At 60.5% G+C, this 43126-nt stretch carries 41 protein-coding genes, 1 other RNA gene and 2 pseudogenes; 28 read left to right on the top strand and 16 right to left on the bottom strand.

Annotated elements, in window-relative coordinates; genetic code table 11:
• The 9 genes and pseudogenes from WCA85_RS08475 to WCA85_RS08435 form a co-directional block, all read left to right on the top strand.
• A pseudogene (locus tag WCA85_RS08475) lies at window positions 1-201 on the top strand (outer membrane protein assembly factor BamE); the annotation flags it as partial.
• A gap of 132 nt (window positions 202-333) precedes the next feature.
• Window positions 334-1131, top strand: a complete 798-nt coding sequence (gene dapB, locus WCA85_RS08470; protein WP_424062830.1) for a 4-hydroxy-tetrahydrodipicolinate reductase — start codon at window positions 334-336, stop codon at window positions 1129-1131.
• Between the two features lie 57 nt (window positions 1132-1188).
• Window positions 1189-1851 carry a MotA/TolQ/ExbB proton channel family protein gene (locus WCA85_RS08465; RefSeq protein WP_424062828.1) on the top strand — a complete coding sequence of 221 codons (663 nt, stop codon included), beginning with the start codon at window positions 1189-1191 and terminating at the stop codon, window positions 1849-1851.
• An 89-nt stretch (window positions 1852-1940) separates the two neighbouring features.
• Entirely contained in the window at window positions 1941-2372 is a 432-nt protein-coding gene (locus WCA85_RS08460; protein WP_424062827.1) for an ExbD/TolR family protein, read from the top strand.
• Between the two features lie 161 nt (window positions 2373-2533).
• Window positions 2534-5125, top strand: a complete 2592-nt coding sequence (gene leuS, locus WCA85_RS08455) for a leucine--tRNA ligase (RefSeq protein WP_424062825.1) — start codon at window positions 2534-2536, stop codon at window positions 5123-5125.
• A gap of 88 nt (window positions 5126-5213) precedes the next feature.
• Window positions 5214-5765 (top strand): LPS assembly lipoprotein LptE, encoded by a 552-nt coding sequence (gene lptE / locus WCA85_RS08450; RefSeq protein ID WP_424062823.1) that lies wholly within the window; start codon window positions 5214-5216, stop codon window positions 5763-5765.
• 54 nt (window positions 5766-5819) lie between these two features.
• A complete protein-coding gene (holA, locus tag WCA85_RS08445) occupies window positions 5820-6938 on the top strand; it encodes a DNA polymerase III subunit delta (RefSeq protein ID WP_424062821.1) in 1119 nt (372 codons plus the stop codon).
• Window positions 6939-7030: 92 nt separating this feature from the next.
• Window positions 7031-8302: a glutamate-5-semialdehyde dehydrogenase gene (locus WCA85_RS08440; RefSeq protein WP_424062819.1), complete on the top strand. Its 1272-nt coding sequence runs from the start codon at window positions 7031-7033 to the stop codon at window positions 8300-8302.
• Between the two features lie 62 nt (window positions 8303-8364).
• On the top strand, window positions 8365-8781 hold the full coding sequence (locus WCA85_RS08435; RefSeq protein WP_424062817.1) for a CopD family protein: 417 nt from the start codon (window positions 8365-8367) through the stop codon (window positions 8779-8781).
• A gap of 78 nt (window positions 8782-8859) precedes the next feature.
• On the opposite strand, the gene WCA85_RS08430 is transcribed toward WCA85_RS08435, so the two are convergent.
• Entirely contained in the window at window positions 8860-9705 is an 846-nt protein-coding gene (locus tag WCA85_RS08430; protein ID WP_424062815.1) for a MurR/RpiR family transcriptional regulator, read from the bottom strand.
• Window positions 9706-9999: 294 nt separating this feature from the next.
• On the opposite strand from WCA85_RS08430, the gene edd reads away from it, so the two are divergent.
• From edd to WCA85_RS08410, 4 genes are all read left to right on the top strand, one after another.
• Window positions 10000-11886, top strand: a complete 1887-nt coding sequence (gene edd, locus WCA85_RS08425) for a phosphogluconate dehydratase (protein ID WP_424062813.1) — start codon at window positions 10000-10002, stop codon at window positions 11884-11886.
• A gap of 2 nt (window positions 11887-11888) precedes the next feature.
• The gene (gene eda, locus WCA85_RS08420) at window positions 11889-12530 is read left to right on the top strand and encodes a bifunctional 4-hydroxy-2-oxoglutarate aldolase/2-dehydro-3-deoxy-phosphogluconate aldolase (RefSeq protein ID WP_424062811.1); all 642 of its coding nucleotides are present in this window, start codon (window positions 11889-11891) and stop codon (window positions 12528-12530) included.
• 297 nt (window positions 12531-12827) lie between these two features.
• A complete protein-coding gene (locus WCA85_RS08415) occupies window positions 12828-14201 on the top strand; it encodes a GntP family permease (protein WP_424062809.1) in 1374 nt (457 codons plus the stop codon).
• A 10-nt stretch (window positions 14202-14211) separates the two neighbouring features.
• Window positions 14212-14706 carry a gluconokinase gene (locus tag WCA85_RS08410; RefSeq protein ID WP_424062807.1) on the top strand — a complete coding sequence of 165 codons (495 nt, stop codon included), beginning with the start codon at window positions 14212-14214 and terminating at the stop codon, window positions 14704-14706.
• 183 nt (window positions 14707-14889) lie between these two features.
• Here WCA85_RS08410 and WCA85_RS08405 read toward each other — a convergent pair whose 3' ends face one another.
• From WCA85_RS08405 to purB, 4 genes are all read right to left on the bottom strand, one after another.
• A complete protein-coding gene (locus WCA85_RS08405) occupies window positions 14890-16617 on the bottom strand; it encodes a DUF6056 family protein (RefSeq protein ID WP_424062806.1) in 1728 nt (575 codons plus the stop codon).
• Between the two features lie 408 nt (window positions 16618-17025).
• Window positions 17026-18048, bottom strand: a complete 1023-nt coding sequence (locus WCA85_RS08400) for a glycosyltransferase family 2 protein (protein WP_424062805.1) — start codon at window positions 18046-18048, stop codon at window positions 17026-17028.
• Window positions 18049-18332: 284 nt separating this feature from the next.
• A complete protein-coding gene (locus WCA85_RS08395; RefSeq protein WP_424062803.1) occupies window positions 18333-18767 on the bottom strand; it encodes a GtrA family protein in 435 nt (144 codons plus the stop codon).
• Between the two features lie 230 nt (window positions 18768-18997).
• A complete protein-coding gene (gene purB / locus WCA85_RS08390) occupies window positions 18998-20386 on the bottom strand; it encodes an adenylosuccinate lyase (RefSeq protein ID WP_424062802.1) in 1389 nt (462 codons plus the stop codon).
• 200 nt (window positions 20387-20586) lie between these two features.
• Between purB and WCA85_RS08385 the strand changes: the two genes are divergently transcribed.
• The 4 genes from WCA85_RS08385 to WCA85_RS08370 all read left to right on the top strand — a co-directional run bounded on the left by WCA85_RS08385 (window position 20587) and on the right by WCA85_RS08370 (window position 25113).
• Window positions 20587-21543 (top strand): LysR family transcriptional regulator, encoded by a 957-nt coding sequence (locus WCA85_RS08385; protein WP_424062800.1) that lies wholly within the window; start codon window positions 20587-20589, stop codon window positions 21541-21543.
• Window positions 21544-21748: 205 nt separating this feature from the next.
• Window positions 21749-23053 (top strand): Glu/Leu/Phe/Val family dehydrogenase, encoded by a 1305-nt coding sequence (locus WCA85_RS08380; protein ID WP_424062798.1) that lies wholly within the window; start codon window positions 21749-21751, stop codon window positions 23051-23053.
• Window positions 23054-23321: 268 nt separating this feature from the next.
• A complete protein-coding gene (locus WCA85_RS08375) occupies window positions 23322-24215 on the top strand; it encodes a glutamate/aspartate ABC transporter substrate-binding protein (protein ID WP_424062796.1) in 894 nt (297 codons plus the stop codon).
• Window positions 24216-24387: 172 nt separating this feature from the next.
• Window positions 24388-25113, top strand: a complete 726-nt coding sequence (locus tag WCA85_RS08370; protein WP_424062795.1) for an amino acid ABC transporter ATP-binding protein — start codon at window positions 24388-24390, stop codon at window positions 25111-25113.
• Between the two features lie 131 nt (window positions 25114-25244).
• Here the strand turns inward: WCA85_RS08370 and WCA85_RS08365 are convergent, their stop codons facing one another.
• On the bottom strand, window positions 25245-26186 hold the full coding sequence (locus WCA85_RS08365) for a class II glutamine amidotransferase (protein WP_424062794.1): 942 nt from the start codon (window positions 26184-26186) through the stop codon (window positions 25245-25247).
• 187 nt (window positions 26187-26373) lie between these two features.
• Between WCA85_RS08365 and pyrC the strand changes: the two genes are divergently transcribed.
• The 3 genes from pyrC (at window position 26374) to rnpB (ending at window position 28900) form a co-directional block, all read left to right on the top strand.
• Window positions 26374-27435, top strand: coding sequence for a dihydroorotase (gene pyrC, locus WCA85_RS08360; protein WP_424062792.1), 1062 nt, complete (start codon window positions 26374-26376; stop codon window positions 27433-27435).
• Window positions 27436-27557: 122 nt separating this feature from the next.
• Window positions 27558-28334 carry a DUF3025 domain-containing protein gene (locus WCA85_RS08355; protein WP_424062832.1) on the top strand — a complete coding sequence of 259 codons (777 nt, stop codon included), beginning with the start codon at window positions 27558-27560 and terminating at the stop codon, window positions 28332-28334.
• A 154-nt stretch (window positions 28335-28488) separates the two neighbouring features.
• Window positions 28489-28900: RNase P RNA component class A (gene rnpB, locus WCA85_RS08350), an RNA gene on the top strand.
• Between the two features lie 123 nt (window positions 28901-29023).
• Here the strand turns inward: rnpB and WCA85_RS08345 are convergent.
• Window positions 29024-29446: an OsmC family protein gene (locus WCA85_RS08345; RefSeq protein ID WP_424062791.1), complete on the bottom strand. Its 423-nt coding sequence runs from the start codon at window positions 29444-29446 to the stop codon at window positions 29024-29026.
• A gap of 724 nt (window positions 29447-30170) precedes the next feature.
• Here WCA85_RS08345 and rplM point away from each other — a divergent pair.
• The 3 genes from rplM (at window position 30171) to erpA (ending at window position 31582) form a co-directional block, all read left to right on the top strand.
• Entirely contained in the window at window positions 30171-30599 is a 429-nt protein-coding gene (gene rplM / locus WCA85_RS08340; protein WP_074262452.1) for a 50S ribosomal protein L13, read from the top strand.
• 11 nt (window positions 30600-30610) lie between these two features.
• Window positions 30611-31003 (top strand): 30S ribosomal protein S9, encoded by a 393-nt coding sequence (rpsI, locus tag WCA85_RS08335; RefSeq protein WP_011489810.1) that lies wholly within the window; start codon window positions 30611-30613, stop codon window positions 31001-31003.
• A gap of 213 nt (window positions 31004-31216) precedes the next feature.
• Window positions 31217-31582, top strand: coding sequence for an iron-sulfur cluster insertion protein ErpA (gene erpA / locus WCA85_RS08330; protein ID WP_074262450.1), 366 nt, complete (start codon window positions 31217-31219; stop codon window positions 31580-31582).
• A gap of 138 nt (window positions 31583-31720) precedes the next feature.
• Here the strand turns inward: erpA and WCA85_RS08325 are convergent, their stop codons facing one another.
• Entirely contained in the window at window positions 31721-32854 is a 1134-nt protein-coding gene (locus tag WCA85_RS08325; protein WP_424062789.1) for an anhydro-N-acetylmuramic acid kinase, read from the bottom strand.
• Between the two features lie 256 nt (window positions 32855-33110).
• Between WCA85_RS08325 and tyrS the strand changes: the two genes are divergently transcribed.
• The 4 genes from tyrS to WCA85_RS08305 are packed head-to-tail and all read left to right on the top strand — an operon-like array spanning window position 33111 to window position 35682.
• A complete protein-coding gene (tyrS, locus tag WCA85_RS08320; protein WP_424062788.1) occupies window positions 33111-34358 on the top strand; it encodes a tyrosine--tRNA ligase in 1248 nt (415 codons plus the stop codon).
• A gap of 11 nt (window positions 34359-34369) precedes the next feature.
• Window positions 34370-34531, top strand: a complete 162-nt coding sequence (locus WCA85_RS08315; protein ID WP_424062787.1) for a hypothetical protein — start codon at window positions 34370-34372, stop codon at window positions 34529-34531.
• Window positions 34528-34986: a D-aminoacyl-tRNA deacylase gene (gene dtd, locus WCA85_RS08310; RefSeq protein ID WP_424062785.1), complete on the top strand. Its 459-nt coding sequence runs from the start codon at window positions 34528-34530 to the stop codon at window positions 34984-34986. Before WCA85_RS08315 ends, dtd begins: the two co-directional genes overlap by 4 nt.
• 24 nt (window positions 34987-35010) lie before the next feature.
• Window positions 35011-35682, top strand: a complete 672-nt coding sequence (locus tag WCA85_RS08305) for a histidine phosphatase family protein (RefSeq protein WP_424062784.1) — start codon at window positions 35011-35013, stop codon at window positions 35680-35682.
• A gap of 83 nt (window positions 35683-35765) precedes the next feature.
• Here WCA85_RS08305 and WCA85_RS08300 read toward each other — a convergent pair whose 3' ends face one another.
• The 4 genes from WCA85_RS08300 to ruvC form a co-directional block, all read right to left on the bottom strand.
• Window positions 35766-36707: an oxygenase MpaB family protein gene (locus WCA85_RS08300; protein ID WP_424062782.1), complete on the bottom strand. Its 942-nt coding sequence runs from the start codon at window positions 36705-36707 to the stop codon at window positions 35766-35768.
• 34 nt (window positions 36708-36741) lie between these two features.
• Window positions 36742-37806, bottom strand: coding sequence for a Holliday junction branch migration DNA helicase RuvB (gene ruvB, locus WCA85_RS08295; protein ID WP_424062780.1), 1065 nt, complete (start codon window positions 37804-37806; stop codon window positions 36742-36744).
• Window positions 37807-37962: 156 nt separating this feature from the next.
• Window positions 37963-38544, bottom strand: a complete 582-nt coding sequence (ruvA, locus tag WCA85_RS08290) for a Holliday junction branch migration protein RuvA (RefSeq protein WP_424062778.1) — start codon at window positions 38542-38544, stop codon at window positions 37963-37965.
• Window positions 38545-38688: 144 nt separating this feature from the next.
• Window positions 38689-39231 (bottom strand): crossover junction endodeoxyribonuclease RuvC, encoded by a 543-nt coding sequence (gene ruvC / locus WCA85_RS08285; RefSeq protein WP_424062777.1) that lies wholly within the window; start codon window positions 39229-39231, stop codon window positions 38689-38691.
• Between the two features lie 130 nt (window positions 39232-39361).
• Between ruvC and WCA85_RS08280 the strand changes: the two genes are divergently transcribed.
• Complete coding sequence (locus tag WCA85_RS08280; protein ID WP_424062775.1) at window positions 39362-39601, top strand: hypothetical protein; 240 nt, start codon at window positions 39362-39364, stop codon at window positions 39599-39601.
• A gap of 134 nt (window positions 39602-39735) precedes the next feature.
• On the opposite strand, the gene purH is transcribed toward WCA85_RS08280, so the two are convergent.
• From purH to WCA85_RS08260, 4 genes and pseudogenes are all read right to left on the bottom strand, one after another.
• Window positions 39736-41301 carry a bifunctional phosphoribosylaminoimidazolecarboxamide formyltransferase/IMP cyclohydrolase gene (gene purH, locus WCA85_RS08275; RefSeq protein WP_424062774.1) on the bottom strand — a complete coding sequence of 522 codons (1566 nt, stop codon included), beginning with the start codon at window positions 41299-41301 and terminating at the stop codon, window positions 39736-39738.
• Between the two features lie 55 nt (window positions 41302-41356).
• Window positions 41357-41590 (bottom strand): Fis family transcriptional regulator, encoded by a 234-nt coding sequence (locus WCA85_RS08270; protein ID WP_007180440.1) that lies wholly within the window; start codon window positions 41588-41590, stop codon window positions 41357-41359.
• The gene (gene dusB, locus WCA85_RS08265) at window positions 41587-42651 is read right to left on the bottom strand and encodes a tRNA dihydrouridine synthase DusB (protein WP_424062770.1); all 1065 of its coding nucleotides are present in this window, start codon (window positions 42649-42651) and stop codon (window positions 41587-41589) included. The genes WCA85_RS08270 and dusB overlap by 4 nt, the downstream gene beginning before the upstream one ends.
• A 250-nt stretch (window positions 42652-42901) precedes the next feature.
• A pseudogene (locus WCA85_RS08260) lies at window positions 42902-43126 on the bottom strand (UbiH/UbiF/VisC/COQ6 family ubiquinone biosynthesis hydroxylase); the annotation flags it as partial.

The raw sequence follows: 43126 nt of genomic DNA, 5'->3' as shown, positions 1-43126 counted from the left end.
GTGCCGGAAGGCGCAACCTCGCCGGGCCAGCCGCAGTTCCAGTTCAGCCGGCCGCCGCCGCCGCAGGTGCCGAGCGAGCAGCAAAGCAATCCGGTTGGGCCTGCGGGCTCGCAAAGCAGCAACGGTGTACGGTCCAACGCGCCGCTGACCTCGTCGCAGACCGCGCCGTCGTCGACTGCGCAGTCGGGAACGGGTAGCTAAGTACGCTGTCTCTGAAGATGACGGGCATCGCGCGCCGCGCGGGCCCGTCATTTCTGTTTCTTTCCGGTCATTGCGGCGCTTTGCTCATCGATTTGAGCGACGTTCTTTGCCGCTTTTTTGCACGTGGTTGCCATGAAAATTGCCATTGCGGGCGCATCGGGCCGTATGGGCCGAATGCTTATCGAAACCGTTCTGAATGATTCGGGCCTCACGCTGTCTGGTGCGCTCGACCGGACCGATTCCGCTCAACTCGGTCAGGACGCCGGAGCGTTCCTCGGCAAAGAGACCGGCATTCTGCTCACCGACGACATCGAGCAGGTTTTCGCCCAGTCGGACTATCTGATCGACTTCACGCGCCCCGAAGGCACGCTCGTGCATCTGGCCGCCGCGCGGCGCCATAACGTCAAGATGGTGATCGGCACCACCGGCTTCGAGGCCGAGCAAAAGGCGCAACTGCACGCGGCCGCAGAGAAGATCGGTATCGTCTTTTCGGCCAACATGAGCGTGGGCGTCAACGTCACGCTCAAGTTGCTCGAGTTTGCCGCGAAGCACTTCGCGACGGGTTACGACATCGAGATCATTGAGGCACATCACCGTCACAAGGTCGACGCACCGTCTGGCACTGCGCTGGCCATGGGCGAAGTGATCGCGGGTGCCCTCGGCCGCAACCTCGACGACTGTGCGGTCTACGGGCGCGAGGGCATCACGGGTGAACGCGATCCGTCCACCATCGGCTTTGCCGCGATCCGTGGCGGCGATATCGTGGGCGACCATACGGTGCTGTTCGCCGGCATTGGCGAGCGCGTCGAGATTACCCACAAGTCGGCTAGCCGTCTGTCTTATGCACAAGGCGCGCTGCGCGCGGTGCGCTTCCTCGAGGGCCATGCAACCGGCCTTTACGACATGCAGGACGTGCTCGCCCTGCGCTGAGCGCGCATTTGCCCCCGGCGCGCGCCCGCCGCGCGCATCTCCCGATTGCGAGGCCCAATGGCAGGCACCGGCATTCTTCACTACCTGCAAACCAGCGATGCCATCACTCATGCAGTCGCCTACGTGCTGCTGGCCATGTCGATTGCAAGCTGGTGTTTCCTGATCGTCAAAAGCTGGGTCCTGGGTCGCGCAAAGCGCCAGGCGGCGCGCGCGATTGCCCGCTTCTGGCAAGCGTCGACGCTCTCCGAAGGGGTTGCGGAACTGCGCCGCGCGGATAGCGAGCGCGTCTTCACGCCGCTTGCCGAAGCTGCATTGCAGGTGAGCGAAGTGGATATCCCGGGTGCCCTGCTTGCGCGTGTCGAGCGCAGCGAACGGGTGTTGCGGGCGCTGCGTCAGGCGCTCAATACGTCGCAACGCCGGCTCGAATTCGGCCAGGTGCTGCTGGCCTCGGTGGGCAGCACAGCGCCCTTCGTGGGCTTGCTCGGCACCGTGTGGGGCATCTATCACGCGCTGGGCAGTATTGCCGCGAGCGGACAGGCGATGATCGAAAACGTCGCCGGACCGGTCGGCGAAGCCCTGATCATGACCGCGTTTGGCCTCGTAGTGGCGATTCCCGCGGTGCTCGCTTACAACGTACTGGGCCGCATGGTGCGGCAGCTGTCCGAGGAACTGGATGGCTTCGCGCACGATCTGCACGCCTACGTCTGCGCGCCCGCTTGAGCGAGCGCGCGCCTCGGCGTAAATGGGTGAGCGCGGCCTGAGTTAGCGCAGTTCACAGCGGTTCGGATCAGTTCAGTCAGGAGCTCGGCATGGCATTCGGCGGACTCGAAAAAAAACAGACGGCAGCGCCGATGGCAGAGATCAACATGACGCCGTTGATCGACGTGATGCTGGTGCTGCTGGTCATCTTCATCATTACCGCGCCTTTATTCACCCACGCGATCCGGCTCGACTTGCCGAAGGTGGCAGCTGCGCCCGCACGCGAGACGCCGCAGACCATTTCGCTGTCCATTGACGACACCGGCAAGATCTACTGGAACGGCACTGTTCTGACGTTGGACCAGATGCGCGCCCGTTTTGTCGAGGCGGGCAAGCAGCATGACCAGCCGGAGATCCAGCTACGCGCCGCGCGTTCGACGCGTTACGAGGTCATTGCCCAGGTGATGGGCGCGGCCCAGCAGGCGGGGCTGGAGCGGATCGGCTTCGTGACGGACCCGCCGCCGCCTGCAGCCAGTCACTAGGTGGCTTGAGCGCCGTCACGGGCGTCGCGCGGCGCGCAGCGTACCCCCCGGCGAACGGTATAATCAGCGTTTTCCCCTGCAAACGGGGAAACGACGCCATTTCATCCAGCAGAGCACCAGGCCCGGTGCGAAAGCACCGAACCGAGCGATCCCACCACACCATGCACGAAAAATACGCTCCCTCCGACGTCGAATCCGCCGCGCAAGGGCAATGGCGCGCCGTCGACGCCTATAAGACAACGGAAACCACCGACAAGCCCAAGTTCTACTGCGTCTCGATGCTGCCGTATCCGTCGGGCAAGCTGCACATGGGGCACGTGCGCAACTACACGATCAACGACGTGATGTACCGTTATCTGCGTATGAACGGTCATAACGTGCTGATGCCGATGGGTTGGGACGCGTTCGGCATGCCGGCGGAAAACGCCGCGATGGCGAACAATGTGCCGCCGGCCAAGTGGACGTACGAGAACATCGCGTACATGAAGAAGCAGATGCAGTCGATGGGTCTTGCCATCGACTGGTCGCGCGAGATTGCCACCTGCAGCCCGGATTACTACAAGTGGAACCAGTGGCTGTTCCTGAAGATGCTGGAAAAGGGCATCGCGTACAAGAAGACCGGTACGGTGAACTGGGACCCGGTCGACCAGACCGTGCTCGCTAACGAGCAGGTGATCGACGGGCGCGGCTGGCGCTCCGGCGCGCTGGTCGAAAAGCGCGAAATCCCGATGTACTACATGCGCATCACGCAGTACGCGGACGAACTGCTGAACGACCTCGAAGGCCTCGGCTGGCCCGAGCGCGTCAAGATCATGCAGCAGAACTGGATTGGCAAGAGCTTCGGCGTGAACTTCGGCTTCCCGTATGAAATCGACGGCGAGCAGAAGCTGTTGCGCGTGTTCACCACGCGCGCCGACACCATCATGGGCGTGACCTTCTGCGCGGTCGCGGCCGAGCATCCGCTTGCCACACGCCTCGCGCGAGACAAGCCGGAGTTGCAAGCCTTCATCGAGGAATGCAAGCGCGGCGGCGTCGCCGAGGCGGATGTCGCGACCATGGAAAAGAAGGGCATGGGCACCGGCTTCTACGTCACGCATCCGCTGACGCAGGAACAGATTGAAGTGTGGATCGGCAACTATGTGCTGATGAGCTACGGCGAAGGCGCCGTGATGGGCGTGCCGGCGCACGACGAGCGCGACTTCGCGTTCGTGAAGAAGTACGGTCTGCCGATCAAGCAGGTGGTGGCGCTCGAGGGTAAGGAGTTCTCTACCGAAGCCTGGCAAGAATGGTATGGCGAGAAGACCGGGACGCTGGTCAATAGCGGCAAGTACGACGGCATGGCCTACGCACAAGCCGTGGACGCGATCGCGAGCGACCTGAAGGAACTGGGCCTCGGCGACAAGCAGATCACTTACCGCTTGCGCGACTGGGGCGTCTCGCGCCAGCGCTACTGGGGCACGCCGATTCCGATCATCCACTGCCCGAGCTGCGGCGATGTGCCGGTGCCGGAAAAGGATTTGCCGGTCGTGTTGCCGGAAGACCTGGTGCCGGATGGCACGGGCAACCCGCTCGCGAAGTCCGAAGCGTTCGTGAACTGCACCTGCCCGACCTGCGGCGCCGCAGCGAAGCGCGAAACGGACACGATGGACACGTTCGTCGATTCGTCCTGGTACTTCTATCGCTACGCCGCGCCTGACGCGAAGACGATGGTCGACGAGCGCACCGATTACTGGATGCCGATGGACCAGTACATCGGCGGTATTGAGCACGCCATTCTGCACTTGCTGTACTCGCGCTTCTGGGCCAAGGTGATGCGCGATATGGGCCTGGTCAAGTTCAGCGAGCCAGCGAAGAATCTGCTCACGCAGGGCATGGTCCTCAACGAAACCTTCTACCGCGAGAACGAAGCGGGCAAGAAGACCTGGTACAACCCGGCCGACGTCACCGTCACGCATGATGACAAGGGCCGTCCGGTCGGTGCCGTGCTGAATTCGGATGGACAGGCGGTGGTGCTGGGCGGCATCGAGAAGATGTCGAAGTCCAAGAACAACGGCGTCGATCCGCAGGTGCTGATCGACCAGTACGGCGCCGATACCGCGCGTCTGTTCGTGATGTTCGCCGCACCGCCTGAGCAGCAGCTCGAATGGTCGGGCGCCGGCGTGGAAGGGGCGAGCCGCTTCCTGCGCCGCGTGTGGGGCTTCGGCCATGCGAACGAAGCAGCGTTGCGTCAAGGCGGTTCGTTCGACGCCGCGCAACTCGCTGAAACCGACAAGGTGTTGCGCCGCGAGATCTATAGCGTGCTGAAGCAGGCCGATTTCGACTACCAGCGTCTGCAGTACAACACGGTGGTGTCGGCGGCCATGAAAATGCTCAACGCGCTCGACAGCGCCAAGGGTGCTCAGCCTGCCGTGCTGCACGAATGCTACGGCGTGCTGCTGCGCGTGCTGTACCCGGTTGTGCCGCACGCCACCTTCCAGATCTGGCAGGAACTTGGCTATGCCGACGAATTCGGCACGCTGCTCGACGCGCCGTGGCCGAAGGTCGACGAAAAAGCGCTGGAACAGGCCGAGATCGAACTCGTGCTGCAGGTGAACGGCAAGGTACGCGGTGCGGTGAAGATCGCCAAAGATGCCCCGCGTGACGCGATCGAGCAGGCCGCGCTCGCACACGAGATGTTCGCGAAGTTCAGCGAAGGCAACGCGCCGAAGAAGATCATCGTGGTGCCGGGCCGTCTGGTGAACATCGTCGTTTGACGGTGCCGCCGGAAATGAGCAGGATGGCGCCGCGAGCCGGGGCGCCACTCGAACGTCGTACAAGATTTACTGCGAACCAGGAGCCAATGTGACTCGCAGATCGTTTTTGACGCTGGCGTGTGGAGTGATGGTGTTGTCCGCCTGTGGCTTTCAGCTACGCGGCCAGCAGGACTATCCGTTCAAGCGCCTTGCCGTTTTGGGCGCCCCGCCCGCGTTCATTGGACGTCTGACCCGCATGGTGCAGGGAGGTAGCGATACGGTGATCGTCACCGTGCCGTCCAATGCCGACGCGATTCTGCGCGTGACCGAAAATCTCGGCAATAGCGTGCTGACGATGAATTCGCTGGGCCTCGTCGAGGAGTATCAGCTGAACTACACGCTGAACTACACGCTCGTTGGCTCGGATGGCACGCAGTTGATTCCGCCTAGCGTGATTGCGCTGAATCGCGCGATGACCTATAGCGACCAGTACTCACAATCGAAGAGCGCGGAAGCAGACCTGCTGTACGCTGACATGCGCAGCGATGCGGTCGATCAGTTGACGCGCCGTCTCAGTGTGGTGCACTCGTTGCATCCGGCGCCGGGACAGGAAGCGCCAGCCGTGGCGCCGCGCGCACCGCTGCCGCCGCCGCCGCTGTAAGCGGTGTTGTGCTTCCACGCTTCCATGTATTGCTCACTTTGTTGACCCGTAGCCATGCAACTGCGACTTGACGCGCTCGAAACGCACCTCGCGAAGGGACTCGCCGGCCTGTACGTTGTGTACGGCGACGAGCATCTGCTCGCGCAGGAGGCGTGCGACCGTATCCGCGCAACCGCGCGTGCCGCCGGCTATACCGACCGCTCGGTGTTCACGGTCGAACGTGGTTTCGACTGGAGTTCGCTGCTCGGTGCGAGTCAGTCCATGTCGCTGTTCGGCGACCGGCAACTGGTCGAACTGCGCATTCCGTCGGGCAAGCCCGGCAAGGAAGGCGCGGACGCGCTGAAGTCGCTCGCTGCGGCGGTGAGCGCGGATGTGCTGACCATGGTCACGCTGCCGCGTCTCGATGCGGCTACGCAAAAAGCCGCCTGGTTCACCGCGCTCGCCGAGGCGGGCGTGGCGCTGAAGATCGATCCGGTGGAACGGGCGCAATTGCCGAACTGGGTCGGCCAGCGGCTGTCGCAGCAGGGCCAGCGCGTAGCAGCGGGTGAAGAAGGACGGCGCGCGTTGCAGTTCATCGCGGAAAGGGTGGAAGGCAACCTGCTCGCGGCGCATCAGGAGATTCAGAAGCTCGGGCTGCTGTATCCGGCCGGCGTGTTGAGTTACGAACAGGTTCAGGATGCCGTGCTTAACGTCGCGCGCTACGACGTGTTCAAGCTGAACGAAGCCATGTTGGCGGGCGACGTGGGCCGTCTCGCGCGGATGCTTGACGGCCTGCGCGGCGAAGGCGAGGCTGCGGTGCTGGTGCTGTGGGCCGTCGTCGAGGAAGTGCGCACACTGTTGCGCATCAAGCGCGGCGTGGCGGCCGGCAAGCCGCTTGCGATGCTGGTGCGTGAGAACCGCGTGTGGGGGCCGCGTGAGCGGCTGATCGGGCCGGCTTTGTCACGTGTGACTGAGGCGGCGCTGGAGAAGGGCCTCGCGCTTGCCGCAAAACTCGACCGTCAGGTGAAGGGCTTGTCCGGCGGCACGCCTGGCAATCATCGGAACGATCCGCCGCCTGATCCATGGGACGGACTTTTCGAACTGGCGATGACGGTGGCCGCACCTTCGAAATCTGCGATCATGCCGCCGCCCGCAAGGCCAGGCGCCGCCGCGCCAGCTCGCCGGCCAGCTTGAGCAGGCAGCCGGAACCCGGCTTACAATCGTTTGATCATTCGCTAATTTTGTCTGTCCGCCGCGTCTGAAGCTGCGGCAACACGAGACTCACCATGGATATCGACCAGTACATGACCGACCTCGGCCGCCGCGCCCGCCACGCTTCGCGTGCGATGGCGCGTGCGTCGACGGCGGCGAAGAACGCGGCGCTCGAAGCCGTGGCATGCGCGATTGAGCGCGAGTCCGCGCAACTCAAAGAAGCTAATGCGCGTGACCTCGACAAGGCACGGGGCAAAGGACACGACGCGGCGTTTATCGATCGTTTGACGCTGTCAGATAAAGCCTTGAAGACGATGGTCGAAGGTCTGCGCCAGGTCGCGGCACTGCCGGATCTGATCGGCGAAATCAGCAATCTCAAGTTTCGGCCGAGCGGCATCCAGGTTGGACAGATGCGTGTGCCGTTGGGTGTCATTGGCATCATCTACGAATCACGTCCGAATGTAACCATCGACGCCGCCGCGCTGTGTCTGAAGTCGGGCAATGCAACGATTCTGCGCGGCGGTTCGGAAGCGCTTGAATGCAATACGGCGCTGGCGAAGCTGATCGGTGAAGGCCTGGAAGCCGCTGGTCTGCCGCAGGATGCGGTGCAAGTTGTCGCCACGTCGGATCGCGCGGCAGTGGGCAAGCTGATCACGATGACCGAATACGTTGATGTGATCGTGCCGCGCGGCGGCAAGAGCCTGATTGCGCGTCTGATGGAAGAAGCGACCGTGCCGATGATCAAGCATCTGGACGGCATCTGCCACGTCTACGTGGACGACCGGGCGGATCTCAACAAGGCACTCTCAGTTTGCGACAACGCGAAGACGCACCGCTACGGCACCTGCAACACCATGGAAACGCTGCTGGTGGCACGCGGCATTGCGGTTGAAGTGCTGCCGGCATTGGGCAAACTGTATCGCGACAAGAATGTCGAACTGCGTGTCGACCCCGCAGCGCGCGCCGTGTTGTCGGACGCCGGCGTGGGGCCGCTTGTCGACGCGACCGAAGAAGATTGGCGCACCGAGTATCTTGCGCCCGTGCTGGCCATCAAGGTGGTGGATGGCATCGACGCTGCGATCGACCACATCAATACGTATAGCTCACAGCACACCGACGCGATCGTCACCGAAGATCACGACCGCGCCATGCGCTTTCTGCGCGAAGTGGATTCTGCGAGCGTGATGGTCAACGCGTCGACGCGTTTTGCGGACGGCTTCGAATTCGGCCTGGGCGCGGAAATCGGCATTTCCAACGACAAGCTGCACGCACGCGGACCGGTAGGACTGGAAGGGCTGACGTCGCTGAAATATATCGTGCTGGGCCACGGCGAAGGGCGGCAGTGAGCGCTGCCTCCATGTCACGCGATAGCCAACAATAAGGTCAATAAATCGTGCTAGGACTGCCGATGCTGTGGGTTAAGACGTTTCACATTGTTTTGATTGCTTCGTGGTTTGCCGGCCTGTTCTATCTGCCGCGCATTTTCGTCAATCTGGCAATGGAGACGGAACCCGCCGCTATAGCGCGCCTGCTCATCATGGCGCGCAAGCTGTACCGCTTCATGACGTTTATCGCGTTTCCGGCCCTCGCTTGCGGGCTGTGGTTGTGGCTCGTGATTGGCATTGGACGCGGCGAGGGCTGGATGCATGCGAAGCTCGGCGTCGTCGTGCTGCTGATCGTCTATCACGTCTACTGTGGACGCCTGTTGACCACCTTCGAGCGTGGCGAGAACCGTCGCTCCCACAAGTGGTATCGCATGTTCAACGAACTGCCTGTGCTGGGAATGCTGGCGGCGGTGGCTTTGGTGATTCTGAAGCCGTTTTAAGAGCCGCCCCTTTTGCCCCTTGTGCCCCGTGTGCCGCCGGTGCCCACGCCTGCGGTGCGCCAGCGACAAAGGTCCGCGCTAGGTGAGCGGATCGATCCGCCGCCGATTGATCACCTCTTTCGTCTCAGCCAGTTTCTCCACTAGCTCCGGACCCCGGCTCAACGCCACGCCTACTGCCAGGATGTCGCCTATCGCCAGATGCGAGACGCGCGAAGTCATCGGCGAAAAGATGTCTGTGTCTTCATCCACGTTTGCGAATAGCCCTACCGTCGCCAGTCGCGCCAGCGGCGAGTTGCCGTGCGTGATCGCAATCACCTTCGCTCCGGTGGCGAGCGCCGCCTTGCATGCATCGACGATATCGCGCGTGCGGCCAGTATTCGAAATGGCCACCACTACGTCGTTCGGGCCGAGTAGCGCCGCTGACATGAGAAACGTATGCGGGTCCGAATACGCCACGCTGGGCATGCCGAGTCGAAAAAACTTGTGCTGCACATCGAGCGCGGCGATTCCCGATCCGCCCGCGCCGTAGAACTCGATGCGCCGCGCCTGTGAAAGCAGCTTGATCGCCGCAGCGACGCTGTCCGATGACAGATTGTTGCGCACCTGGATCAGCGCGCCGATGGTCCGGTCGAGCACCTTGGCCGCTACGCCCGGCGCCGGCTCATCGGGGCGCACGTCGCGATAGACCACCGGTACTTCCGCCGCGATCCCCTGCGCCAGGCGGATCTTGAATTCACGGAAGCCCGAAAACCCGAGGGCGTGGCAAAACCGGGCAATCGTCGGCTGGCTCACGCCCGCGCGGGCGGCCATTTCCGTCATCGACAGATCGAGGACTTCACGCGGCGCCTCAATCACGTAGTCGGCCAGTTTGCGCTCGGAAGGGCGCAACTGTTCGCGCATCGCTTCCACTTGGGACAGCATCATCGGAAAACTCGCACTATGCTGAAGAATGCGTGGACTATAGCTGAATACCGATTAGGTACAAAAACTACATTTCGCGCAGTAGGTGTAATCCCTAGGTGTTCCACGGTTTTGGCTGAATGGCCGTGCGCTATAGCTGTCAGAGGAATTGACGGGGATTGAGTGGCAGAGAGAAACAACATTGCAGTCATGTAGTTTTTCTACTAATATTGCCAAGTCGGCATACAGACGACGTCCCCCGCGTTTCCCTACCTGGCACTGCGCGCGTCCGCTCAAGCCAGCGACGAAGGAGCTTCGATGGTTTCCCCGCATTCGCAATTGCTCAAAGTCACGCAACGCGTGATCGAACGCAGCAAGCCCACCCGCGCTGCCTATCTGGCCCGCATCGACAAGGCTCAAGGCAAGTTTCCGGTGCGCGGCGCGCTGTCCTGCGCCAATCTCGCACACGGTTTCGCCGGCCTCGAGGGCAATGACAAGCTCGTGATCAAGCAGATCCGCGAGCCGAACATCGGCATCGTGTCCTCGTACAACGAGATGCTGTCGGCGCACGCGCCGTACAAGAATTTCCCCGACATCATCAAGCAGGCTGCGCGTGAAAACGGCGGCGTCGCGCAGTTCGCAGGCGGCGTACCCGCCATGTGCGATGGCGTCACGCAAGGCAATGCGGGCATGGAACTGTCGTTGTTCTCGCGTGAAGTGATCGCGATGAGCACGGCCGTCGCGCTCACGCATAACATGTTCGACGCGGCGTTGTGCCTCGGGATCTGCGACAAGATCGTCCCGGGTCTGCTGATTGGCGCGCTGCAGTTCGGCCATATCCCGACCATCTTCGTGCCGGCTGGCCCGATGACGAGCGGCCTGGGCAACGACGACAAGGCAAAGGTCCGCCAGCAGTTCGCGACCGGCCACTGCGACCGTGGCGCGCTGCTCGAAGCGGAAGCGTCCGCGTATCACAGCCAGGGTACTTGCACGTTCTATGGCACCGCCAACAGCAACCAGATGCTGATGGAAGTGATGGGCCTGCATCTGCCGGGTTCGGCGTTTGTGCATCCGCACACGCCGCTGCGCGATGCGTTGACCGCGCAGGCCGCGCGCCGTGTGCTCGACCTGACGGTGGAGCGCGGCAACTACACGCCGATCGGCCACGTGGTCGACGAGAAGGCGATTGTCAACGGCATCGTCGCGTTGCTGGCCACGGGCGGTTCGACCAATCACACGTTGCACCTCGTGGCCATTGCGCGCGCGGCTGGCATCGTGATCGATTGGGACGACTTCGACCAGCTTTCGCAAAGTGTGCCGCTGCTCGCGAAGATCTATCCAAACGGCAAAGCAGACGTGAACCATTTCCATGCAGCGGGCGGCGTGGCGTTCCTCGTGCGCAATCTGCTCGAAGGGGGCCTGCTGCATGAAGACGTCAATACGGTGGCGGGCAAAGGCCTTAAGCACTACACGGAAGAGCCGAAGCTGCTGGACGGCAAGCTGACATGGGTTCCCGGCGTCACGGAGAGCCAGGAGACGGCTGTGTTACGCGGCATCTCCGAGCCGTTCCAGAAGGACGGCGGTCTGCGTCTGATGCAAGGCAAGCTGGGACGTGGCGTCATCAAGATTTCCGCGGTTGCGGCGGCACATCGCAAGGTGAAGGCGCCGGCGATCGTGTTCGATTCGCAGGAAGCGGTCCAGGAAGCCTTTGATAACGGCGAACTGAAGCGCAATTTCGTTGCAGTGGTGCGCTTCCAGGGCGCACGCGCAAACGGCATGCCCGAACTGCACCGTTTGACGCCGCTGCTCGGCGTGTTGCAGGATCAGGGTTTCCACGTCGCACTCGTCACGGATGGGCGCATGTCGGGTGCCTCGGGCAAGGTGCCGGCGGTGATCCATCTGTCGCCGGAAGCGCTGTTGCATGGGCCGATCGGCAAGGTGGTGACGGGCGACATGATCGTCATCGACGCTGAAGCCGGCTTACTGGATGTCGAAATCGACGCAGCCGAATGGGCGGCTCGACCGCAAGCAGTACCGTTGCATCAGGCGGATAACGAAGTCGGTTTTGGCCGCGAACTGTTCGGCGTGTTCCGTTCGGCCGCTGCGCCGGCGGAACTGGGAGCGTCGGTGTTCGGTCCGATGGTGGGTGAATCGATGGTGAGTGAAACACAGGCAAGCCAAGCGCTGCAGAAACAAGGAGTCTGACTATGACGACGAAGAAAGTAAGCGACATCGTGCGCCTCGGCCCGGTGATTCCTGTGCTGGCGTTCGATTCGGCCGAACAGGGTGAAAACGTATCGCGTGCGCTGCATGCCGGTGGCGTGAAGGTGCTGGAAATCACCTTGCGTACTGAAGCGGGTTTGAAAGCCATTGAGCGCGCGAGTCATCTGGCGGAAGACATCGTCGTTGGCGTGGGCACGATCACGAAGCCTGAGCACTGCGCGCAAGCGAAGAAGGCGGGTGCGCAGTTTGGCGTCTCGCCAGGCCTCACGAAGGACATGCACAAGGCCGCGCAAGACGCTGGTCTGCCGCTGCTGCCGGGCGTGATGACGCCGAGCGACATCATCATCGCCCTCGAACTGGGCTATGAGATCGTCAAGTTCTTCCCGGCGCAACAAGCGGGTGGCGTGTCGATGCTGCAAGCATTCCATGGCCCGTTCCCGACGCTGAAGTTCTGCCCGACCGGCGGCATCACTGCTGAAACCGCCCCCAATTTCCTCGCACTGCCGAATGTCGTGTGCGTGGGTGGTTCGTGGCTCACGCCGAAGGCCGCCGTAGCTGCCGAGAACTGGGATGAAGTGACGCGCCTGGCGCGTGCTGCGAGCCAACTCGCCGCGCCGGCGCACTAAGCTCGCCTGAGTGGCAAGCGTGTTGCGCTTGCATAAAGTCAGCGCAACACGCACACCGAAGGCTTATTGAAGGAGTCTCGTCGTCGTAGCCATACAGGCTGCACCGGCGAGGCTCCTTTTTCATATGTGCAGCCGGTTTAACGGGCCTTATCGCCAAACAGACAGTAAAATTCAACGTCCGGGCGGGTCTTCAGTTTTTGCAGGATTGACCGCGCACAGGACGGAGAGACAGGACGCAAGACGCGGCTCGTACCGAGCGCCTGCATCCAAAACCAACAATACAAAAGGAGGCGCTCCATGGGAGCTAACCATGGCAGCTTGCTGCTGATCTATGCCGTAATCGCGATTGCCGCGCTTATTCTGCTGATCACGCGTTACAAGGTTTACCCGTTCCTCGTCCTGATCATCGTGTCGCTGTTGCTCGGCCTCGTGGCCGGCATGCCGATGGGCACTATCGTCAAGTCATTCGAAACCGGTAACGGCAACACACTCGGCCACATTGCGATCGTCGTCGGCCTCGGCACCATGCTGGGCAAGATGATGGCCGAATCCGGCGGGGCGGAACGCATTGCCACAACCCTGATCGACAAGTTCGGCGAAAAGCACATTCACTGGGCGATGATGGTGGTGGCGATCATCGTTGGCTTGCCGGTGTTCTTTGAAGTGGGCTTCGTGCTGCTGATTCCGATCGCCTTCAACGTCGCAAAACGCACCGGTAAGTCGCTGTTGCTGATCGGCTTGCCGATGATCGCTGGTTTGTCAGTCGTGCATGGACTGATTCCGCCGCACCCGGCCGCGATGCTCGCGGTGCAGGCATATCACGCTGATATCGGCAGGACGATCGTGTATGGCCTGATTGTCGGCGTGCCGTGCGCGATTGTCGCGGGGCCGTTGTTCGCGCTGCTGGTGAGCCGTTACATCAAACTGCCCGAGAACAATCCCCTCGCCGCGCAGTTTCTGGGTTCAGCAGCAGAAGAGAAGGCGAAGCAAACGAAACGCGAGTTGCCGAGCTTTGGCATCACGCTGTTCACGATTTTGCTGCCGGTAATTCTGATGTTGATCGGCAGTTGGGCGGACCTCGTGTTCGCGCCGAATACGTTGCCGAACGACCTGTTGCATTTCATCGGCAATTCGGACGTCGCATTGCTGATCGCGGTGCTGGTCAGCTTCTGGACCTTCGGTGCAAAACGGGGCTTTAACCGTGAGCAGATTCAGAAGTTTTGCGGCGACTGTCTGGCGCCAATCGCCGGTATTACGCTGATCGTTGGGGCAGGCGGCGGCTTCGGTCGCGTACTGATGGATAGCGGTATTTCGAAGGAAATCGTTGGTGCGGCGACTGCGGCGCATCTGTCGCCGCTGTTGTTTGCATGGTGTGTGGCGGCGCTGATCCGTCTTGCGACCGGCTCGGCTACGGTCGCGATGACGACGGCTTGTGGCATTGTCGCGCCCATCGCCGCGGCCGGTGGTGTGCAGGTGAAACCAGAACTGCTCGTACTGGCAACGGGCTCCGGTTCGCTGATTTTTTCGCACGTCAACGACGGCGGATTCTGGCTGATCAAGGAGTATTTTGGAATGACGGTGGGGCAGACGTTCAAGACGTGGTCGCTGCTCGAAACTATCATCTCCTTGATGGGTTTGGCTTTGACCTTCGCATTGGCGACGGTTCTGTAAGGAGTTTCAAATGATTCTGATCGCAATGGGCGTGTCGGGCGCCGGCAAGACGCGAATTGGCGAAATGCTGGCGGAGCGTCTCACCTGCACCTTCACCGACGGCGACGCGTTTCACAGCGTCGCCAACAAGGAGAAGATGCATAAAGGCATCCCGCTCACCGACGAAGATCGCTGGCCGTGGCTTAAGACGATTCGCGTGGCGATCGAGGAAAAGCAACATGCAGGCGAGACCGCGGTATTTACGTGTTCGTCACTGAAGCGGTCTTATCGTGACGTCCTGCGTGGTGGCGACAGGGATGTGGTATTTGTGTATCTCAAGGGCTCGTTTGAAGTGCTGCACGAGCGTCTGCAGACGCGGACCGGACATTTCTTCGATCCTTCGTTGCTCCAGAGCCAGCTTGATACGCTCGAAGAACCGGGCGCGGACGAGGCGATTACGGTGAGTATCGAGTTGACGCCGGAAGGGATTGTGGAAGAGGTCTTGAGGCAGATGAAGCTTCGCTAAAGCCAGCGAGAGCGTTGGCTCTCTTGCCGCTCGTCCGGGGGGCAATCTGCGATTTGCCGGTCGGATAGACCGTGAGCGGGAGTAAGATCCAGGCGGTGGGCGCGATTTGGCGCAAAACCAGACGATGGTCCGGGGGTGTTTTGTCCACCCCAAGCGCACCTGGATCATGCCCCGCCGGTCGCGTCAATTTAAGCGGAGAAATAGTGGCGACGTGACTCGCTCAGGGGCGTCTTCTTCAGACACCTCGATCGATAATATGCGGGCGTCCTTTTCGAAATAATTTGTGGTGAAGGAATAGAAACAGCGGCCCATTATTTCCGACTCGCTCATGCTTAATAGTGGATCCGGAAATTGATCGCTTAGATAAACGTAGGACGAATTGACCAGGTATTTATCATCGAATAATATGCGCTTTTGTCCCCTGTCGGTATTGATTTTTATTGATAATGTCTTGTTGAAAGGTATCTTGCTTTTATCAATTTCAAACACAAATGTTTTCTGTCTTGGGCTAAGGTCCTGATATGACCTTACGCAAACAATAAAGTCTTTCGCATTACCCTGCAGCCGATCGCTGTATTCGCAACCTTTGTTTATGATGGAGTAGTCGAAATTTACGGTAAATGGGTAAATGTTGTCTAGCCCATAGTATTTTGCGATGCTCAGGTTCAGGAAATTTTCAGTTATGTCGTTTTTCTTTGCAACACCTCTGTCAAAGAAATGAGGTATTTTAACTGATAAAATATTGTTTTTCTTGTCGGCTTCTATAATGCTCCTGATAACAGCGCTTTGCCCTGAAATGCTTTCGTAGTTCTGATGCAAAAGATAGTAATTGAATAAAAAGAACGGGAGCATGAGCGCTATATTTATTATAGAAACAAGGATTATGCTTTTTTTATCAAGCGAGGCGAGGCATACGCTCAGGAAGCAGAGCAGGAAAAATAATTGCGTCACCAGAGCTCTGTCCGGAAGCGGTGGGCTAATTGCTGCCAGAGCGCTTGAAATCAAGAACAAGAAAATAAACAAAAGATACACAGTTGATTTTGAGACTGCAAAATTTCTGTCTTTATAAAAAATGAAAGACGCGGTAACTATGAACAACGAAAAGAATACATAAGAGTTGAGAGACATGGTCTCGTTGAAGGTCACCAGGAAATAACGCACTCCCCTGAACAGAATCGAGAGTATGTTGCCGCTATATCCTTCTTGCCGTGCACGAGCGATATTTCCTGGGGCAAAGAAAAGGATCACGAACCCTAGCAGATTCCCTAAAGTGCCGGCAAGGATGTTTAACGGTAGAGTTCTTGTTTTGCGTGCTTCGAAAATTAACAGTAACCCCACACTAGCTACCAGACTTACGCTTATGATTTCGCTTGAGGCGCCGGCTATCAAGGCCAGAAAGAAAAGAACCGACAACGAGGTCGCGCCTGGTTTGTTATTGCTTTCCCGATAGGTCAGCAAAATTCTGAGGTAGAAGATTGCTATCAACGCAGGCCAGATATAATTGGCGGCACCTACGTCCCAGAAAACTGCGCTGCCCAGCGACGGATTTGAAATCCAAAATAAAACGAAAATCAGGCAAAATATCAGGGAGATTTCCAGGTAAGTGATATTTTTCCGGATGATCTTGGCCAGCATTGCGATGTTGTAGATCAACAATGTCGCAGCGAGAGAATTAATCGCGGAAGCTATTGACTTATTTGGAACGTTCGTTGTGAGTGAGCTTATGAAATCAGGAACTACGCGGCCGCTCCATTTCATATAATGATTATAGTGAGCTGTTAACGACAGCCCTAGCAGAGAATAAGCGTAGTCGTCGCTCATCATTGGAACAATGATATTGATGGCGTAGAAAGACAGAAAAGCCAACAGCAAAGTTGTCGCTATAAAAGCTCTATCAAGCGATGCCTTCATCCGGTCTTCTCCTTTTCTTCGGTAGAGCCCAAATGTATCTGCAGGTACGCAGCGACAGTAGTGTTCGATCACATGCCGGTCGACTTAGGTGCTTCAGTCAACTTTTTTTACGAGAGAGAACCCGGTGGGGAGTGAGCGCCAATCTTCGAGATTAACGCGCGGGGGCTGCTTGAGGGATGCGCGGCGCTCTATCTTTACGCGAACTTCTTGCGACGCAAAAGAATGGTGATGCAGCCTACCCGTGGTGCCGTGCTCTTGAAGGTCATGCAGTGGTCAAGCAAGTCGTCGGCGCTTGCGCCGACCGTCGCCCCCGATATTCGACGAAGCAAACTGCACCTGCAAGCGCGTGCAATGCGCAAGCAACGTTTCACCGCATCACGTATGGAGCCAACCGGCGTTGCATTGGCGTTACGCTGCGGCGCTGGGACGGCCGCCTGACCAGTGCAAATCCGCTGGGATTTCGTCGGCTGGCACCGGGTTGTAGCTTTGATCCGCTAGCGCCTCGGTAGGATCAAAACGTTGGCGGATGAGATAGATCGGCCGTTGCTTCGATTCGGAGTAGATGCGCCCAATATATTCGCCGATCACGCCGATTCCAATCAGTTGTATGCCACCGAGAAAGAGGATGATGCTTGCTAGCGACGCATAGCCCGGCACGGGATTGCCTTGGACCAAGGTTCGCACAACGAGGAAAATGCCGTATATCACCGCGGTCAACGCGACCGACGAGCCGACGTAAGTCCACACGCGTAGCGGCAGCGTGCTAAAGCTCGTAAATCCTTCAAGCGCGAAATTCCATAACTTCCAGCCAGAAAATTTCGTTTTCCCGGCCACACGTGGCTCCCGCACATATTCGACGATCGCAGACTTATAGCCCACCCACGCGAATAGGCCTTTCATGAAGCGCTGTCGTTCGGGCAACCGCTTCAGTGCTTCGAGCACCTCGCGCGTGAACAGCCGAAAGTCGCCCACGTTTTCGGGAATATGTTGCTGCGCGAGCGCGTTGTGCGCGCGATAGAACATCGCGGCTGCCTTACGTTTTGCGAAAGTATCCGTCTTGCGATCGACGCGTTGCGCGAGCACAACATCGAAACCTTGCCGCCATTTCTCGACGAGCACCGGAATCACTTCCGGCGGATCCTGCAAATCGGCGTCGAAAGGCACGATGATGTCGCCGTTTGCCTCGTCAAGGCCCGCCGTTAGTGCGGACTCCTTTCCAAAGTTTCTGGATAGCTCGACGATCTTGACCTTACCGTAACGTCGACGCAGCATCTGGAGCTTTGCGAGGGTGCCATCCCGGCTGCCGTCGTCCACGCAGACGATCTCATAGTCGAGGTTCTCGAGACTGGCCAGCACGGGCACAACCCGTGCAAAGAGATGTTCGGCGGACTCTTCTTCGTTGTAACAAGGCACGATCAGTGAGAGCAGCATGGTAGTCGTCACCTCGTAATTGGCGGCGATGCACCCTGCAGCCGCGCGACATCCTATTTCTCGCGCAGCGAATCCGCCGGGGGCAGCAAGCGATAAGTTCGTACACTGCGCCCGCTGTTATGCCCGTTCGGTGCGGAAACACACACAAGCTTTTGCGCCTTGACACGGCAACGCATTAGTAGATATGAGTCCACTGGTCGCCGCTATGGTGCGAAACACGCAACCCTACGCACCACCAGCGGATGCCCTACCGGCGCCGGTTGACGACCAGATTTGCTGCGAACCTACCTGGCGTGTGCGGCGCGGAATGACCAGGCGGAATTGACGACAAATCCGAGAACCAGCACACACCCCGTACTGAGGCACTGCGCAATGAGATAGTGCATATGCAAGTGATTGACCAATGTACTCATCAATGCGGCGTTGGCCGCCATGCCGAGCGTGGCGACACAGAAAAATCTGGGGGCCGCGTGCATGTGCCTGGCGGTGCTTTCAAATGTTAAGCGATAGTTGAGTACGTAATTGACCACGGCGCCAGCGGCAGCGCCAACCGTTGACGCGAGTACTGCGCCCGTCATATTCGAGGTGGTCAAAACGATCAGGATGGCGTACTGAACCGCGGTACCCATCACTCCGACCAACACGTATTTCACGAAACTGAACGCGCGACGCATGATCGGTTGCCCCTTCGCTCCGATCGCCGCTTGAGATTGCGCCATTTTTTGAACGTGTATCAAGGTTTAACCGCAGCCACGCAGGCCGAAGGCGAGAGACATACTCCGCCGAAGTTAGCGGAATATAGACGCTGCGTGCGCCGTCGTATGTGTGTTTCCACACTGAACCCGCGATTTGTCGCGCGAAATGTCGACTGCTCTGGAATAAAAATGGCGCTCCTCGGAGCGCCATTTTTACCTCTGCCCGATCGGGCATCGACCTAAGGCAGCGACCATTAACCAATCCGCTTCGCCAGTTCAATCGCCTTGCCGACATATGAAGAGGGCGTCATTGCCAGCAAGCGCTCTTTCGCATCCGCGGGAATGTTCAACCCGCCAATGAACGTCTGCAGCGCCTCGCGGGTAATGCCCTTACCGCGCGTGAGTTCCTTCAACTGCTCGTACGGGTTCTCAATGCCGAAACGGCGCATCACCGTTTGCACCGGTTCGGCCAGCACTTCCCAGCAGTTATCCAGATCTTCATTCAGACGGGCCGGGTTGACTTCGAGCTTATCCAGCCCACGAATCAACGCGTCATACGCAAGCAGCGAGTAACCGAACGCGACGCCAATATTGCGCAGCACTGTCGAGTCAGTCAAATCGCGCTGCCAGCGCGAAATGGGCAGCTTGTCGGCCAGATGCCGCAGCGTCGCGTTCGCCAGACCCAGATTGCCTTCCGAGTTTTCGAAGTCGATCGGGTTCACCTTATGGGGCATCGTCGACGAACCGATTTCACCAGCCTTCAGACGTTGCTTGAAGTAACCCAGCGAGATGTAGCCCCACACGTCGCGGTCCAGATCGAGCAGGATAATGTTGGCGCGCGACACCGCGTCGAACAGCTCCGCCATGTAATCGTGCGGTTCGATCTGAATCGTGTACGGATTGAACGTGAGCTTTAAACGCTGCTCGACGACTTCCTTCGAGAACGCTTCCCAGTCGAAATCAGGATACGCAGACAGATGCGCGTTGAAGTTGCCCACGGCGCCGTTCATCTTGCCGAGCAGTTCGACCTTCTCGATACGTTCGATGGCGCGCGCAAGACGCGCGGCGACGTTGGCGATTTCCTTGCCGAGCGTGGTCGGGCTAGCGGGCTGGCCGTGCGTGCGCGAGAGCAGCGGCTGTTCGGCCTGCGCGTGAGCCAGCGCGACGAGGCGCTGATGTACCGAGCGCAGCGCCGGCAGGATCACATGCTCACGCGCGCCAGCCAGCATCAGGCCATGCGACGTGTTGTTGATGTCTTCCGAGGTGCAGGCGAAGTGGATGAACTCGCTCGCGCGCTCCAGTTCCGGCTGACCCTTCACCGATTCCTTGAGCCAGTATTCGACGGCCTTCACGTCATGGTTGGTGACGCGCTCGATTTCCTTGATGCGCGCGGCGTCGTGCGCGGTGAAGCGCTCGGCCAGTTGCAGCAGGAATTGCTCCGACGCCTCAGAGAAACGCGGCACTTCAGCGAAGCCGGCGTGCGACAGCGCAATCAGCCAGTGAATTTCGACCGTCACGCGATGGTGCATGAACGCGGCCTCCGAGAGCCAGTCACGCAGGGCTTCGGTTTTCGACGCATAGCGGCCGTCGAGCGGGGAGAGCGCGGTGAGCGCGAACAGGGTTTCGGGGCGGGTGTCGGACATGATGGGGGCGTGACAGCTCGGTGAGCAGATCGGAAACGGAGGGAACCCGGGATTTTACCACCGTAATGAGATAGCCCCGGGCAGCGTTCCACGCACGCGGACGGCCTAACTGGCACCGGATGTTGCCGTGTAAGAGGGCTGACGCGTGGTCGCGCCGCTAGAATGCTGACTTCTCCTTTGCCGCAGGTCACAGGGTCCGCATGGAACTGAAATGGCTCGAAGACTTCGTTTCGCTCGCAGAGACGCGCAGCTTTAGCCGGTCCGCGGAGCTTCGTCACGTCACGCAGCCCGCTTTTTCCCGGCGCATCCAGGCGCTCGAAGCCTGGCTCGGCACGGAACTGATCGATCGATCGGTTTATCCCACGCGGCTGACGGCGGCGGGCCAGGTATTCTACGAACAGGCGCTTGCGATGCTGTCGCAGTTCCACGAGGCGCGCACGCTGCTGCGGGGTCACACGGCCACCCCTGCGGCGACCATTGAATTTGCAGTTCCGCACACACTCTCGCTGACGTACTTTCCGCGCTGGCTGCAGCGTATCGAGGCGCAACTGGGCCCGGTGCACACACGCCTGCGAGCGCTGAACGTACACGATGCAGTGTTGTCGCTGGTGGAAGGGGGCTGCGATCTGGTGATGGGCTATCACCATCCAAGCCATCCTGTCGCCCTCGATCCGGCGCGTTACGACATGCTGACACTTGGCATCGAGCCGATCAGTCCGTTTTCGGCGCCCGGCCGCGCGAACCGTCCGCGCTACACGTTGCCGGGCACCGCAGAAGAACCCACACCGTATCTCTCGTACACGCCAAACGCCTACCTCGGGCGCATGACCGAGGTGATCATTGCGAACGCGCCGACGCGTCTGTCGCTCGACCGCCTCTACGAAACCGACATGGCCGAGGGCCTCAAGGCGATGGCGCTGGCCGGTCACGGCATTGCTTTTCTTCCGCACAGCGCGGTGGAAGACGCGGTTGCCGAGGGCAAGCTGATTCGTCTGGACCGCGCATCGCGCGGCACACCCGAAGGGCAGTTCACCTTAACCATGGAGATCCGTCTGTACCGCGACAAACTCGCGGCGCAGGGCGACGATCCGCGTCAGGTGCTGGTACGCCAACTGTGGGACATCGTCACCGGCGAGCTTGCGCAAGGCACGACGTAAGCCTGCTGGAAGCTGGCGATGCGCGGCGAATCACTCGTGTGAGCGCGACCCCGCGATTGCGTTGTTATTGTTACCCTATGCGACACGTTTTTGCGGAATTTGAGCGTTATGCATAAAAAACATAACGGGATGAACAAACGGCATTGGATTTCGAATTGGCGTTTTTCGACAATGGCGTCACTCGTTCAAAACGCTTGGAGCGTGCATGTCATCCCAACCGCAGTCCGCCTCTTCGTTGCAATCCGTCCCGTCCTATCTGAATAGCGACAACCTCGGCCCCTGGGGCAACTACCTGCGTCAGGTAGATCGCGTGGCGCCCTATCTTGGCTCGCTGTCGCGCTGGCTCGAAACGCTCAAGCGTCCCAAGCGCATCCTCATCGTGGACGTGCCCATCGAACTGGATAACGGTACTGTGGCGCACTTCGAAGGCTATCGCGTACAACACAACGTATCGCGCGGTCCGGGCAAGGGTGGCGTGCGTTATCACCAGGACGTGACGCTGTCCGAAGTGATGGCACTGTCGGCATGGATGTCGGTCAAGAACGCAGCAGTGAACGTGCCGTACGGCGGCGCGAAGGGCGGTATCCGCGTTGATCCGCGCACGCTGTCGCGTGGCGAACTCGAGCGCGTGACACGCCGCTACACCAGCGAAATCGGCATCATCATCGGACCGAACACCGACATCCCCGCGCCGGACGTGAACACAAACGAGCAGATCATGGCGTGGATGATGGACACGTACTCCATGAACCAGGGCCAAACGGCTACCGGCGTGGTGACGGGCAAACCGATTGCGCTCGGTGGTTCGCTGGGCCGTAGGGAAGCAACTGGCCGCGGCGTGTTCGTGGTGGGCTCCGAAGCGGCGCGCCGCATTGGTTTCGACATTGAAGGCGCACGCATCGCAGTGCAGGGCTTTGGTAATGTTGGCGGCATCGCGGCACGCCTGTTCCAGGAAGCCGGCGCGAAGGTCGTCGCGGTGCAGGACCATACGGGTACGCTGCACAGCGACGCGGGTATCGATGCCGTTGCCTTGTTCAACTATGTTGCGGAGCATGGCGGCGTGGGCGGCTTCCCCGAAGCCGACACCATTGCGAACGAAGACTTCTGGAGTGTCGAGTCGGACATCCTGATTCCGGCCGCGCTGGAAAACCAGATCACCGAAAAGAACGCTAACAAGATCAAGACGAAGATCATCGTGGAAGGCGCGAACGGCCCGACCACGACGGCTGCGGACGACATCCTGCACGACAAGGGCATCCTCGTGATTCCGGACGTGGTGGCGAATGCGGGTGGTGTGACCGTGTCGTACTTCGAATGGGTGCAGGACTTCTCCAGCTTCTTCTGGACCGAGGACGAAATCAACCAGCGTCTGGAGCGTGTTATGCGCGAGGCATTTGCGGCAGTGTGGCAGGTGGCGAGCGAACAGAACGTTTCAGTGCGTACGGCAGCGTTTATCGTGGCCTGTAAGCGGATTTTGCAGGCGCGTGAACTGCGCGGCCTGTATCCCTGAGCGGATCGCTGTGGCCTGGTTTTCCTTGTAGTTTCCCTGCGTCAACGCGGTCCACAAGGCCGCGGGTCTCACCTGGCGGACGGCATCGTAACGATGTCGTCCGTTTTTTTGCTGGGGTGGCGCAACACGCACGGGGTCGCTCGCAAAGCCGTTCACAAACCGGACACCCTCGTCCAGCAGGGTATTCTCTGAACCATTGGAATACAGTGTTGGTTTAAATTCCAATAAGTTGTAAAACTGGCGCATGTTCTCGGTGAGGAGACCCCCTATGATGGTGCGGAAGGCTGCGGTGTTACTCGCGGCTATTGGGCTGATCCCGGTCGGCGCGCACGCGCAGGAGGCTGGTACGCTTAAAAAGATCAAGGACACAGGCGCGATTTCGCTCGGATATCGGGAATCGTCGATCCCGTTTTCCTACTACGACGACCATCAGAACGTGATCGGTTATTCGCAGGAATTCATGGCCAGGGCGGTGGAGGCGATCAAGCAGAAACTCAACATGCCCAAACTGGTTGTCCGGCTCACGCCGGTGACGCCGCAAACCCGCATTCCCCTGGTGCAAAACGGCACAGTCGACCTCGAATGCGGTTCGACCACGAACAATGCCGAACGCGAACAGCAGGTCGCGTTTTCCACGAGCATCTTCGTGATCGGCACGCGTTTGATGACCAAGAAGGATACGGGTATCAAGGGCTGGTCCGACCTCAAAGGCAAGACCGTCGCGACTACCGCCGGCACGACCTCGGAGCGTCTCCTGCGCAAGATGAATCAGGACAAGAGCATGGGCATGAACATCGTCAGCGCGAAGGATCACGCGGAGGCGTTTGCGACGCTCGCCAACGGTCGCGCCTCCGCCTTCATGATGGACGATGCGCTGCTGGCCGGCGAGCGTGCCAAGGCGAGCAACCAGGCCGAATTCATCATCGTCGGTGCGCCGCAATCCGAAGAAGCGTACGGCTGCATGATGCGCAAGAACGATCCTGAGTTCAAAAAGGTGGTCGACGACGCGATCACGAAGATGGAGCTCTCAGGCGAAGCCGATCGCATTTATAACAAATGGTTTGAGTCCCCGATTCCGCCCAAAGGTCTGAACCTGAATTTCCCCGAGAACGACGCCATCAAGGCGCTCTTCAAGAATCCGAACGACAAGGCGATCGACTAGGCAAGCCGGTCCCAGCAGATGCACCTGGCGCTAGCTGCTTCGCCCGCCCGCCGAATATTGGCGGCGGTGACTTGCGGAACCACGAGATGGTACTGTTCGCCCACGCGTATGATGTCGTCGTTTGCGTGAACGTATCGAGCATTGTCAAAGGTCTTAGGAAAAAGGTTGCGAGATGATTTCTCTCAAGAACGTTTCGAAGTGGTACGGACAGTTTCAGGTGCTGACCGACTGCACGACGGAAGTCAAAAAAGGTGAGGTCGTGGTGGTGTGCGGCCCGTCCGGCTCGGGCAAGTCGACCCTCATCAAAACGGTCAACGGCCTCGAACCGTTCCAGCAGGGCGAAATTACCATCGACGGCCAGTCGGTCGGCGACAAGAAGACCAACCTGTCGAAGTTGCGTGCCAAAGTCGGCATGGTGTTCCAGCACTTCGAACTGTTCCCGCATCTGTCCATCACCGAAAACCTGACGCTTGCGCAGATCAAGGTGCTCGGCCGTTCGAAAGAAGAAGCAGGGGCGAAGGCGCTCAAGCTGCTGGACCGCGTCGGCTTGCGCGCTCACGCGGACAAATTTCCTGCGCAGCTATCCGGCGGTCAACAGCAACGGGTGGCGATTGCACGCGCGCTTTCGATGGACCCGATTGCCATGTTGTTCGACGAACCCACCTCGGCGCTCGATCCGGAAATGATTAACGAGGTGCTCGACGTGATGGTCGAACTCGCGCAGGAAGGCATGACGATGATGTGCGTCACGCACGAGATGGGCTTCGCGAAGAAGGTCGCACATCGCGTGATCTTCATGGACAAGGGCTTGATCGTTGAAGACGATCGCAAGGAAGATTTCTTTGCGAATCCGAAGTCCGATCGGGCCAAGGACTTTCTGGCGAAGATCCTGCACTGAGGCAGACGTAGTAACCCGCGCCGGGGTTTGTCTCCTGGATGCGATAGAGACTAAAAAGCCGCTTCGTTGATGAAGCGGCTTTTTGTTTGGTGCGGTTCTGACTGGCTGCGTTGGCTTACGTTGAGGTTCACTCAGGATTCAAACGCTGCTGCATCGTCCGCCGCCTCGACATCGAGCGTGGCAGGTTCGCTGGCCACCGGATTGCGAATCGCAATAGTCATGGTCGAGGCCGATGCTGACGCCGAAGCATCCGTCTCCCGGTTGCGCAGCTTTTCGAGCACGACGGGAGGCACGGGCACATTCAGGCGGCTCACGACATCACCATGCTGGAACATCAGCAGATCGCCGGGTTCGAAAGCAGTCCACACTTCGTTGTCCGTAAGCGGCTGGGTGGCGATCACCGCGACGCGATCTTCCGGCGTAGTGTATTTCGCGAAATCGATCGATACGTCCGCGTCGACCAGATGCGCGGTCGAGAAGGGCCAGCGGCGCACGATGTAATGCAGATGCGTGGAGCAGTGCGCGAACAGCGCCTGACCATTCGACATCAGGAAATTGAACACGCCGAACTGCGTGATTTCGCGCGTGAGGGTGCCAAGCGCAGCGAACAGTTCGTCGAGCGGCGGTTGTGAGCCTGGGAAGGTCTTACGCAGACCTTGCAGCAACGCGCAGAACGCCAGCTCGCTGTCCGTGGTGCCGACCGGCTGGTACACGCCGGTCAAAAACGGTGAATAGTCCTTGAGATCGCCGTTGTGCGCGAAGATCCAGTGACGCCCCCACAGTTCGCGCATGAACGGATGGCAGTTCTCCAGCAGGATATTGCCTTGCGTTGCCTTGCGGATGTGCGCAATAGTGTTCTTCGACTTGATCGGGTAGCGCTTGACCATCTCTGCGATTGGCGAGGTGGCCGACGCTTGATGGTCGATGAAGAGGCGGCAGGCTTTGTCCTCAAAGAAGGCGATGCCCCAGCCGTCAGCGTGATGATCGGTGACGCCGCCACGCGCCGCGAAGCCGGTGAACGAGAACGTGACGTCCGTTGGCGCGGCGCAGTTCATTCCGAGAAGTTGGCACATGTTGCTGATGCGGAGCCGGTGCGGATGCCCCGCTAAGGGCAACCCGTTACAATGATGATTTCCAAGCATATCACCGAGCCAGGCGCGTCAATTAGCTAATTTGACGGGTGTTGAGGCCGCAACGTTGCGGTTTGTCCACGTCATTGCCACCTGCTTTTTGCCGTGCCAGGTTCGTCAACTTCTTGCCATGACTGCCTCCACTGCCTCCCTCGATTCCCTGACGTTCGCCCGCCCCGACGACTGGCACCTGCACGTGCGCGACGGCGCGATGCTCGCGGCCGTCCTGCCGCACACCGCGCGCCAGTTCGGCCGCGCGATCATCATGCCGAACCTGAAGCCGCCCGTGACGACCACGGCCATGGCGCAGGCGTATCGCGAGCGCATCATTGCCGCGATTCCGGCAGGCGTAAAGTTCGAGCCGCTGATGACGCTGTACCTGACCGACAACACGCCGCCCGACGAGATTCGACGGGCACGCGAAAGTGGCTTCGTACATGGGGTGAAGTTGTATCCGGCGGGGGCGACCACCAATTCGGATGCGGGCGTGACCGACATCATGAAGTGTGCGAAAACGCTCGAAGTCATGCAGGAAGCCGGTATGCCGCTGCTGGTGCATGGCGAGGTCACGGACGCCTCGATTGACCTGTTCGATCGCGAGAAGGTCTTTATCGACCGCGTGATGACGCCGCTGCGCCGCGATTTTCCGGCGCTGAAGGTGGTCTTCGAACACATCACGACGAAAGACGCGGTGGACTATATCCGCGAAGCCGGTGCAGCACCTGAACTGCTCGGCGCGACGATCACCGCGCACCATCTGCTGTACAACCGCAATGCCATCTTCCAGGGCGGCATTCGTCCGCACTACTACTGCCTGCCGGTGCTCAAGCGTGAGACGCACCGGGTGGCGCTGGTGGAGGCGGCGACTTCGGGCAATCCGCGTTTCTTCCTCGGAACGGACAGCGCACCGCATCCGAAGGGACTCAAGGAACATGCATGCGGCTGCGCGGGTTGCTACACGGCGCTGCATGCGCTGGAGCTGTACGCGGAAGCCTTCGATCAGGCGGGGGCGCTTGAGCGCCTCGAGGGCTTCGCCAGCTTCTACGGCGCGGATTTCTACGGCCTGCCGCGCAGCAGCGAACAGGTGACGCTGCGCCGCGAGCAATGGACGCTGCCGGCCGAACTGCCGCTGGGCGATACACCGGTCGTGCCGTTGCGCGGCGGTGAGCCGATCGGCTGGCGACTGGTCTGAGCGGGAGGCGGGTGGTGTCGCAAGACACGCCGATGGCAAACGCGCCGCCACCGTCCGAAACACCTGGCCCACGGCCCGCTACGCAGACGCATAAGCCGAGCTTTGCGGCCATTGACTGGTCAATGCCATGGTTCGCGCAGTTTGCCACGCGAGGCGTGCGCTGGCAGCTGGCCGCGATAGCGGGCGAGACGCAGTTGCTTGCGGCCATGAACGCGGACGCGGCGCAGGTGCTTCAGCATACCGGTCGTGGCGAGCGCCTCGCTTTCATCGCCCAGGACGAGTTGCCGCCGGGGGCGGCGTATGAGGCGCATATCGCGGCAACGGGTTGTGTGCCGACCCGTCACAATCTGCATGACTTCTTCAACGCATCGGTCTGGTTTGCATTTCCGCGCATCAAGGCGGCGTTGAACGCACGTCAGTCCGAGGCGATTGATCTCCTGGGCGTGGGTCCGACGCGCGGTGGCGTGCGGGACGCGCTGACTTTATTCGATGAGAACGCGTTGTTGTTTGCGTGCGCCGATCCTGCGCTAGGGACCGCATTGCGCGGCTTCGACTGGCGAACCTTGCTGGTTGCGAACCGTGCGGCCTGGGGTGCGGCTTGCGAAGTGCGCTGCTTCGGTCACGCGTTACTGGAAAAGTTGATCGCGCCTTATAAGGCGTGCACGGGGCACGCGTGGATTGTCGACGTGCCGCGGGCATACTTCTCATGGTCCGAGGCGAGCCGCGACGCATGGCTTGATGAGGCCGTGAGCGGCGCGCTTCTAACGAATACTGAATTGACGAGCCGCGTATTTGCGCCGTTGCCCGTGTTGGGCATTCCGGGCTGGTGGCCCGCCAACGAGGCGCCGCTTTTCTATGAAGATGCAACGGTTTTTCGCGCCGGACGCCGGGCGCGTTAAGTATCCGTTGGACCGGCGCATCGTCTGAGTGCCAACTACGGATCAAGGGCGCATCAATTGGCCTGCTCGTTGCGTTAGCTATTTGATCCGGTATCAGTCAATTTCCATCCCTTTGGCGGCAGTGCATCTCTCGGGTGTTAAAATCCCCGCCAGCAAAGCAGGCCAGGCAGTCGCGGCCTCTGCGGCTTCGGTCAAAGAGGGCGAGGAAAGTCCGGACTCCACAGGGCAGGGTGATGGCTAACGGCCATCCGTGGTGACACGCGGAACAGGGCAACAGAAAGCAAACCGCCGATGGCCCGGCGCAAGTCGGGATCAGGTAAGGGTGAAACGGTGCGGTAAGAGCGCACCGCGGCTGCTGCGAGGCAGACCGGCACGGTAACCTCCACCCGGAGCAATTCCAAGTAGGCAGGCGCGCATCTTCGAGATGCAGGACGGGGCCCCCGTATCGTCTGCGGGTAGGAAGCTTGAGCGCGTCAGTAATGACGCGCCTAGAGGAATGGCTGCCACGCGCGCGGCGCTTCGGCGCGGTGTGTGCACAGAATCCGGCTTATCGGCCTGCTTTGCCACTGAATAGAAAAATGCCGGCGTCCGTGAGGACGTCGGCATTTCTTTTTTGGGCGTGATACTTACGGGGGCCGAGGTACTGCGTTCGGGGCGCTGGCGCGCGGGTTCGCGCCACAGTGCAAAACTCAGCCCGCCACGATATCGAACGAGTGGGTCAGTTCTGCCGTCTTGGCGAGCATGATCGACGCAGAGCAATACTTGTCGTGCGACAGGTTGATTGCCCGTTCCACGGTGACCGGATTCAGGTTCTTGCCGGTTACGGTGAAATGGAAGTGGATCTTCGTGAACACTTTCGGGTCTTCGCTGGCCCGCTCGGCCTTGAGCGTCACGGAACAGCCGGCAATCTCCTGGCGGCTCTTCTTCAGAATCATCACCACGTCGTATGCAGTGCACCCGCCGGTGCCTAGCAGAACCATTTCCATCGGCCGCGGGGCCAGATTGCGGCCGCCGCCTTCCGGCGCGCCGTCCATGGCGACGAGGTGACCGCTACCCGTTTCGGCGGCGAACGCCATGCCGTCTTGCCCCATCCAGCTAACTTTGCATTCCATGCCAGTACTCGCTTGCCTGTATTCGAGATGGTCATTGTAGCCCGTCGCTTACGCGTTCGCCCGAGGGTACCTCAGCGCGGCGATATGCTTGATCGGGGCTTGCGTGTTGCACTGCGGCATGGTTTTGCGATGCGGGATTTCCCCAGTGTGGTTAGGGGTTTTACTCTACTTTTTTGCCTTAAGAGGGTAGGAAGATGAGTGGTATGCGATTGATTGTAAAAGAGTTTATGGCGTTCGTGCCTCGCTATTCTGCTTTTTGCATTATGAAATCGTGTTTCGCAATGCAAATAATCTTGCGTCGCACAAGGTCGCCTCATATAATCGTTTTCATTGGTTGCCGTTGTTCGACAACCTCCGCATGTCTCCTCCACCCTCCTCCTTTGGTGGATTAAACCCGAACCGCTCGTTCGGGTTTTTTTTCGTCGTTCGGTACGCGTGTTTGGTGCCTCGAAAACGGCGATTGCCCGGCGGCTCGACCTGATCCGCCACCCGGCATTTCGGCCCACGACCGTGAGTGAGAAATCTGCCTTTGTCTTCTCGCTGCTCCGCCCGGTTTGGCTAAACCCGGCAAGTTTTGACTTGGATATAGAATTTCCTTTATAATCCAAGGCTTTTCCGCATTCGTGCCCGCGGAGGAAGAACAGGGAGAGCCTGCACGCGCCTCGATGCGCACACTACAAGCAGGAAAAAAACACAGGGCGCAGCAATTATTTTTGGATCGATCATGAAGACGTTTTCCGCAAAAGCCCATGAGGTTACGCGTGAATGGTACGTGATTGACGCGACGGATAAGGTTCTCGGGCGTGTCGCCAGCGAAGTGGCACACCGTCTTCGCGGCAAGCACAAGCCTGAATTCACTCCGCACGTCGACACCGGTGATTTCATCATCGTTATCAACGCCGGCAAGCTCCGTGTCACTGGCAACAAGTCCACGGACAAGAAGTACTATCGCCACTCGGGCTACCCGGGCGGTATCTATGAAACGACGTTTGGCAAGATGCAAGAACGCTTCCCGGGCCGTGCGCTCGAGAAGGCGGTCAAAGGCATGCTGCCGAAGGGCCCGCTCGGCTACGCGATGATCAAGAAGCTGAAGGTCTACGCCGAAGCAACGCATCCGCATTCGGCACAACAGCCGAAAGCGCTCGAGATCTAAGGGGAGCCCACATGATCGGTAACTGGAACTACGGCACGGGTCGCCGCAAGAGCGCCGTCGCACGTGTCTTCATCAAGGCTGGCAAGGGCGATATCGTTGTGAACGGCAAGCCCATCGCCGATTACTTCTCGCGCGAAACGTCGTTGATGATCGTGCGTCAGCCGCTGGAACTCACGAACCACGGCGTTACGTTCGACATCAAGGTCAACGTGACGGGTGGCGGTGAAACGGGTCAAGCCGGTGCGGTTCGCCACGGCATCACCCGCGCGCTGATGGACTACGACGCAACGCTGAAGCCGGAACTGTCGAAGGCTGGCTTCGTGACGCGTGACGCTCGTGAAGTGGAACGTAAGAAGGTCGGTTTCCACAAGGCACGCCGCAGGAAGCAATTCTCGAAGCGTTAATCGCTTCGGTGCGCTCTGGTTTTCGGGCCAGGCCACTGCAAAAGCCGCCAACGTACGCGTTGGCGGCTTTTTTCGTATTGGCGCGCGGCTCGCGGCGGACCGTGTGGTCGAGCCGCGATCCTGGCTGTAGAGAACCCATTGATTTTGTGGGCTTCGGCACGATATTGAGATCAGCCCTACAATAGCGGTTAGAAGCTTTTTTGGAGAGTTCGAATGAACGCAGTCACCGACACCCCTGTGACCGAGATGCCTAGCCCCTTCGTTTTTACCGACGCAGCGGCTGACAAGGTCAAGCAGCTGATCGACGAAGAAGGCAACCCGGAGCTGAAACTGCGCGTATTCGTGCAGGGTGGCGGCTGCTCGGGCTTTCAGTATGGTTTTACCTTCGACGAAGCGGTCAACGAAGACGATACCGTGATGAACAAGAGCGGCGTCCAGCTGCTAATCGATTCGATGAGCTACCAGTATCTGGTAGGCGCTGAGATCGACTACAAGGACGACATCAATGGCGCCCAGTTCGTGATCAAAAACCCGAACGCCACGACCACCTGCGGTTGCGGTTCGTCGTTCTCGGTGTGATTGGCTGAAGACAGCGCGCGTAGTACACGAAACGGGGCCTTGGCCCCGTTTTTTATTGCCACGACGTTCTGACGCTCGTCTCATGTCCTCGGCACCTTCTTGAAGTGCCCGGTCAGGTCGCGCCTCAGCGACCGCGTGTCAGCGCGGATAAATCGCGCCCAGCACGCGCTCGCCTGCAGCACCGGTGACGGACGCCAGATTTCCCGGTTCACGCGCCACACAACGCATTGCAAGCCACGCGAAAGCCAGCGGTTCCACCTGATTGGGCGGCACGCCGAGCGCCTCGGTGGTCAAAACCGGCACGCCGCTCACCCCGGTATCCTCCAGCGCCGACTGAATCGCCTTCATCAATTCGGGGTTACGCGCTCCGCCGCCGCATACATAGACCGCGCGGGCGTCCGACGCATGCCGTTCGATCTCGCGCGCGACCGTAATAGCCGTCAAAGCAACGAGGGTCGCCTGGACATCTTCCGGCGCCACCGCGGCAAACGGCTGTAGTTTCGCGTCGAGCCAAGCGGGGTTGAACAAGTCGCGGCCGGTACTTTTCGGTGGTTGTTGTGTGAAAAACGGCTCGTCGAGCAGTGCGTTCAGCAACTGCCGATATACCTGGCCACGCGCCGAGAATTGCCCGTTCTGGTCGTAGGGCTTGCCGAGATGCCTTTGCGCCCACTCGTCGAGCAGCGCGTTGGCGGGCCCGCAGTCGAAGCCGCGCACGCTGCCGGCCGCATTGAGAATGGTGATGTTGCTGATGCCGCCCAGATTGCAGACCACGCGGGTTTCGCCCTTGGCACCGAACACGGTTGCATGGAAGGCGGGCACCAATGGCGCGCCCTGGCCACCCGCGGCCACATCGCGGCTGCGAAAATCGGCGATCACGTCGATGCGCGCCATCTCCGCCAGCAGCGCGGGGTTGTTGATCTGACGTGTGTAGCCCTTTTCCGGACGGTGCCGCACGGTCTGTCCGTGAACGCCGATCGCCCGCACGTCCGCCGCCGACAGATTGCCGGCGCGCAGCAGTTCGTGACAGCAGACGGTATACCGGGTGGCGAGGGCATTGGCTGCCAGCGCTTCACGCTCGATTTCGTTCTCTCCCGGCTGCTGAAGGCCAAAGAGGGCGTCCCGCAGTCCCTCGGCGAAGCCAACAAAGGCCTCGGCGAGGACGACCGGCGGCTTGCCCTTGGCGAATTCGACGGCCACGCCGTCCACGCCATCCATGCTGGTGCCCGACATCAATCCGAAATAGATGCCGTCCGCAGTGGTTTCTTGCGCCAAGTTGCTGCTCCTGTCAGTCATGGGTGGTGAACCGTGTTAGCAGATTAGCAGCGCAAGCGCCCTGGAGGTAGTGCCTGTACCTGTGCCGCGAGCATTCTGGTGCGAGATCCGTCGGCGCAAAGCGCGGAGCTTCGAGGCCATTAGATGGCCATTGCGGCGCGGTTTGCGCCTGAACGCGGCCGTTCCGCCCACGTTGGCGGACGCGGCGGTGCGCATCTATGGGACAATCTCCCTTTTTGCGACCTCACGTTCCAGCATGAGCACCGAGTCCCCGTCCAAGCCCAATCCCGCCTTTCCGATTACCGATGAAGTTCGTCACGCGCTCGCCGTTACAAAGCGCGGTGTCGACGAACTGCTGATCGAAGAGGAATTCGCACAGAAGCTCGCGAAGAGCGCGGCCACCGGCACGCCGTTGCGCATCAAGCTCGGTCTCGACCCGACGGCGCCCGATATCCATATCGGCCATACCGTCGTGCTGAACAAGATGCGTCAGTTGCAGGATCTTGGCCACACGGTGATTTTTCTTATCGGCGACTTTACTTCGCTGATCGGCGATCCGTCCGGGCGCAACGCTACGCGTCCGCCGCTCACGCGTGAACAGATCGAGTCCAACGCCAAGACCTACTTTGAGCAGGCCGCACTGGTGCTGGATCGCGAGAAGACCGAGATTCGCTACAACAGCGAATGGTCGATGCCGCTCGGCGCCGACGGTATGATCAAGCTCGCGTCGCGCTACACGGTCGCCCGTATCCTTGAGCGCGAAGATTTCACGAAGCGGTATCAAGGCGGCCTGCCGATCTCGATTCACGAATTCCTGTATCCGCTGATGCAGGGTTACGACTCGGTTGCGCTCAATGCGGACCTCGAACTCGGCGGCACCGATCAGAAATTCAACCTGCTGGTGGGTCGCGAGTTGCAGAAGCAATATGGCCAGGAGCAGCAATGCATCTTGACCATGCCGCTGCTCGAAGGGCTCGACGGCGTTGAGAAGATGTCGAAGTCGAAGAACAACTACATCGGTATCAGCGAAAAGCCGGCCGATATGTTCGGCAAGCTGATGAGCATCTCCGATGTGATGATGTGGCGTTACTTCGAACTGTTGTCGTTCCGCCCCATGGACGAGATCGCTGGCTTCAAAGGTGAAATCGAAGCGGGTCGTAATCCGCGTGACTTCAAGGTCATGCTCGCGCAGGAGATCGTTGCGCGCTTCCATTCGCAGGCCGACGCTGAGCGCGCGCTGGAAGATTTCAACTACCGCGCGAAGGGTGGTGTACCTGACGATATCCCGGCGGTTTCGCTGGCTGGCGCGCCGCTCGCGATCGGGCAATTGCTGAAGCAGGCCAACCTGGTTCCTTCGACTAGCGAAGCCTTGCGCAATATCGAACAGGGCGGCGTGAAAATCGATGGCACGACGGTGTCTGACAAGGGTCTCAAGGTCGAAGCGGGCGAGTACGTCGTGCAGGTCGGCAAGCGCCGCTTCGCCCGCGTGACGTTGACGGCGTGATCGGACATCGCGTGTTTTTGCGTGCGGTGCGCGATACGCGTGACGAAGGCGGCGTGCGCGACCTGCATTGCGGGATGGATGAGTGCGGCGGCGCCGCGATGACCAGGTTATTCAAGTTATTCGCGCTACTCACCGCTGCCGTTAGCGCCACCCGCCCGGAGCTTCAGGCGTGATCGCGCTGATCCAGCGCGTGAGGCGTGCGGAAGTGCGCGTCGGTGAGCGGGTGACGGGCTCCATCGAAGCGGGCCTGCTTGCGCTGGTGTGCGCCGAACGTGGCGATACCGACGCGGCGGCGGATCGATTGCTGGCAAAAGTGCTCGGCTACCGGGTCTTCAGCGATGCCGCCGGAAAGATGAATCTTTCGGTGCAGAATCTGGACGGCACAGGACGCGCTGGCGGCCTGCTGCTGGTCTCGCAGTTCACGCTGGCTGCCGATACGAATAGCGGTCTGCGCCCCAGCTTTACGCCCGCCGCGCCGCCGGATGAGGGCAAGCGCCTGTTCGATTACTTCGTGGCGGCCGCCCGCGCGAAGCATCCTGTTGTCGAAACGGGCGAATTTGGCGCGGATATGCAGGTCTCGCTCGTGAACGATGGGCCTGTAACGTTCTGGTTGCAAACACACGCATAACTGGCCACGACGCCATTCACTCTCATGTCCACGCAGATTCTCTTTATCCGGCACGGTGAGACCGACTGGAACCGCATCAAGCGCATCCAGGGCCACATTGACATTCCGTTGGCGAAGACCGGCGTAGAGCAGGCTCAGCGACTTGCACAGCGCATTGCTGACGAAGCCGCGCAAGGCAGCCGTCTGGATGCGATCTACTCGAGCGACCTGCAGCGCGCACAACAAACCGCCCAGCCTATCGCGGATGCACTCGGTTTGTCATTGCAGCTACGGGAAGGCTTGCGCGAACGGTCGTATGGCGCTTTCGAGGGCTATGACCGGGATCAGATTGCCGAGCGCTACCCGGACGAATTCGAGCACTGGCAAACCCGCGACGGAGGCTTCGCGCCGCCAGCGGGTGAATCAATGCGTGCGTTCTATCACCGCGTGATGGATACGGTTGCGCCAATCGTCGCGGCGCATCCTGGTGGGCGTATTGCGTGCGTCGCTCACGGTGGCGTGCTCGACTGCGTCTACCGGTTTGCCCGTGACCTCACACTCGAGGTGCCGCGCGACTATGCGCTGCTCAATACGAGCGTCAATGTGGTGGATTTCAACGCCGGCAAAGCAAAGGTGGTGTCGTGGGCCGACGTTTCGCATCTGGACGCACCGAGCGACGACGACACGCTCCGCCGTATGCCGGAACCGGGCCGTTGAGCGGGCCGGTTCAAGAACCCTGTCCGCGGTTGGCGGGCGCATAGAGTTGCCCTGCTTGGGCCACGCGGCGTAGGGCCGCGCAGTCAGAGACGTGATGCCGCGACACGCCGTCGCGCGCGCTTTGACACGCCGTTCGTCAGTGCCCAGCGGATCACCGGTGCAACCAGCTTCACGCCCGGTCGCACCAAAGTCCGGCGCATGCCGGCAAGGGCGTCAAAGCCGAGCATGTCCTGCGCCCAAGGCGGCAGAAGATCGATCCCGGCGTTGAGCATCAGCGTACCCGCAGGGCGCATTGCCACGCTTGGCGGCCGCGCGCTCATCAGAATTCTCACGACCTCGCGGGTCCTGCTGCTGCTTTCCAACTCGGGACGCATGCCTAGCAGATACGCGTCGATTTCCGCCCGTGAGCGCGGGATGTCGACGGCCCCCAGCATCTCGGCAATGCGCGCCGTCTCGGCGAAGTACTGATCCTGTTCGGCGATCGGCAACGCATCGTTCACATAATGCAGATGCGCCGTCATAAAGCTCGACACTTCGGCAACATGCACCCAGGTCAGCAACGCGGGATCGCTCGCCTGATACGCGCGGCCGTCAGGCAGGGTGCCCGTTACGCCAAGATGAATTTGCCTGACCCGCTCGATCAATGCGAGCGCGTCGTTCCGGCTTCCGTACGTGGTCCCGGCGATGAAGGTAGCGGTGCGGCGCAGCCGTCCGAGAATATCGCTGCGAAACGACGAGTGATCCCACACGCCTGCGAGTGCCAGCGGATGCAGCGCCTGCAGCAGCAACGCACTGATGCCGCCCGCCATCATCGCGGTGAAGTCAGCGTGGATTTTCCAGCAGATTGCATCTGGGCCGAAGAGGCCTGGGTCGCCGGGCGGCGAGGAGTAATCGAGTGTGGGGCCGCTGCCGGTTGTCAGGTGGGTGACGCCGTTTGCCAGCCTCGAACGCACTCGCGTAACGAGCCGTCGCGCAAGGCCCCCGCGCTCCACGTTCTGGCTGTGCTGGCTGGCTTGATCGGACATCGCAGGTGGCTTCCTTACGCGACGCTCGATCGTTTCACGAGGCCGCCGAGTCCCACAGATCGCGTACCGGGTTTGACGAATCGGGCGCAGCGAGACCAAAGTGACGATAGGTCAGCAGTGTGGCAACACGACCGCGCGGTGTGCGCTGCAGAAAGCCTTGCTGGATCAGGTACGGCTCCAGCACGTCTTCGATGGTGTCGCGCTCTTCACCAATGGCCGCTGCCAGATTGTCCACGCCGACCGGGCCGCCATCGAATTTATGCAGGATTGCTTCAAGCAGTTTGCGGTCCATCAGATCGAAGCCGACCGCGTCCACGTCCAGCATCTTGAGGGCGGCGTCGGCCACTTTAGCGGTGATATTGCCGTCGGCCTTCACCTCGGCGAAGTCGCGCACGCGGCGCAGAAGCCGGTTGGCAATCCGTGGCGTGCCCCGGGCGCGCTTGGCGATTTCAAAGGCGCCGTCCGGATGAATCTGCGCGTTGAGCAGCGACGCCGAACGCGTGACGATGCGCGCCAGTTCCTCGGCGGTGTAGAACTCGAGCCGCGAGACGATGCCGAAACGGTCACGCAACGGGTTGGTCAGCATGCCGGCGCGGGTAGTGGCGCCGACCAGCGTGAACGGCTGCAGATCGAGCTTGACGCTGCGCGCTGCGGGCCCTTCGCCGATCATGATGTCGATCTGATAATCCTCGAGCGCCGGATACAGAATTTCCTCGACAACCGGCGAGAGCCGGTGGATTTCGTCGATGAAGAGCACGTCGTTCTTTTCGAGGTTGGTCAGCAGCGCCGCGAGGTCGCCAGCGCGTTCGAGCACGGGCCCAGACGTTTGCCGAAGATTGACGCCCATTTCGCGCGCGATGATGTGCGCGAGCGTGGTCTTGCCAAGACCCGGTGGCCCGAACAGCAGTACGTGATCAAGCGACTCGGAGCGGCGCTTGGCGGCCTCAATGAAAATCTCCAACTGGCCACGGACCTTTTCCTGCCCGACGTACTCGTCGAGCTGACGCGGGCGCAACGCGCGCTCGAACGCTTCTTCGTTCGGCGACACGGGCGTGGCAGCGATGATGCGCTCAGCGGCGAGTTTGTCGGTTTCGATCATGCAGTCATTGTACCGCGCTGCGCCCGCTACAGAAGCTGGCCAAACGGCCAGGGTGCAGGACGCCTTGGAGTGTGCGAAGCTTCACTCCAACGTTTGTGGGCGTGCGCTGTGGCCCCTCGAGAGGACAGTGGCGTGCACCATCCTCGAAATGCCGCGCTACGCCTTGGAGAGTGCCTTCAACGCGAGCTTGATGCCCTCAGAAACACCCGTGCCCGCGGGCACATTCTTGACGGCTGCAAGCGCTTCTTTTTCGGAGTAACCCAATGCCAGAAGTGCGTTCAGGATATCGGAGGCATGGTCGGATGCCGATGCCGCGCCCGCCATTGCGCCCAGGTCGGCGCCGAGCTTGCCCTTCAGTTCGAGGAGGAGCCGCTCCGCCGTTTTCTTGCCGATGCCAGGCACGCGGGTGAGGCGCGCCGCGTCCTGCATCGTGACCGTTTGCGCCAGTTCGCCGACGCTCATGCCTGATAGCACGGCGAGCGCCATGCGTGCGCCAATGCCGCTGATCTTCAGCAGTTCACGGAAGGTGGCGCGCTCCGGCACGGTGGCGAAGCCGTACAGAAGATGGGCGTCTTCGCGCACGATCATCTGGGTTAGCAGGACCACCCGCTCGCCGGTCGAGGGCAGGTTGTAGAACGTGCTCATCGGCACATCGACTTCATAGCCGACACCGTTACAGTCGACGAGCAGGTGCGGCGGGTTTTTTTCCAGCAGGACGCCGGCAATGCGACCGATCATGGCGAATTCAATGGTGAGAGAAAGGGCGAGTGTAGCGCAGGGTGTGGGCGTCGGGCCCATCGACGCCGCTGAAACCGTGTTTAGGCGCTGCGCCCGGCGATTCGGGCAGAAGGCGAAACGTGTCGGCGCACAACAACCGCAACTCTACCCAACCAGGCGTCCGCGCCGCACCCTCAACCCCTTCTTCGCCAGCGACGGCGCGATACCACCCAGCGTGCTAAGCGTGCTGCGGCCGTGCGCGTGACAAATCGCCATTCCGAGGGCGTCGGCGGCGTCGGTGCCCGGCACGCCGGAGAGGTTGAGCAGGCGTACCACCATCTGCTGCATCTGCTCCTTGGTGGCGCGGCCATAGCCGACCACGGCCTGCTTCAATTGCAGCGCGGTGTATTCGGCCACCGGCACGCCGCCCGCCACCAGCCCGCAGATTGCGGCGCCACGGGCCTGACCGAGCAGGAGCGTAGATTGCGGATTGACGTTGACGAAGACCTTTTCGATCGCCGATTGATCGGGCGCGTGCTGGCGGATCAGCGTTGAGATGCCTTCGAAAATCGTGCCGAGACGGGAGGGCAGATCGGCGTCAGCGGTCTTGATGACACCGCTTGCCACGTAGCTCAACTGATGGCCGTTCTGGTCGATTACGCCAAAACCGGTGACACGCAAGCCAGGGTCGATGCCGAGAATTCTCATGAGGTGCGTTACGAACGAAGTGCTTGCGATACTACAACGAACGGGTGGCGCGGCGGACGCCGCACAATGACGAAGCCGCAATAAATGCAGTGGCCGGACTGTCCAACGAGAACCTCAGGGACGTGTGCATATGGAACGCTATCGAAATCTCAGTGGGAAATCAGGCGTTGGCGCCTACGCAATCGGCGACGATTTCATCGCGATTCGCTTCATCTCGGGCGTGATCTATTGGTACACAGTTGAGAGCGTTGGGGTCCAACACTTCGCCGAAATGAAGAGGTTAGCGACGCAAGGGCGGGGGCTTGGCACCTACATCAGCACGCATCCTGAGGTAAGCGCTGGTTACGCCAACAGAGAACCCGATGAGTGAGCCTCCTACCGGGTCCGCAGCCCACCAAAAGAAACAGGCCCGGCAGACGAATCTGCAGGGCCTGTTTGCGGGGGGCAGCAAGACCGGCGCGGCAACTTCCAAAGAGAAGCACCACGCCGCCGCTCAAACCCGAATCAGTGCCGGAAGTGACGCACGCCGGTCAGTACCATCGCGATGTTATGTTCGTCCGCAGCCGCAACCACTTCATCGTCGCGCATCGAACCGCCCGGCTGGATCACGCAGGTCGCGCCTGCTGCCACGACGACGTCGAGGCCATCGCGGAACGGGAAGAACGCATCCGACGCCACCGCCGAACCGGCGAGCGTCAAGCCCGCGTTCTGCGCCTTGATGCTGGCGATACGCGCCGAGTCGACCCGGCTCATCTGGCCCGCGCCCACGCCGAGCGTCATGCCGTTGCCGCAGAACACGATAGCATTCGACTTCACATACTTCGCGACGCGCCATGCGAACAGCAGATCGTCCATTTCCTTCGGAGTCGGGTGACGCTTCGTCACGACGCGCAGTTCATGCGGTTGCACGTTGTGCGAATCGAGCGACTGCACCAGTAGACCGCCGCCCACACGCTTCAGGTCGAACGCGTTATGGCCTTCGCCCAGCGCGATTTCCAGCAGACGCACGTTCTGCTTGGCCGCGAACACCTGGCGAGCGGCAGCGCTGAACGACGGCGCGATCAGCACTTCGACAAACTGCTTGCTGACTGCCAGCGCAGCCGTTTCATCCACTTCACGATTGAAGGCGATGATGCCGCCGAACGCGGAGGTCGGATCGGTCTGGAACGCCTTCGCATAGGCTTCGTTCGCGTCGGCGCCGATTGCCACGCCGCACGGGTTAGCGTGCTTGACGATCACACAAGCCGGCACGTGGAATGTCTTCACGCATTCCCACGCCGCATCGGAATCGGCGATGTTGTTGTATGAGAGTTCCTTGCCCTGCAACTGCTCGTAGTTCGCGAGCGCACCGGCCGGTACCGTCAGGTCGCGGTAGAACGCGGCGCTCTGGTGCGGGTTTTCGCCATAGCGCAGATCCTGCACCTTGTCGAAGGCCAGGTTGAAGGTCGCCGGGTACGTGTTGCGCGACGAGTGCAGCAGCTCTTCGGTCAGGCTCGTGAGGTAGTTCGTGATCGCACCGTCGTATTGCGCGGTGTGCGCGAACACCTTGGTGGCCAGACGGAAATTCGTCTTGTACGAGACCGCATTGCCGTTGCCGCGCATTTCGTCGAGCACGGTGACGTAGTCTGCCGGGTCGACCACCACCGTCACGTCGCGGTGATTTTTCGCGGCGGAGCGCAGCATGGTCGGGCCGCCGATGTCGATATTCTCGATCGCGTCTTCAAGCGAGCACTCTTCCTTCGACACGGTCTGCACGAACGGATACAGGTTCACCACCAGCAGATCGATAGTGGGGATGTCATGTTTCTCAAGCGCGGCCATATGTTCCGGCAGATCGCGGCGCGCGAGGATGCCGCCGTGCACCTTCGGATGCAGGGTTTTCACGCGCCCGTCGAGCATTTCCGGGAAGCCCGTGTAGTCGGCCACTTCGGTGACGGGCAGGCCCGCGTCCGCGAGCAGCTTCGCGGTGCCGCCGGTGGACAGGATCTTGACGCCGAGCTGCGAAAGCGATTTGGCGAAATCGACGATGCCGGACTTGTCGGAAACGGAGATGAGCGCTTGCTTGATCATGATGAAGAATGAAAAGCCGGTTGGGACGTGGCAGGACGCCTGAAACTACAACGAGCTACAGCAAACCGTGCTGTTGCAGCTTCTTGCGCAGCGTATTGCGGTTAATGCCGAGATACTCGGCGGCCAGCGACTGATTGCCGCCCGCCTGCTCGAGCACCACCTCGAGCAACGGTTTTTCGACACACGAAATAACCATGTCGTAGACGTCATGCGGATTGGAGCCGTCGAGGTCCTGGAAGTACATCCCCAGGCTGTCGCGGACTGATTGTTCAATATTATTCTTGCTCATGCTGCTAGTCGGTCGGTATGGTCCGGCTCGCCGTTCGGGTTGACATCCTCTTCCACGTAGACGAGGCGGTCGGAGAGCGCCTTTTGGGCGTCGAAGAACTCGTTGACGGCGAGTAGTTGTTCGCGCGTCGTGTCCAGCGTATTCATACGGTGACGGAACACGTTGGCGCCAGAAAGGCCGCGAGTGTACCAGCCGATGTGTTTGCGCGCAGTGCGTACGCCCGTAAACTCGCCATAGAAGGCGTAGTGATCTTCCAGGTGTTCGTTCATGACCAGCTGGATTTCGTCGATGCGCGGCGGCGGCAGCAACTCACCCGTTTGCAGGAAATGCTCGATTTCGCGGAACAGCCACGGTCGCCCTTGTGCCGCGCGGCCGATCATGATGGCATCCGCGCCGGTGGCGGCGAGCACATCACGCGCCTTTTGCGGCGACGTAATGTCGCCATTGGCGACCAGCGGAATGCGCACGGCCGCCTTCACCGCGGCAATGGTTTCGTACTCGGCGTCGCCGTGATACAGGTCCGCACGGGTACGGCCATGCACAGTCAGCATGGCGATGCCGGCATCTTCGGCAAGCCGCGCCACGCTCAGGGCATTCTTGTTGTCGCGGTTCCAGCCCGTGCGGATTTTCAGCGTGACCGGCACGGCGTCCGGACCCACGCCCACCGCACCCACGACTGCCTCGACAATGCGCTGCACCAGCGGCTCGTTCTGCAGCAGGGCTGAACCGGCGGCGACATTGCACACCTTCTTGGCCGGGCAGCCCATGTTGATATCGATGATCTGCGCGCCGTTGGCCACGTTGTAGCGGGCGGCCTCGGCCATCATGACCGGATCGGCGCCGGCGATCTGTACGGAAATGGGTTCCACCTCGCCCGCGTGATTGGCGCGGCGCATGGTTTTCTCGCTTTTCCACAATTGCGCGTTCGAGGCGACCATCTCCGACACGGCATAGCCCGCGCCCAGCCTTTTGCAGAGCTGGCGGAACGGCCGGTCAGTCACACCGGCCATGGGGGCGACGAACAGGTTGTTGCGCAGATTGTGGGAGCCGAGAGTGGGCATGGCAGGAACGCAGCGGCCGGAAACGGGTTGCTCCGGACAGACGCGAAATACGAGAGAAAACCGCTATTTTAGCGTTAACAGGATGCCCACACCCGCCGAGACTTAGACGTAACCCATTAAATCTTCTATGAAAGTGGGGCCGGTCATAGACCGCGCCGAGGTAGGGCAGAGACGGCGGCGATGATGATGGCCGCGGAGCAGGCGGCGCCATCATCGCCGCCGCGTTCAACCGTGTCGCTGGACCTGAGGCTCAGCGACGCTGCCCAAACATCATTTGCCGGGCCAAGGCGGTTTTGACCGACGGCACAAATTCGAGCGCGGTGAGGGCGAGCCCGCGCAAGGTGGCGAGCGGTGGGAAGTCGACGGTAAAGAGGCGTGCCAGCGTATCGGTGGCGCCGATCGTCATGCGCCGGTCCAGCGCTCGGCGCTGGGCAAAGGCCGCCAGTGCCAGCGGCGTCGCGCCATGCTGTGAGAG

Source organism: Paraburkholderia sp. (genome assembly GCF_049581445.1).
Classification (GTDB): Bacteria; Pseudomonadota; Gammaproteobacteria; order Burkholderiales; family Burkholderiaceae; genus Paraburkholderia.
This window is presented reverse-complemented; position numbering and strand designations above follow the sequence as displayed.

Bases quoted from the DNA above. Each gene is read 5' to 3' on its own strand.
- holA (WP_424062821.1), top strand. From the start codon at position 5,820: ATGCAACTGCGACTTGACGCGCTCGAAACGCACCTCGCGAAGGGACTC.
- WCA85_RS08410 (WP_424062807.1), top strand. From the start codon at position 14,212: ATGATTCTGATCGCAATGGGCGTGTCGGGCGCCGGCAAGACGCGAATT.
- leuS (WP_424062825.1), top strand. From the start codon at position 2,534: ATGCACGAAAAATACGCTCCCTCCGACGTCGAATCCGCCGCGCAAGGG.
- WCA85_RS08460 (WP_424062827.1), top strand. From the start codon at position 1,941: ATGGCATTCGGCGGACTCGAAAAAAAACAGACGGCAGCGCCGATGGCA.
- tyrS (WP_424062788.1), top strand. From the start codon at position 33,111: ATGAGCACCGAGTCCCCGTCCAAGCCCAATCCCGCCTTTCCGATTACC.
- WCA85_RS08280 (WP_424062775.1), top strand. From the start codon at position 39,362: ATGGAACGCTATCGAAATCTCAGTGGGAAATCAGGCGTTGGCGCCTAC.
- WCA85_RS08385 (WP_424062800.1), top strand. From the start codon at position 20,587: ATGGAACTGAAATGGCTCGAAGACTTCGTTTCGCTCGCAGAGACGCGC.
- WCA85_RS08430 (WP_424062815.1), bottom strand. From the start codon at position 9,705: ATGATGCTGTCCCAAGTGGAAGCGATGCGCGAACAGTTGCGCCCTTCC.
- ruvC (WP_424062777.1), bottom strand. From the start codon at position 39,231: ATGAGAATTCTCGGCATCGACCCTGGCTTGCGTGTCACCGGTTTTGGC.
- WCA85_RS08465 (WP_424062828.1), top strand. From the start codon at position 1,189: ATGGCAGGCACCGGCATTCTTCACTACCTGCAAACCAGCGATGCCATC.
- WCA85_RS08440 (WP_424062819.1), top strand. From the start codon at position 7,031: ATGGATATCGACCAGTACATGACCGACCTCGGCCGCCGCGCCCGCCAC.
- rplM (WP_074262452.1), top strand. From the start codon at position 30,171: ATGAAGACGTTTTCCGCAAAAGCCCATGAGGTTACGCGTGAATGGTAC.
- WCA85_RS08365 (WP_424062794.1), bottom strand. From the start codon at position 26,186: ATGTGCCAACTTCTCGGAATGAACTGCGCCGCGCCAACGGACGTCACG.
- WCA85_RS08300 (WP_424062782.1), bottom strand. From the start codon at position 36,707: ATGTCCGATCAAGCCAGCCAGCACAGCCAGAACGTGGAGCGCGGGGGC.
- purH (WP_424062774.1), bottom strand. From the start codon at position 41,301: ATGATCAAGCAAGCGCTCATCTCCGTTTCCGACAAGTCCGGCATCGTC.
- dusB (WP_424062770.1), bottom strand. From the start codon at position 42,651: ATGCCCACTCTCGGCTCCCACAATCTGCGCAACAACCTGTTCGTCGCC.
- ruvA (WP_424062778.1), bottom strand. From the start codon at position 38,544: ATGATCGGTCGCATTGCCGGCGTCCTGCTGGAAAAAAACCCGCCGCAC.
- eda (WP_424062811.1), top strand. From the start codon at position 11,889: ATGACGACGAAGAAAGTAAGCGACATCGTGCGCCTCGGCCCGGTGATT.
- WCA85_RS08415 (WP_424062809.1), top strand. From the start codon at position 12,828: ATGGGAGCTAACCATGGCAGCTTGCTGCTGATCTATGCCGTAATCGCG.
- WCA85_RS08395 (WP_424062803.1), bottom strand. From the start codon at position 18,767: ATGGCGCAATCTCAAGCGGCGATCGGAGCGAAGGGGCAACCGATCATG.
- pyrC (WP_424062792.1), top strand. From the start codon at position 26,374: ATGACTGCCTCCACTGCCTCCCTCGATTCCCTGACGTTCGCCCGCCCC.
- WCA85_RS08405 (WP_424062806.1), bottom strand. From the start codon at position 16,617: ATGAAGGCATCGCTTGATAGAGCTTTTATAGCGACAACTTTGCTGTTG.
- WCA85_RS08345 (WP_424062791.1), bottom strand. From the start codon at position 29,446: ATGGAATGCAAAGTTAGCTGGATGGGGCAAGACGGCATGGCGTTCGCC.
- WCA85_RS08270 (WP_007180440.1), bottom strand. From the start codon at position 41,590: ATGAGCAAGAATAATATTGAACAATCAGTCCGCGACAGCCTGGGGATG.
- WCA85_RS08400 (WP_424062805.1), bottom strand. From the start codon at position 18,048: ATGCTGCTCTCACTGATCGTGCCTTGTTACAACGAAGAAGAGTCCGCC.
- erpA (WP_074262450.1), top strand. From the start codon at position 31,217: ATGAACGCAGTCACCGACACCCCTGTGACCGAGATGCCTAGCCCCTTC.
- purB (WP_424062802.1), bottom strand. From the start codon at position 20,386: ATGTCCGACACCCGCCCCGAAACCCTGTTCGCGCTCACCGCGCTCTCC.
- dapB (WP_424062830.1), top strand. From the start codon at position 334: ATGAAAATTGCCATTGCGGGCGCATCGGGCCGTATGGGCCGAATGCTT.
- WCA85_RS08305 (WP_424062784.1), top strand. From the start codon at position 35,011: ATGTCCACGCAGATTCTCTTTATCCGGCACGGTGAGACCGACTGGAAC.
- edd (WP_424062813.1), top strand. From the start codon at position 10,000: ATGGTTTCCCCGCATTCGCAATTGCTCAAAGTCACGCAACGCGTGATC.
- ruvB (WP_424062780.1), bottom strand. From the start codon at position 37,806: ATGATCGAAACCGACAAACTCGCCGCTGAGCGCATCATCGCTGCCACG.
- rpsI (WP_011489810.1), top strand. From the start codon at position 30,611: ATGATCGGTAACTGGAACTACGGCACGGGTCGCCGCAAGAGCGCCGTC.
- WCA85_RS08435 (WP_424062817.1), top strand. From the start codon at position 8,365: ATGCTGTGGGTTAAGACGTTTCACATTGTTTTGATTGCTTCGTGGTTT.
- WCA85_RS08355 (WP_424062832.1), top strand. From the start codon at position 27,558: ATGCCATGGTTCGCGCAGTTTGCCACGCGAGGCGTGCGCTGGCAGCTG.
- WCA85_RS08375 (WP_424062796.1), top strand. From the start codon at position 23,322: ATGATGGTGCGGAAGGCTGCGGTGTTACTCGCGGCTATTGGGCTGATC.
- WCA85_RS08370 (WP_424062795.1), top strand. From the start codon at position 24,388: ATGATTTCTCTCAAGAACGTTTCGAAGTGGTACGGACAGTTTCAGGTG.
- WCA85_RS08380 (WP_424062798.1), top strand. From the start codon at position 21,749: ATGTCATCCCAACCGCAGTCCGCCTCTTCGTTGCAATCCGTCCCGTCC.